This window comes from Flavobacterium aestivum, assembly GCF_026870175.2.
Classification (GTDB): Bacteria; Bacteroidota; Bacteroidia; order Flavobacteriales; family Flavobacteriaceae; genus Flavobacterium; species Flavobacterium aestivum.
Genome location: NZ_CP113977.2, coordinates 922,254 through 979,924, shown reverse-complemented (window position 1 = coordinate 979,924; position 57,671 = coordinate 922,254). Strand labels below are relative to the sequence as shown.

The following is a 57,671-nucleotide window of genomic DNA, read 5'->3' as shown; positions in this document are numbered from 1 at the left end:
AACCATCTTCATCGGCATCTACCATAATGGCTAGTTTTTCTATTTCGTCTAAATCCTCTTTCATCATATCCATATGCACACCTAATCTCTCTGGGATTGCTTCATAATAGGTATGTGGCGGTGGTGACAAAAACTCTACTCCTCTTGCTTTTAGTTGAGATACTGTTTTTATAATATCATCTGTTGCAATAGCAATGTGCTGCACTCCAGGTCCACCATAGAAGTCTAAATATTCCTCGATTTGTGATTTTTTCTTTCCTTCGGCTGGTTCATTGATTGGAAATTTGATTCTTCCGTTTCCGTTTGACATTACTTTACTCATCAAAGCCGAATACTCTGTATTGATTTGTTTATCATCAAAAGAAAGGAAATTTACAAATCCCATTACATCTTCGTAAAACTTCACCCAAGTGTTCATTTCGTTCCAACCCACATTTCCTACCATGTGGTCAATATATTTCAGACCTGTTGGTTCTGGGTTGTAATCTGATTTCCATTCTTTATATCCTGGCAAGAAAATACCGTTGTAGTTTTTTCTTTCCACAAAAATATGAACTGTTTCTCCATAGGTATAGATACCAGAACGTACTACTTCTCCAAACTCATCTTTCTCAACAGTTGGCTCCATAAAAGAGCGAGCACCACGCTTCATGGTTTCTTCATATGCACTCCTTGCATCTTCTACCCAAAGTGCTGCTACTTTTACACCATCGCCATGTTTTTTCAAATGGTCGTGAAGAGGAGAATCCTGTGTTAATGGAGTGGTTAAAACGATTCTGATTTTATCTTGCTTTAATACATAAGAAGCTCTGTCTTTTACTCCTGTTTCTAATCCGGCATAGGCTAATGATTGATATCCAAAAGCTGTTTTATAATAATGTGCCGATTGTTTTGCGTTACCTACGTAGAATTCGACATAATCCGTTCCTAAAAGCGGAAGGAAATCTTGCGCCCCTTCGAATATTTTTTCTAATCCGTATTCTACTGATTTTATTTCTTTTGCCATGGTATTTTTTATTTGAAAATGAGATAATTTGAAAATGAGATAATTGAGTATGGATAATTAAAATATTTTTTTTTAATAGACATATTTGCTAATTATCTAATTTTTCATTTTTGTTGTTGCTATTATTTTGTTTAATATTTTTAAAATTTCTGACAACTCATTTAATAAATCTTTACAATTTGGAAAACTTTTATGAGCATCACATATGAACAGCCAATATTCAGTTTCATCTGCTTCTTTAATAGCGATTTTTAATTTATGAATAAAATCTGCTTTGCTTTCGGCATTTTGTGATTCTTTTGAATTTGCTCCAATTGATGTTCCGCTTTTTAATAATTGATTGGCAATTACGAATTTCTTTTGTTCCTGAAGTTCACTTGTATAATCAATTATATTTAATGCGAAATTGAAGGTTTTTATTAAAAGTGCATTGTCTTTGTACTTTTCGTTAAAGGTCATGTTTAGAGAATTTGATAATTCGAGAATGAGTCAATTAGATAATTTTATTGTAGGTTTAAAATTACATAATTATTTTAATTACCCCATTGACTAATTATCTAATTTTCTAATTGACACATTATCACATTAAAAAAATTACTCTACCCAAGATTTATAGTATTGCCCATCGTCTATACCCATAGCTTCTTCAGTTACCATAAGTGGTCGGAAGGTATCGACCATTACGGCCAATTCCTGTGTATCCTTATGTCCTATACTGCGTTCCATAGCACCTGGAGCGGGACCATGTGGAATTCCTTTAGGGTGTAAGGTAATGTGCCCTTGTTCTATATTGTTACGGCTCATAAAATCACCATCTACATAATACAACACTTCGTCACTATCTATATTGCTATGATTGTATGGTGCCGGAATGGCTTTGGGGTGATAATCGTATAGTCTTGGCACGAAAGAACAAACTACAAAAGTACTGGTCTCAAAGGTTTGATGAACTGGTGGTGGTTGGTGTACACGTCCGGTAATTGGCTCGAAGTCATGTATACTAAATCCGTATGGGAAATTATAACCATCCCAACCCACTACATCAAAAGGATGTGTTGCATAAACTACTTCATGCATCATTCCTTCTTTTTTCATTTTGATAACAAAATCGCCTTTTTCGTCATGTGATTCTAATTCGTTTGGCAAAATAAAATCGCGTTCGCAAAAAGGTGAATGCTCTAAGTGTTGTCCTGATTCATTTTTATAACGTTTTGGCGTATAAAATGGTGCATAGGATTCTACATAAAACAAACGATTATCTTCGGTTTCAAACTCTATTTGATAAATGATTCCGCGTGGTATAATCAAATAATCTCCATACTCAAAAGGAATATTCCCAAGCATGGTTCTAAGTTTTCCTTTGCCTTTATGAATGAAGATCATTTCATCGGCATCGGCATTTTTATAGAAATAAGTTGTTAATGATTTTCTCGGTGCTGCTAGCCCTATAATACAGTCTCTATTAACCAACATTGCTTTGCGACTGTCCAAGAAATCATCTTCTGGTTTTAACTCAAAACCTTTTAGCAATAATGATTTTATGTTTTTCCCAATTGCGATTTTAGGCTCAACTGAATATGATTTTAGAATTTCTTTGACCTGAGTTGGTCTGTGAATGTGGTAAGACAAGGAAGAATGACCATGAAAACCCTCTGTTCCAAATAGTTGTTCGTAATACAGCCCTCCATTTGGTTTTTCAAACTGGGTGTGTCTTTTAGGAGGAATGTTTCCTAGTTTATGATATATTGGCATAACAATTTAAATTAGATAGTAATAAGCAATTCGTAAAAATCGTAGCGTCAAATGGTTTCATTTTTTAAAACAAAACCTGATATACATGATAAAGTATTCAATTCTTTGACAACATAAATAGGGCTAATTATCCCTTAGAAAATCACTCCGGATTTCTTTTGATCATGAATTGAAGATACTCTAATAAACCTGTCCAATTTGTTTTCATAATTACAAATATCGTAATTTTTATTTAAAGAAATGCAAATTAAAATATAAATCCAACTGTGAACCAAAGGTAGGACTTCGAGGTTTCCGGGGACCACGAATATTTTACTTCGACTGGACCAATAACGGTTTCTAATCCGTAACCCAGTGCATATCCTGAATATTTTGGCCATGAAATCCAATCTAATGAATCGTATAAATTATCATCTAAATTGGCATAATTTGCCGAAAAGTTAAGATGATTCTTTTTGAGAATTTCATAGTCAAGTGTTATAGTCGTTTCTAGATAACTATTGGCCGCAATACTTAGATAATCATACCCATAAAAATACTTGAAATTATTTGTATTATTAAATCCGTAACCTCCCAAAATAAAATCAAAATAAGGCAAACTTTTACTTCCTATTGAGGCACCTGCTTCTGCCTGAAGTTTTATTGTTGCATGCTTAAAAATTGTTTTAGCAATACCAGCTTCGGCACTTATAATAGAAAAAGGTTCGAAGTTTGCTGAACTTTCCGAAGAAAACATATAAAATTGTGGGTTTCCTGAAAAGTACCAACCCTTTTTAGGGAAATATTTATTATCGTAAGAATCGTATTTTAAATAACTGAAAAGGCTAAAATAATTACTCTTGGTAATAACCCGATCTGACTCAAGTGTTTCTGAGGTGATATCTAGATATTCAAATTCGGCTCCAATACCAATAAGGAATTTTTGGGCAAATACTGATTGAATATAAAGCTGATTGGACAAATCTAGATAATCAATATTTATAGAATTTGTTCCACTTGCATTATAAGTTATCACACTTACCGGAATGTTTTTATTAAATCGATTCATTTGAGACTTAAATCCATAACTCAATTGAAATCCATTATCAATATAGTAGTCAAAATAATATCGGACATTATCTCCCAAAACCAAATCGGCAGATAAAAAATCATTTTTTAAAAACGTCTTTTTATTGGTTACATTGGCCAAAATTGCACTTTTATACAAACCATCATAATGCAAGCCAAACTTCAAATTGGTTTTTACGGGACTTTCGGTTAATGTGAGAATCAAATCATCATATTCTCCGTTTTTCTCAAAATAATAGCTTACGGCACTAAAATTTTGGGTAGCATTAAGATTATTTATTCCAGTTTCTAGGTTTTTAAAACTTATTTTAGATCCTGGCTTAAAGTTCAACTTTCCAATAATATAATCTCTGGAATAATTTTTCAATTCATTAATCTTAACATCAACAATTGTTAAACTATCAGACTTTACTTTTAATCTGTTTTTGTAATAAGGATTTGCTTTATCCACCAAAAGATCAATCTTTTCATATACTGCAAAAGTGGCATCTTCTCCCTTTTTTATAATTTCTGCAGCTTTATCAAAACTAACCACTCCATAATTTTTTATGTCAGGTTTGATATAGATTTCTGTAAATTTCGCATTTACTTTCATTCTTTCAATCATTTGCAGATTAGTGATTTGAAAAAAGATTTTTGAAGCACTTCTTAGTTCATCTTTACTGAGCAATCCCGATTGTACATCGACTCCTATTATTATATCGGCTCCCATTTTTCGAACTTCTTCGATAGGATAATTATTGATTACTCCCCCGTCTATAATAAGGTTATCATCAATCATTACCGGTGCAAATATAGATGGTAAAGAAGAGCTCCCTGTTATTGCTTGTGCCAAAACTCCTTTGTCAAAAACTACTTGTTCCCCAAGTGCTATATTGGTTCCTACACATAAAAAAGAAGTTGGTAGTTCGCTAAAATCCCGAACATGTCGGACAGGCAACGTTAATCTACTTAATAGATTGAAATTATACATCCCTTTTGACAATGCCTCTGGAGCACCAATACTAAATTTATTGAACGGAAGCGTCAAGGCATACAATTCATCATTTCTCTTTTCATAAAAATTCTTGGAAGATCGAGGAATATAATCGTTTAGTACATTACTAAAATTGGTTACACTAATAATGGAGTCTATTTGTTTAGCATTATAACCCGTTGCATAGAGCCCACCAATAACTGCGCCCATACTAGTTCCTCCAATATAATCTATCTTTACTCCGGCATCTTCGAGTACATTTAAAACACCTATGTGAGCAAATCCTTTGGCTCCTCCTCCGCTCAATACCAAACCTATTTTAGGTCTTTTTGGAGCTGTATCCTGAGCTTGTAAAGTAAAAGGTAAAAGACAAAAGGTAACAAACAACAAACAAATCAATATAGAAAATAGGCGGCTATCAACAATTGTCAACTGAATATTGACAAAGTTTATTTTGACTTTTGGCTTATGACTTTTGGCTCTTGCCTCAATTCTCATATTAACTATTTTTATGGTAAAAGTCGGTAATTTTTTTTGCTTTTGACACACCTATAACGTCGGAAATTTCTTTTTCTGTTGCTAATTTTAATCTTTTAACACTTTTAAAATGTTGAATTAATGTCTGCATCGTTTTTTCGCCAATTCCAGGAATGCTTTCTATAGATGAATTTAGTGCAGCCTTGCTTCTTTTATCACGGTGAAAAGTAATTCCGAAACGGTGAGCTTCATTTCGTAATTGCTGTATCACTTTCAGAGTTTCCGACTTTTTGTCTAAATACAACGGAATAGAATCTCCTGGATAGAATAATTCTTCGAGTCTTTTGGCAATTCCTATAATGGCAATCTTTCCTCGCAATCCCAATGCATCTATACTTTTTAAGGCTGATGATAATTGCCCCTTTCCTCCATCTATAATAATTAGATTTGGCAAAGGTTCATTTTCATCCAATAGTCTTTTGTAACGGCGATATACTATTTCCTCCATCGAAGCAAAATCGTCTGGACCAACTACGGTTTTTACATTAAAATGCCTGTAATCCTTCTTACTTGGCTTTCCGTCTTTAAAAACCACACAAGCAGCAACGGGATTTGTTCCTTGAATATTAGAATTATCAAAACATTCTATATGTCTTGGTTCTACAGGCAGTCGCAAATCATTTTTCATTTGTGCCATTATTCTATTGGTATGGCGATCCGGATCTACAATTTGCAATTGTTTGAGCTGTTCTATTCTATAAAACTTAGCATTTCGAATTGATAAGTCTAAAATTTGCTTTTTATCGCCTAGCTGTGGCACTGTGATTTTTATGGTTGGCCCTAAATCTACTTCAAAAGGCACTATTACCTCTTTAGACATTAACTGAAAACGTTCCCGCAATTCTATTATAGCCAGTTCCAGTAATTCTTCATCGGTTTCTTCGAGTTTCTTTTTGATTTCCATCGTATGTGAACGAATGATAGAACCGTGCGAAATTTGCAAGAAATTAATAAAAGCTGAACTGTCATCTGAAACAATAGAAAAGACATCTATATTGGTAATCTTTGGATTTACAATCGTAGAACGCGATTGATAATTTTCCAGAATCTCTATCTTCTCTTTAATTTTTTGTGCTTCTTCAAAACGCATATCTTGAGCCAAACTGGTCATGAGGCGCTTGAAATCTTTCATACTTTCCTTGAAATTTCCTTTCAGAATTTCCCGAATAGCATCAATTTGCTTCTGGTAATGTTCTAATGTTTCCAATCCTTCACATGGTCCTTTGCAATTGCCAATATGATATTCTAAACACACTTTGAATTTCCCGCTATCAATATTGTTTTTACTCAAATCATAATTACAGGTTCTGAGCGGATACAGTTCTTTTATCAGATCAAGAATCGTATGAACAGTCTTAAAATTAGTATAGGGACCAAAATATTCAGACCCATCTTTGACCATTCTTCGAGTAGCAAAAATGCGGGAAAAAGGTTCTTTCTTAATACAAATCCAAGGATAACTTTTGTCATCACGCAACAACACATTGTATCTAGGCTGCAACGTTTTTATTAAATTGTTTTCTAATAAAAGTGCATCCGTCTCCGTAGGAACAACAATGTGCTTTATGGTTACAATTTTTTTTACCAAAACATTCGTTTTGGCCGTATCATGAATTTTATTGAAGTATGAAGAAACTCTTTTTTTAAGATTCTTGGCTTTGCCCACATATAATATCTTCCCTTCCTTGTCATAATATTGATACACACCAGGACTATCGGGCAGAGTTTGAATTTGAAGCGCTAAAGTAGGATTGGCCATTTTTAAAAAAATTCTCAGAATTAAATGGTTATAGCAAAAAAAACTATAAACTTCATTTTTTCAAATTTACAAATAACATTAAAGCAAACCAAAACGATTTTTTTTATACCAAATAAATAATTTCTATATTTAGATTTTATTTTTAAACATGAAAAACACAAAACCAATGGTGATATTTGGCGAAAGTATTTTGCCAGGCGAAAGTAAAACCATTCAATTAGAAATTGCCCGATTACACACCACTACCAAACTAACAATTCCAATTATTGTAAAAAGATCTAAAATTGAAGGACCTGTGGTACTTTTTTCAGGTGGGATTCATGGCGATGAGTTTAACGGTATAGAAATAGTTCGTCAACTCATCAGTAAAAAAATAAACAAACCTAAAAAAGGTACTATCATTTGTATTCCAATTATTAATATATACGGATTCATCAATAAGTCAAGGGATTTTCCGGATGGCAGAGATTTGAATCGTGTATTTCCCGGAAGCAAAAAAGGCTCTTTGGCAAGCCGTTTCGCTTACCATATCATGACCGATATTATTCCTATTGTAGATTACGCTATCGATTTTCATGCAGGAGGTGCTAGCCGATTTAACGTGCCTCAAATTAGGCTTACACCAAATAACCCAGAAACACAAAAACTGGCAGATGCTTTTAATGCCCCATTTACACTATTCTCAAAAAATATATCTGGTTCTTTTAGAAGCGCATGTGAAAAATTAAATGTAAAAATGCTTCTTTTTGAAGGTGGGAAATCATTAGACATCAACGAAAAAGTGGCTCAGGAAGGCATAAACGGTGTCAAGCGCTTTTTAGAACATTTGGATATGTTAGACTCTAAACAAATTGTTGTCAAACAAAAAAAACCAACAATTTATATTGAAAAATCTGGTTGGTTAAGGGCTAAATGTTCAGGCTTATTAATCGATCACAATCTCGTTGGGCAATTTGTAAAAAAGGGAACCGTATTGGGTATGATTACTGATCCTTTCGGGAAATTTGAACGAAAAATAAAAGCCCCAAACGATGGCTATATCATTAACGCCAACCACTCTCCTATTGTTTATCAAGGGGATGCAATTTATCACCTTTCTAATACTGCGGAAGAAGGCGAATAGCAAAACCTAACATTTATCATATTTTATAAAAATCTAAGCTCGTATTTTTGAATAAAAATATAGAGATATGTTGTATTGGAAAAAGTTATCCCAAAAAGAAAGACAAGAACGCATTCAAGAAGCACTAACTGAAAATGTAAATTTCACTTTAGATACTTCTTTAGGATATCCCGCTTCAAAACTGGACGGAAAAGTTTATAATGATGAAGCCTCATTCTTGGCAGATGCACCTACTTTACAAACTTATGTAGCCAATCCCAATCATATTGGATGCCATACTCTTGGTACTTCCGAAAAAGCTTTTAAGGGAACTCAAGAAATAGAGCGTGAAGTATTAAATGTACTCGCCGCAGATATTTTTAAAGCAGAACCTGATTCTTTTGATGGTTATATTGCTCCTGGTGGAACCGAAGCCAATATTCAGGCGATTTGGATGTATCGCAATTATTTTATGTACAAGCACAGCGCAAAACCACATGAAATTGCCATCTTAGCCTCAGAAGACACTCATTACTCTATCCCAAAAGCATCTAATTTATTAATGCTCGATTGGTTCAAAATTCCTGTAGATTTTAAAACACGTGAGATTGATTTTTTTTCATTAGAAACTATTATTATAAAAGCTAAAGAAAGCGGGAAAAAATATTTCATTGTCGTATCCAATATGGGAACCACCATGTTTGGATCCATTGATAATCCTAATGATTACATACAAGTGTTAGAAAAACACAAATTACCATATAAAATACACGTAGATGGTGCTTATGGTGGTTTCATATATCCTTTTAGCAACAAGGAAAGTGATCTCAATTTTGAAAACCCAAAAATCAGTTCAATTACCATCGATGCCCACAAAATGTTGCAAGCTCCTTATGGTACTGGAGTTTTTCTATGCCGAAAAGGGTTAATCGAAAACGTTTTGACCAAGGAAGCTGAGTATGTCGAAGGAATGGATTTAACCCTTTGTGGTAGCCGATCCGGATCTAATGCTGTTGCGGTCTGGATGATTCTATTCACGTACGGGCCTTTTGGTTGGTGCGAAAAAGTACGTGTTTTACAAATGAGAACCCAGTGGTTATGCGATCAATTAGACGCTTTAAACGTTGCCTATTACAGAGAACCATTTATGAATATTGTAACTATTCAGTCGCAATTCATTACTGAATCATTAGTCAAAAAATTTGATTTGGTTCCCCAAAAACACAATGGTGATAATTCATGGTATAAAATTGTGATCATGGATCATGTAGAAGTAGATCATTTGAGTACTTTTATAACCGATCTAAAAGAATCACTTTATGCTGAAAAAATTATTACGAACGAAATATAAATCATTACGCTCCCAACTCTCGGAGATAGAAATTGAAGAAAAAAGTTTGGCTATTGCCAATGCTCTTTTGCCACTTCCTATTTGGGAAAAAAACTATTTTCATGTTTTCTTACCCATCACTGAGCACAAAGAAGTAGACACTGAATTTATATTACACCTTTTGTCTGGTAAGGATAAAGAAATTGTGATTTCGAAAAGTGATTTCGAAACTCGAAATATGACACATTTTCTTTTGACTGACAATACTCGAATAAAGAAAAACGAATACAATATTCCTGAACCTATTGATGGTTTGGAGGTTCCTGCAACAAAAATTGATGTTGTTTTTGTACCGCTTTTAGCTTTTGACAAAAAGGGGCATCGGGTGGGTTATGGCAAAGGGTTTTATGATAAATTTTTATCGGAATGCAAACCGGAAACCATCAAAATTGGTCTTTCTTTCTTTGAACCCGAAGAACTCATTTCTGATGTTTTTGAGAGTGATGTAATGCTGAATTATGGTGTGACGCCGAATGGAATTTATTCTTTTTAATTTAGAATTAGTATTTTCGCGTTTATTTACCTTTTATCAAATTATGAAAATATTTAAAGCCCCCAAATTTACAACCCAAATTCTTATTATTCTATTTGCTTTTTCATTAGCAAATTGCAGTGTCAGAGTGGGATCACCAAACCACACGAGTGTAAAGACCAAACAAGTTCCTCCTGGACAAGCCAAAAAGATGAGTGGCCAAAAAAGCGCCAAAAATTATGCTCCAGGACATAATAAATAAAAGAAAAAGAGGCAGTCTAAAAGTAAACTGCCTCTTTTTTTTATTTTAATAAGATGAAAAAATTATTTATGAAATGCTTTTTTATTGAATACGATTAAAATCCCAACACCTGTTGAAATTGCTATATCAGCCACATTGAAAATTGCATTAAAGAAAGTAAACTCTCTTCCCCCAAAATAAGGTACCCATTCCGGCATAGGATAATCTTTTATGAAAGGAAAATAAAACATATCGACTACTTGTCCGTTTAACCATGTCCCATACGGTTTCTCTGCAAATAAAGTAGCTAATTTTTGGTGGCTATCATCAAAAATTACTCCATAAAAAACAGAATCTATTATATTTCCAAATGCTCCTGCCAATATCAAAGCGATAGCTACAATAAGATAATTGGAACTCTTTTTTCTTTCAACAGAATCCCATAACCAATACCCAATTCCTGTAACGGCAAAAAGTCTAAAAACCGTTAAGATTAATTTACCATACGTACCTGGTATTTTGGTACCCCATGCCATTCCTTCATTTTCAATAAAATGAATTTGAAACCAATTAAAAACGTGAACTTCTTCGCCTAAAATAAAATTTGTTTTTACATATATTTTAGAAAGTTGGTCGACCAACAATATAAGGATAATAAGAAAGTATGCTTTAAATAATGACATTTTTTGATAATTTAATGGCGTAAAAGTAACAATTAAATCAAAAAAAACGCTCCAAAAGGAGCGTTAATTGTATATTAAAGAAAATTATTTTTGCAAATTTTTCGCCTCAATACTCATCGTAGCGTGAGGAACAATTTTCAATCTTTCTTTTCCGATTAATTGTCCAGTAACTCTACAAATTCCGTACGTTTTATTTTCAACACGGAAAAGCGCATTTTTTAAATCACGAATAAACTTTTCTTGTCGAATCGCAAGTTGAGAATTCGCTTCTTTTGACATGATCTCACTTCCTTCCTCAAATGCTTTAAATGTTGGTGATGTATCATCCGTCCCATTATTAAGATCATTCATGTAAGCGCTTTTTATCAAATCTAAATCTTCTTGAGCTTTAATGATTTTCTTTTGGATAATTTCCTTGAACTCTGCTAAATCAGCGTCAGAGTATCTTACACTTTCATCTACCATAATACTAATTTTTAGTGATTGTTATTTTTGTTGTTATTCCATCAAAGTCAATTTCCGTGCCAGTTTCGATAGTCTCTTCAAAAACAAGTATGTCTGTTAATGTTTCTGACTTAATATAGTCCTCATTGGCTTTTACTGCTATTTCCAAAGTATCATTTTTTCTCAAATGTACTTTAACTTTATCGGTTACCTCAAATCCGGTATCCTTACGGATATTTTGAATTCTGTTTACCAATTCTCTTGCAATTCCTTCTTGTTTTAACTCTGGAGAAATTGTAATATCCAATGCAACAGTAATTCCGTTTGAATTGGCAACCAACCATCCTTCAATATCTTGTGATGATATTTCCACGTCTTCTAAGGATAAAGTTACACTATTTCCTGCAATAATAATGTCTAAGCTACCCTCTTTGTCAAATTGTGAGATTTGTTCTGTAGATAAATTTTGTATCTCTTTAGAAATCAGACCCATATCTTTTCCGAAGCGAGGCCCTAGAGCTTTAAAATTTGGCTTTATTTGCTTGATCAAAATTCCCGAAGCATCATCTAAAAGTACAATTTCTTTTACATTTACCTCAGCTTTTATTAGATCCGAAACTGCTTCTATTTCTAGCCTTTGACTATCGTCAAGTACTGGAATCATTACCTTTTGCAATGGTTGACGCACCTTAATCATCTCCTTTTTTCTAAGTGATAAAACAAGTGATGAAATAGTCTGCGCTTTCTGCATTTTGCTCTCTAACATTTTATTAACATACTTTTCAACCGAAATTGGAAACTGGGCCAAATGTACTGACTCAAAATTTTCTGATTGTGTAGCCTTTGTTAAATCTCTGTAAAGTCCATCCATAAAGAAAGGAGCTATTGGAGCACTTATTTTACTAATAGATAGCAAACAAGTATAAAGTGTTTGATAAGCTGCAATTTTGTCTTGTGCATATTCTCCTTTCCAGAAACGACGACGACACAAACGAACGTACCAGTTACTTAGGTTTTCCTGAACAAATTCAGATATAGCACGAGCTGCTTTTGTTGGCTCATAATCAGCATAAAAACTATCTACATCTGCAATTAAAGTATTCAATTCCGAAATAATCCATTGGTCAATTTCAGGTCTTTCGTTTAACGGAATTTCAGCCTCATCGTATTTAAATCCATCTATATTGGCATACAAACTAAAGAACGAATATGTATTGTACAACGTTCCAAAGAACTTACGACGCACCTCAGCGATTCCTTCTAAATCAAATTTTAAATTATCCCAAGGATTAGCATTCGATATCATGTACCAACGCGTAGCATCTGGGCCATACTCTTTTAAAGTCTCAAAAGGATCGGCAGCATTACCCAAACGTTTAGACATTTTTTGTCCGTTTTTGTCCAAAACTAATCCGTTTGACACTACATTTTTGTAGGCTACTTTATCAAAAACCAAAGTTCCGATAGCATGTAAAGTATAAAACCATCCGCGAGTTTGATCTACTCCTTCGGCAATAAAATCTGCTGGGTAATCTTTGTTTCCGTCTATTTTTTCTTTGTTTTCAAAAGGATAGTGCCATTGTGCATACGGCATTGCTCCTGAGTCAAACCAAACGTCTATCAAATCAGCCTCACGCTTCATCGCTTTTCCTGAAGCTGAAACTAACGTAATTTGATCAACTACATTTTTATGCAAATCAATTAAATCATAGTTCTCATCAGACATGTTTCCAACTTGGAATCCTTTAAATGGATTTTCTGATTGAACACCAGCCTGAACTGCTTTTTCTATTTCGTTGTATAATTCTTCAACAGAACCTATAAGGATTTCTTCGGTTCCATCTTCGCTTCTCCAAATCGGCAATGGAATTCCCCAGTAACGAGAACGAGACAAGTTCCAGTCGTTGGCATTTTTCAGCCAATTTCCAAAACGTCCCTCTCCTGTTGCTTTTGGCTTCCAGTTAATGCTTTCGTTAAGGTCGAACATACGATCTCTAACCTCAGTGATTTTTATAAACCAAGAATCCAAAGGATAATATAAAATAGGCGTATCGGTTCTCCAGCAATGTGGGTAACTGTGCACATACTTCTCTACTTTGAATGCTTTATTTTCTTCTTTTAATCGAATGGCAATTTCAACATCTACAGAACGCTCAGGAGCTTCTCCCTCAGCATAATACTCATTCTTAACATATTTACCTCCAAATTCACCCATGTGTGAAGTGAATTTCCCTTGTAAATCAACCAAAGGAACTGGGTTTTCATTTTCGTCCAACACTAACATTGGCGGTACTTCTGGTGTAGCTTCTTTGGCTACCTTGGCATCATCAGCTCCAAAAGTTGGTGCTGTGTGCACAATTCCGGTTCCATCCTCTGTCGTAACAAAATCTCCCGAAATTACTCTAAAAGCATTTTCTGGGTTTTGGTAAGGCAACGCGTATGGCAATAATTGCTCATAACGGATACCTACTAGATCAGACCCTTTGCATTCAGCAAGGATGTGGAATGGTATTTTTTTATCGCCTTCTTTGAAATTTTCAAAATCTGCTGGATCTGTACTTTCAAAAAAACCTTTACCAAATTGTTTTCCAACAAGGTTTTTAGCCAAAATCACATTCGACGGACGGAAAGTATATTGATTGAATGTTTTTACTAAAACGTATTCAATTCTAGGTCCAACTGTCAAAGCTGTATTACTTGGCAAAGTCCAAGGTGTAGTCGTCCAAGCTAAGAAATGAATCTCATCAAGATCTAGTCTTTCGAACTTATAATGCTTTAAATTATTAGAATTTATGTAATTATAAAACGTATTGAAAACTAATTCCTTTTGGTCTTCAACCACTTTAAATTGTGCTACGATTGTAGTATCGGTAACGTCTCTGTAACTTCCCGGTTGGTTAACCTCATGAGAACTTAACCCTGTTCCGGCTTTTGGAGAATACGGCTGAATCGTATATCCTTTGTACATCAAATCCTTGTTGTAGATTTGTTTCAGCAACCACCAAACCGATTCCATGTATTTGGATTTGTAAGTCACATACGGATCTTCCATATCTACCCAATACCCCATTTTTTCGGTTAGGTCATTCCATACATCAGTATAACGCATTACGGTTTTCTTACACGCCTCGTTATACTCCTCTACGGTTATTTTTTTTCCAATATCTTCTTTGGTGATTCCTAATTCTTTTTCTGTACCCAATTCCACAGGTAAACCATGGGTATCCCAACCTGCTTTACGCTTTACTTGGAATCCTTTTTGGGTTTTATATCTGCAAAAAATATCTTTAATAGCACGTGCCATTACGTGGTGTATTCCAGGTAATCCATTTGCCGAAGGTGGTCCTTCAAAAAACACGAAAGGAGGATTTCCTTCACGAGTGGTTACACTTTTTTCAAAGATGTTTTCTTTCTTCCAAAAATCCAGTACTTCTGACGCCACAGTAGGCAAGTCAAGTCCTTTGTATTCAGTAAATTTTGTGCTCATTTTATCCTTTTCTTAATCGTGGTGCGAAAGTAAGGAATTTTATAGTAAAAAGGCAAAACACAAGACAAAAGTTGCACCTTACCTCAAAATGTAATCAATTGACCTTTTTTAAGTTTCGTTTTTTTATAAAACATGCCTAATAATTTTACAGAACGCGGATTAAAAACAATAAAAAATTTTAGCTCTTTTTCATACAACATTCTCAAAAACACGTATTTCTACGTGTTTTTGATTTTAAAAAATCGTCTAAGTTTGGCTGCCTAACCTAAAAGACCCCCAATCAACAACATGACTTTAGCCAAAATACTTGACAAGTTATCTAAGAAAATTACTTCTAAAATTACTTCGCTTAATGTTGGAGTTGTAATCAATATAGAATTGACAAATGTGGCTACTTTAAATGATGGGGATGATTTTGTACAAGAAAAATCATCAATGATCCTCTCTATTGTAAATATTGAAGAGGATAAAACCTTAAAAAACATGAGTCTCTATAAAGAATATTCCGGAAGCGGAAATTCTATAGAAAAGTATAAAAAACCGGCTCAAAATTTGGTCATATCCCTATTATTCACTTCTTACAATAAAGACCAAAGCAAATACAGTGAAGGTCTTGATAAACTGGAATACATCATCCAATGTTTACAGCAAAACAATGTGTTCTATTATGGTGAAAATGACACTGACTTTTTTGAACAAACCGAAATTTCCGAGAATCAGGCCAAGTTAATGAACAAACTTATTTTAGATCTGGTGAGTCTAAAAACGGAACAACTCAACCAAATGTGGTCTTATTTAGGCAGCAGATATATGCCTTCTGTTTTATACACCATGCGTATGATACGTGTACAAAAAGAAGATGACTTACCAACTCAAGATGTAATCAAAAAAGCAAAAGTTCAATTATGGAATAATGACATAAGTGATCAAACTGGAGAATTGGAGTCCAAATCAATACAATTAGAATAAACAACAATAGTATCAAGCAATTAAAATAATTAAACTAAAAAATTATGAATATTAGCTCAATTAAAACGCCAGGGGTTTACATAAATGAAATTGATGCATTCCCACCTTCAGTTGCTCAAGTAGCAACAGCAGTTCCTGCATTTATAGGTTTTACCGAAATTGCACCTTTACCAAATGTTCCTACTCGAATCTTATCCTTACTTGAGTTTCAACAATTGTTTGGTGGTCCTGCAGAACCTCTTGGAATTACAATAAATCTAGACGCGAACAACTTGCCTCTTGATAGTTGTACCGTAAATGAAAGTAAATTTAAACTCTATAATAGTTTGCAACTTTTCTATGCCAATGGCGGAGGAGAATGTTATATCCAATCTATTGGTTTGTATTCTGATAATCCTGCTTTTGATGCAACAACAAAAGGAAAATTTGTTACTGGGATTACCTCTTTAGAAAAATATGATGAGCCAACTTTATTATTATTCCCTGACGCTGTCAATTTATCAGTAGCAGATTTAGGAGAAGTACAAAAACAGGCTTTAATACAATGCCAAAAACTAATGGATCGCTTTGTCATTATGGATGTAAAATATGATAAAACAAAGGGATTAACTGCTGATAATGCTGATTTTAGAGATGCCATTGGTACCAATAATCTAAAATATGGATCTGCCTATTACCCTTATTTGTTATCCAATTTCCCTAACAAATTTAGATTCTCCGATATCAATACAGCTGTAGGTGCTGGAGGATTTAAAATATTTTATCCAAATGACACCAAACTAAAAAACAGCATAGATGCTTTTGTAAGCTTACACGGCACAGACATAAACACTCTAAAAACGAATTGGGGAGCCAGTTTAACCGCCAATAAACTTTTGGATTGGGCTTCAGCAAATGCAACAAAATTAAATTCTAACTTAGGCAAAAGCTGGAATTTATTAAAAGTTTTTGGAAAACCAGATGCATCAGTAAATGCAGATTTCAAAAAATATTTTAATGATGACATTGTAAGCCTTAGCCTAAAACCATTAGCCCAAAAATTGATTGATTTTAGAGCTGCCTATCAAAAATTATCCAAAACAGATGCGACTCCAGTTGATCCACTGGGATTATCGATTAGTGATGCTGATTATAATGGAAATTGGGGATTAATCTCAGCCATGACAGCATCTGTAACAAACGAATATGACGGAAAATTAAGCAATGAAGTTCCTGCTACAGTTGGTCCAGTTGTTCCAAAACATGACGAACCTGATTTTATTAAAATTCAAGCTGAGCTCAATAAACTGCAAACTCAAATCATTAATACATTAGAGTCTGCAATAAATTCAATTTATAAATATGAATTGGTTCAAGAAAACAACTTGATTGCTCAAATGCCAATTTACGCAACAATCGTTTCCAAACTATCAAAAAGTATGAATACTATTCCTCCATCTGGGGCTATTGCTGGTATTTATGCTCAAACAGATGCAACAAGAGGTGTTTGGAAAGCACCAGCAAACGTAAGCATTAACGGCATCATTAGTTTAACTGCCGATATTAATGACTTTGATCAAGAACCAATGAACATTCATGAAACCGGAAAATCAATTAATGCGATTAGAAAGTTTACAGGAAAAGGATTCTTAGTTTGGGGAGCGCGTACTCTTGACGGAAATAGCAACGACTGGCGCTATATCAACGTAAGACGTCTTGGCAATATGATTGAAGAATCAGTCAAAAAAGCCTGTATGCGATTTGTATTCGAGCCTAATGTTTCTCAAACTTGGGTTAATGTAAAAGGAATGATTGAAAATTATCTTACTTCTATTTGGAATGATGGGGCATTAGCAGGAGCTAAACCAGAGCATGCCTTTTTTGTGGCTGTTGGAATTAACCAAACAATGACAGCCCAAGATATTCTAGAAGGAAGAATGATTGTGAAAATAGGATATGCTCCTTCAAGACCGGCAGAATTCATAGTATTAGAATTCAAACAAATGCTTCAAAAATCATAGTAATCATTTTATTTATCTACAAATAATTCTAAAAACATATCATTATGCCAAATACAGATTTCCCGTTACCAAAGTTTCATTTTAGCGTAGAATGGGGTGGTACAAAAATAGCTTTTACTGAAGTTTCAGGCTTGAATAAAGAAATGGATATCATTGAACATAGAGTAGGTTCTAGTCCTGAATTCTTTAAAAAGAAGATGCCAGGCTTGCAAAAATTAAACAACATTTCACTAAAAAGAGGAGTCTTTGCCGGTGATAATGAGTTTTATCAATGGTACAATACCGTTGCAATGAACACAGTTGAAAGAAGAAACATAACAATTTCCCTTTTAAATGAAAACCATGCTCCTGTCGTTGTTTGGAAAGTAAAAGACTGTTTTATCGTTTCCTTAAAATGTTCAGACATGAAAGCCGATGCTAACGAAGCTGCAATTGATACTGTTGAGATAGCCAATCACGGATTTACTATGGAACATGTAGCCTAATTATTATGGCAAATAATGACCCTATAGTAGGTTTTCATTTTTCCGTCATTTTTGAATTATTGCCTCAATTTAGTATTGATACCAAATTTCAGAGTGTTACCGGACTTAAGGCGACTGTAGAAATGGAGGCTTACAAAGAAGGTGGCCAAAATAGATATACACATCAGTTACCCTTTCGAACCGGATATCAGGATTTGGTTTTAAAAAGAGGTTTAACTTCCGATATGTCTGGAGTTTCTCTATGGTGTTCAAATGCCATAGAGAACTTCAATTTTGCACCAGCAAATCTTCTCGTTTCTTTATTAAATGAAAAAGGAAACCCTGTAAAGGCTTGGTATGTTTCGCATGCCATTCCTCTATCTGTTGATTATGGTGATTTTAATGCTGAGGAAAATAAGATCGTTATTGAGACTATTACTTTAAAATACAACTCATTTAAAGAAATACCAATACCTAGTTTTTAAAACATAATTGAATGGCTATAGAAATTAAAGAATTGCATATCAAAGTAAAAATTGATGAGGAAAAACCCAACTCTCTAGCAGAAACAACAGTTTCTAATCTCCATTTAGACAAACTGAAATCTGAACTGGTTAAGGAATGCATGGATAAAATATTAGAGAAACTAAAAGAAAGAGAAGAAAGATGATACAGGCAGCACTAGGCATAATTGACAAAATGCGGATTGAGGTCTATAATGATCCTACTTACAAAAAAGATCCTAAAAAAACCATTTTTGTTCAGCTCAATCCAGATAAATATACTGTAAAACATAATGTTGTTTTTTGCGAAGGACAACCTATGGGAGCTACTAGTAATGAATTAAAATTTGATCGAATTGAAAGTCCTGAGGTCACTTTTGATTTTATTTTTGATAGTTCAGGAGTTGTTCCTCCGGGAAAAATTAAAGACGGTAAAGGAAAAATGTCTTTACTGGATAACGTTTCATCATTTGCAGATGGTCTAAAACCCGTATTAGTAAACCCCTTTGATGAAGTAAAATCTGTAGAAGAAGCAATAGAAGAATTTAAAAATCTATTGATGGGTTTTGATGGGCAAAAACATCAGACAGCCTATTTAAAACTTTTATGGGGAGGCTATGAATTACCCTGCAGATTAAAAAACATGGAGGTCGAGTACTACCTGTTCCGCGGTGATGGTTGCCCTATAAGAGCAAAGGCCAAATGTTTGTTTAAAGGAACTGCCACCTATAAGTCAATGGTAGAGGAGCAGAAAAAAAGCTCTCCAGATTTGACCCATGAACGAGAGTTTATGATGAATGATAAAATAACATTACTAGCCGAAGGAATTTATGAAAATCCAGAACACTATATAGATGTTGCCAAACGCAATAAATTATTGAGCTTTAGAAAAATTAATATAGGCACAAAATTAATATTCCCTCCAATAAAATAAACAAATATGTCTGTTACCCCTTATATAGCGACAGAAGAAGTATTAAGAGTTGAGGTTCTGATAGGAACTGATAATAATGGATTGGATACTTTATTAACAGATGCTAGAATAAACTTTGAATTGAATAAAATTCCGTCTGCAAAATTTACTTTTTTGGCCTCAAACTATGACTTGGACAATAATATGGCATTGCCAAGTGATAAATTACAAGTAGATCAAGAAATAACGTTTGACATATTTTCCGGAGATAAAAAGAAAACACTTTTTAAAGGATTCATTAAATCCGTAGAAAAACTTCAAGCCGGAAATTATATTAATGTAAAAATAGAATGCAAAGACAAAGCACATGCAATGACTTTGCCATCTACAGAAGCTGAAACAAATGACCAGACATTCGATGATAAGCTAAAGCTATTCACTAAAGGGTTAACCCTCAACAGTAGTTTATCCGGAAAAGGTTGGGGAAAAGAAAAAATAACACATAACACCAATACCTGTCCTTGGGATTTTGTTTTAAGCTACCTTGACTCAATTGGCGTTTTTGTAGCGGTACGAAATTCTGAATTTAACGGAGTTGACATTTTAGAAACCCCATCTTCAGAAAAATATCTAGCCGAGAATGGAACCAATGTTTTTGCTTTTTCTGGAAAATCAGACATTACAAAAAAGATAAGAAAAGCAACCATAGAATATTGGGATCCAGCTACTCAAGCTGTAAAAAATGAATTTAAGGAACAAGAATCACTTAATGACATTAAAAAAACAATAAAACTCAATGAGAGTAGGTTTGACCCATCTACTCTAAAAAGGATGGCTGAATCTATTTTGACAAAAAGTATTATTCAAACAACTAATGGAAAAGTAGAAACATTTGGCAATCTAGAAGCTAAAGCTGGAGATTATATAAAATGTAAAAAAGTCAATGAAAAAATTGATGATGTACTATTATTAATTACCGCCGAACAGCATAGCATAGCTAAAGGATGTTGGAAAACAGAATACACATTTGGATTAGAAGGCGAACAAACGTTTGCTGAAAGCGCCGTCAAACAATCACCCAGTCCACAAGCACAAATTGGCCAAAACAATTCCATAAATGGTTTACAAATAGGAGTTGTTACACAAATAGACGAAGATCCCAATAACGAATTTAGAATAAAGGTACGCATCCCTATTTTATCCGAAAAAGGAGAAGGAGTATGGGCTCGATTAGCCACTCTGAATGCCTCAAAAGAGATGGGAAGCTATTTTATACCAAGTGTTGGTGATGAGGTAATATTGGGCTGTTTGGGAAATAATCCTGATACTCCAATAGTATTGGGAAGCCTATACAGTAGTGCCAATAAAATGCCTTTCCCAATTGCAAAAGAAAATTATGTTAAGGGTTTTGTGACAAAAGAAGGCACAAAAATAATTCTGGATGATGAAAAAAAGTTTATAGAATTAAGTACAAAAAAAGGGAATAAACTTTTGATAAGCGATGACGAAAAGGGGTTTGTTCTTGAAGATGAAAATAAAAACAAAATAATGATGAACCAAGACGGGATAACCATAGAAAGCAGCAAAGATTTAATAATAAAGGCAAAAGGAGATGTAAAAATGGAAAGTATGGGATGCAAGGTGAATGCATCAGCAACTATGGAGCTAAAAGGAAGTATCATCAAATTAAACTAAGAATGGGAGCTGCTGCGAGAAGTACCGATATGCATATCTGTCCCATGGTGACAGCCACAGTTCCACACGTTGGAGGACCTATAATGCCTGGAGGAAATACTTCAGTCCTTATAGGAGGTATGCCTGCCTCTACATTAGGAGACAATTGCATTTGCACAGGCCCGCCAGATTCTATAATTCAAGGCTCCACATCAGTGTTGATTGGAGGAAAAGGTGCCGCAAGAATGGGAGATTCAACCGCTCACGGAGGGAAAATAATAATAGGGTGTCCAACAGTATTAATAGGAGGTTAAGATATGAGCGAAGAAACATTTTTAGGAACAGGCTGGAGTTTTCCGCCTACGTTTGATTCTTTTTTTGGAACTATAGAAACCGTTTCAAACGAAAATGACATACATCAAAGTTTGCATATTCTTTTATCTACCCAAATAGGAGAAAGAATTATGCGGTCAGATTTTGGTTGTAATTTATCTCCGTTGCAATTTGAAAATATTACAACAACTCTACTAACTAAAATAAAAGGGATTATTAAAAATTCCATACTAAAGTACGAACCCAGAATAGATTTCAATGCCGTATATTTTGGATCAAAAGAGGTATCAGAAGGTGTGATTCAAATAGAAATTGAGTATACCATTCGAGCAACAAATTCAAGGCAAAACTACGTATTCCCATTTTATATAGAGGAAGGAACCTATTTAAAACAATAACTTCATGGAATCTTGCTCATCTAAAATATCAATTCATCAAGGAATGGGAACGACCCAAGAAGAGCGCTTTTTAGCTGCTCTAAAAACGGATTATTTCCTTGTTGATGAAAGAACAGAAATCGATTTTATTCAGTTTGCCCAAAAAATTTCTAATTATCTAAAATTCATTAACAATGATAATAATGAAGATGGGAATTGGGCACCTTTTTTTCAATGGGAATCTACTTCTATATTAGTTCAATTGTTTTTATGGGATATTGAACGCATTCAGGCAAACTATGAAATCAAAAAAAGAGAAATTACAATTACTGCTAATCCAGCAGCTCAAAAGAAGATTCTAATACATTTCTTTGAAGACCTGAAAGAAGAAATCAAAAGAGTTATAGCCAAGATTAATAGGATAGACGATCACATTGCAGCAAAACAATACTTTCTGGCCACACAATCCTATATCGAAGACAAAATAACTTATATCCTTCAAAAGATAGCACCAGCTTCAGCAATTATGCCTTTACTCAATAGTTATGAGTTTAATAAAAATACTCAGCAACTCTTTGGGCTTTTGCTAAATTGGAAACTTGCCAGTAAAGACAGTATTCAAAATCAATTAGAAAATTACGCAGGACACAGTCCTAATTACACTCTTTTTCTAACATTTTTAAAACTCTTAGGAGTTGCCCAAAAGCAGTTAAATGAATTTACAAAAAAACAACTCGATTTCTATTATAAAGACGTTTTGCAAATTAAACCTGCAAATGCCATTCCAGATTATGTGCACCTTACAATAGAACCATCACGCCTAAACAATGTATCTCTCTTACCAAAAGGAACTATTTTTCCAGCTGGAAAAAATTCACTTGGGAAAAATAAATATTATGCCGCAACTGCAGACCAAGCCATAAATAATATTAAAATAAAATCAATTCTAAGCAGTTACACTACGCTTACAAATAAAGAATGGAAACAGTCAAACCTTCTTGAATTAAACGGGAAAAACACTCCTTTTAATGTTTTTGCAAACAACTCTATTCCCGTAGAAAAAGGATTACTGATTGCAAGTCCGCTTTTTTTCTTGAGTGGAGGAAATAGAACTATCCATATAAAAATAAACAACGCAGCGTTAGACACTTCCAGATATAAATTTTATATCACAAGCGAGAAAGCTTGCATTGAAATCAGTAATAAAACAGGTAACATTCTAACGATCCCTGCTTCTGAAAAAAAGATAATAGCTTACAATGCTGAAATTCATAAAGAAATAAATCTAAAAACGGTCTACCCTGTTTTAAAGATTGTCCCATTATACCCTAATGAAAAAATTACCGTAAACAAACTCGAGATAAAAGTGAGTGTAACCGGTTTGAAAAATTTTATCTTAGGAACTGATACTGGATCTGTAGATACCAACAAACCCTTTAAACCCTTTGGAGATTTCCCAAGAAAAGGCAATGGATTTGTAATAGGTTGTCCAGAATTCTTTATAAAGAAAAATGCAGTTTTAACATTCAATATCAACCCTCCTTTATTTGTCTATCAAACAGAACAAAGAGAGAAAAAAAAGCCAGATCATCATGGGCCTCACCACGACTATTGGTATGATGAACCATATAGAGAAATCACCATTTTATATGATGAAACTAGAATAGAAAAATATGAAAATGGTTTGTGGGTTGATTTGAAAAAATTTGAGAATACGTTTACCAATACAAACCCAATTGAAGAATACCAAGAAGTAAACACCTTACCTGATAATTTTAGTAAATCCGGTTATTTAAAAATAATACTGAATGACAGCAAATATGCAGGCGAAAGTTTTTTAAACAGCTACATTACAGCCGTTAAGAACGGAGGAAGTTTACCACATGCAACTACTATTGACAGCATTCTACTTGATTATACTGTAACCGAAGTTTATACCAACAACAAAGGAGTGGAAAAAACAACTACTCCAATAGATTTGTATCATATACTCCCTTTTGGGTATCAAAAAATAAAAGATTCTTCATTTCCATTAACAGAAAATCAGCCAGTAGGAGGCGAATTATTTCTGGGTTTTGAAAATGTTGTTTCAGGAAACGGATTGAGCCTTTTGTTTCAATTAGCTGAAGGTACTGCCAATCCGAGACAAGAATTTGCCACCATAAAATGGGAATACTTAAAAAATAACACTTGGATAGAACTTGATCCCCATGAAATTGGTGATGAAACAAATGGATTAACACAATCCGGCTTAGTGCAACTTTCGATTACTGAATTTCAGACAAAAGACACCACAATTCTTGATCCGAAACTTTTTTGGATAAAAATAACGGTTGATAAGATAGATGCTATTTGCAACTGCCTAGGAATACATGAACAAGCACTAAAAGCGGTTTTAGTAGATTATGAGCAAAATGGTAGCGTCTTTTTAGAAAACACAACTAAGGAAACGATCTCAAAACTAAATGACCATTTGGATTTTGTGAAAAAAGTAAACCAACCGTACACCTCTTTTGGAGGCAAAAAACAAGAAGATGACAGCCTGTTGCATCAAAGATCCAGTGAAAGACTGCGTCATAAGAAAAGAGCAATCACATCTTGGGATTATGAAAGATTAATTCTTCAAGAATTTCCAGAGGTATTTAGAGTGAAATGCTTGAACCATTATCGTTATGATTCAAAAGCCATTTCTAATGTTTCCGCCGGATATATTACATTAATCCCTATTGCGAAATCAAATGACTATCAAAACTTAGTATCCTGGAAACCTTTACTGAGTTTGGGTACGATGAAAAGAATAAAAGATATGATTCAGGAAGTTGCATCACCACATGCAAGAATCTTGGTAAAATCTCCAACATTAGAAAAGATTCAATTGAAATTTAAGGTAAAGTACCATGACATTATTGGTGCAGATACACAACTCTATTCTAGTCTTTTAATAAAAACGATTAATCAGCATTTAAGTCCTTGGGCTTTTGAAAATGATGAGGTTACGTTTGCAAATACAATAGAAATAGCCTCATTAATAGCTTTAATAGACAATCAATCTTTTGTTGACTATATCATTGACTTTGAAGTGAATCAAATCATTCTGGATGCAACGAATGAAAGTGAAAAAGCAAAATATCTTAATGTGAAAAAAATTATTCCTAAAACAGATTTCACCTTATTTATTCCTAATGACACTCATCTGATTGAGGAAATTAAAAACAATTCCTAGATATGAAAACGGAATATTTTATAGCAAAAGACAGAACATTACTTCCTGCTCAAGATTATGAATTCTTGAGGACAGAGGGTCTGAAATATATAGAAAAACTAGGTCATAAACTCTGGACAGATTACAATCCGCATGATCCAGGAATCACTATACTCGAAATTTTAAGTTATGCTATCACTGAGTTAGGTTATAGAACCGATTTTGACATAAAAGATTTACTCTCCAATAAAAAAGGGGTAATTTCTAATCAAACTTTTTTTCCGGCAAGTGCCATATTTACAAATGCTCCGCTAACTGAGATTGATTATAGAAAATTAATAATAGATATTGATAGCGTTTCGAATGCTTGGTTTTTGGCAACTCAAAAAACCACGGATGAACTTGGCTTTCTACAAGTAAATGACAATGAAGTTCCATTATATGTAAATGTTTTAGAAGACAAACTAAGTCTAAAAAACACCGATAAAAACAATAAACCTTTAAGCAAACTTCCGTTGGGAGGGCTTAATAAAATATTTATTGAACTAGAAGATGATCCTATTTTGGGTGATTTGAATTCGACTTTGTTAGATTTTGAATTCTTAGAAGGCAACAATTGGATTCAGGTAAATATTGATCCTCTTTTTAATTCCTGGAATGATCCAAAAGCATTACTATTTGCTAAGATGGACAAACCTCAAAAAATTAAAAACAAAACAATAGAGCAGGTTAAAAATAAAGATAATGGCAATCTTGAAAACAAAATCAAGCTAACTATTTATAGATCTGACAACCTTAATGATTCTTTAGAGTTCCTGATAATTCCTTATGATGCCCGTGAGCTTCATGCAACCTTAAATTATTTCAAAACCGAAAAAAACATTTGTGAATTTGTTTCTCTTTTTGAAAATAAAAAGAAAACCGTTCAAAAAACATTTTCAGAAATTCAATATCGATTGCATCAAAATAGAAATCTATCCGAAGATTTTTTATGCATAGAAACCATTGATAGTGTTGAAATTGCTATTTGTGCAGACATTGAAATTGAACCTCAAAGCAATGTGATTGATGTAATGGCTCAAATTCAGATTACCATCAATGACATCATAAATCCGCCAATAAAGTTTTATACATTGGCACAACTTATAGAACAAGGATATCATTCTGAGGATTTATTTCTAGGCCCAAAACTAACCCATGGTTTTTTGAAGGATGAAGAGATAATTAATTCTCAGTTACCAACCTCTATACATTCATCAGATATAATTGCAGCTTTAATGCAAATAAAAGGGGTGATTTCCGTAAGCAATATGCTGCTTACAGCTTATGATAAGTATGGTAACCCGTTATCCGAGAAAACAAATAAAGCTTGGTGCTTAAATCTGTCCGGGAAAGTTAATCCTGTTTTTACATCGAATAAATCAAAGCTTCTTTTATTTCAAAAAGGTATCCCATTCTTGCTTTCAGAAACCAACCAAATGATGGTTGACCAAAAAATTCAAGTCTATAAATCACAACAAAAAAATTACAAACTATTAAACACCAATAATGAACTCCCTTTTCCTTCCGGACAGTTCTATCAATTAGACGAATACTATAGCATTCAGGATGAATTCCCGATGAATTATGGATTAGGCAAAAATAAATTATCAGATAAAGTTCCAGATAAAAGAAAGGCACAGGTAAGCCAATTAAAAGGGTATTTGCATTTTTATGATCAAATCTTAGCAGATTTTTTTAATCAACTATATAATGCAAAAAACCTATTAGACACCCTTACAATCGATGGAAGTTATTTCCCAAAATATTTAGAAAAAGATGACTTAACAGGTGGGGATTTTTATTCAAAAGAAATTTACTCTTCACAATTAAAAGAAAAACTGACCATTACTAACAATGACTCAGTTTCTTTGATGGATGATATTTCATTATACGAATCCAAGTTGAAATTTTATGAGCGCAGGAACCGATCTTTAGATCATTTAATGGCTCGTTTTGGTGAAAGCTTCAATGATTATGTTTTTATGATGTATCAGGTAAACCAAGATTCAAAAGGCTTGGGAGAGCTTTCCTTTCAGTATGATGATTTAATACAGGACAAACAAAATTTCATTAATCAATATCCAATAATCAGTAGCCAAAGAGGGATTGGTATGGATTATTTGAATGTAACAATAGAAGCAAACACCTTTAAATACCAAGATTTTTGGGACACCGATTCCAGAGGAGGTTATGAAAAAAGAGTCGCCAAACTTTTGGGAATAAATAATATTCAATTAAGAGATATTGTAACCGAAATTACTCCTCAAACACAATGGACCGTAAATACAAAACAAGGTTCTATACTCTTTAAAATAGAGTCTCCAGCAGTAGACTTGATCGAAAAATGGAATTGGGCTCAAGCACATATTCTTGATACCAATGCCTATAGAATAGATTCTTATAGCAAGAAATTCTACATCTATCTAGTCCATCAAAACAAAAAAATAGCCAAGGTCGAAAAATCTTTTTCCAGCCAACTGGAAGCTTACGATTATACTAAAAAACTCTTTCAGACTTTGAGCGAAACGTTTGAAAACTTTTACTGTTTAGAACATATATTATTGCGTCCGCTTGACAGCACTTTGTTTAATGATCCCGATTTACTCCCGGTATGTTTACAAGATGATTGCAAGGACGAAGCCAATAACAATCCATATTCCTTTAAGGCAACTATTGTTTTGCCTGGTTATTTGTCAAGATTTAGAAACTTGACATTTAGGGAATATGCCGAAAAAATATTCAGACAAGAAGCACCAGCACATGTATTGCTAAAGATTTGTTGGGTTAATCAAGCCGATATGTTGTCTTTTCAAATAGCCTATAAAAACTGGTTAGAGAATTACCGCTATTACAGGATAAAAAAATGTTCCAACACCTTGACAAAACTGGATAAAAGCAATTACATAAAAAACCATCAGGCAATGATAAAAAGCTTAAATGAATTAAACACCATGTATCCGGAAGGAAACCTTTATGATTGTCATTTAAGCGAAATTAGTAATCCAATTATTTTAGGAAATTCAGCATTAGGCACACTTTAAAAAATATCATTATGAAATCGCTCAAAAAAGCGATATAAAATTTCATTAAAAAACAAATATTATCTAGATATGAAAGCATACACCACTACTAAATATCCCATATTTGAAGCTGACCAAGTACTGAGTCAAAAACACCTAAATACGATTGTAAGTTATTTAGAAGAGCAGGATCGTATTACCCGCAAAGGGCTTATAGGCATTGGTATTGTTTGTGGGTTTGACATTACCTTTCCGCAACCCAATCAAATAAAGATCTCTTGTGGGACAGCTGTAACTTCATTAGGATTTCAAATCGAAATGGGCGAGAAAATATTTTCTTTTTACCATAATGTCGAACTTTCTAATACTTTCTTGGCTCCAGACACAAAAAATGAAGCTTTTCTAGATCCAATATTTATACACTCAAAAAAGTATGCTCCAATAAAAAAGACAGTTGAGTTATTAGAGTCCAATACTACTGAACCCGACAAAATAGCCATTCCTAATAATTTCTTTGACAATAAAATGGTCTTGCTTTTATTAGAAACGGCATTAATTGATGAAAAAAATTGTGTTAGTACAAATTGTGACGATAAAGGAAAAAGGTTTGAGTTTAACATTCGACCATTACTAATAAATCAAACTGAACTGAATAATTTAAAATTCCCTTCATTTCAAGATCCGGAGACTTTTCATTCCTTATTTTTACCACGATATGGTGTTCCTTTTACCAAACTCCTTACTGGTCAGAATGTATTGGATTCGTTCAAAAAAATATTTGACGATGCTTTATTAACCAATATGTCCCAACAAATAGGCGTTGTTTATAATTACTATAAAGGAATCATAGACAAGGATTCACAATTTTCGTTATTGCTACAGGCAAAACAAAAACTTCTTTCGGTTATTAATAACAATAAGGAATCCCTAAATGTGCAATACTTATGGGACTGGCTGTATGACATTGTGTATGCGTTTAATGAGATTATTGATTTCAAAAATCAAAATCCGACTTTATGTTGTGTAGATGAAAATGTATTTCCGCTTCATGTAATTCTTGGTAATCCTAAGGTAATAACTGATTTTAGAACTCCATTTTTAAAAACGGGCAATTCCGATGCAGAAAAAATCGAAATCCAAAAGCTAAGACTCTTGTTCGAAAGATTAGTTCTTTTAATTAATTCATGGTCTATTGATGATGATACAATAAAAATAACTCCTTCTGTTTATGGTGCAATCCCTTTATCTAATAAATCGATTCCTTTTTATTATGAAAATATCCTAGAGCTAAATAAAAAATGGAATCCGGAAAAAACAGTTCAAAACAGAAATAATGAAATCCTATCCTATTACTCATATATAGCAAATTATACAACTATTCCAGCTGTAAAAGAACCGCTATTGTATGATGTAGAACCGTATAACTTTTTTAGGATAGAAGGTCATATTGGGCAAAACTATCAAACAGTTTTAACTCAACTAACAGCAATAAAAGATACCTATAATTTACCCTTCAAAGTTATTGCCCTGAATGCAGTAGACTTTGTGGGGAAAGAAGTAGATATTTCAAAACACCAAGGAAGTTGGGGTGATCTGGAATTAGATTATGATATGGCTAAAAAGAAAGTTTATAACATTACTGAATTTGTAATAAACTGGATCAATCAGAACAAAGCACCTATCATTTCACAAAATCTATTAAGTGCTCAAACCATTACGACTCTTAAAACTATTTTGAGTCAAGTGAAGATTTTACTGAAAGAAGATTTACAAGAATTTTTACCAGGCTATAAAAATTTCTATGAGATTTTTAAAAATCTAAACATTATGTTCCTATTTCATCGCTTTTGTTTAACGCTGAACAAAGAGAAAATTTCAGCACTTGCAGAGGATTTAGTCGATCATTTAGATGAAATTAATGAATTGTTTTTAGAAGATCCGTTCACCGTAATTTTTGAAGAAGCACAAAGTAGATGGGAGAATATCTATAAAGAATTATTCTTATCGACTTTTTTACAAAAAAATAAAGGAATAGAACATAAAGCTGGAGTTCCTAAAGGAGGAACTTTTGTTTTAATCTATACAGATAGCTCCATTTTTACGGTAAAAGAAGTTCCTTTTCAAGAAATAGAATTTCTAAATACTATAAAAAAGTACAATGATGATATTGATTTTGGCGAGAATAATGCTCAAATAAAAGCTGATATTATAGAAGGTGCCGTACTCAAAAAAAGCAAGTTTGATCCTATACTCCCATACGATGATAAAGCTTTAAAAGACTGTAAAGAACAAACCAACATAATAAAATCCAATTTAATAAAAATGGCTGATTATAATATGGATAAAAAATTTCCACCATATATGATCGAATTTTTAAAAGGCAATTTAGAATCGTTACTACAATTTGAACCAATAGATACAGATGAATCAGCTATTCCTCAAAAAGTAGTTCTAGCCGATTTTTATCTGCCATACATCTATAGTCCGGAAGGGGATACTATAAATATTATCCTGGGAAAAGAGCAACCACCAAAAGAACCAGGAGATTTTAACGGTGAAGATTTTAATACTTAATCAAAAAACAAAAGATATGGCAACCAGAGCAACCGTAGAACCTAAAATAGCCGCAATTAATGACAAAGGCAATAATACAGCACTTGAAGTAAGAACTGTATTGACTGAATTGTTAGATTTCTCTGATGAAGGTTTAATTCAAAACAATACAAAAACAGCCAATTTAGAAGTAAGAACTAATTATATAGAAACAATTAATAATCAGCAAAATACTTCTATCAATGCTATAAACACAAAAATTACCAATTTAGAGACAAGAGCCAGTAGCATTGAAGTAGTAAATAATCAACAAAACACATCAATCAATACCATAAATACGAAGATAAACGCTATTGATAGCATCAATATAAACCAAACTGATAGAATTATAGCACTAGAGAATAAATCTGGTACATCTTCATTAACACCGTTTCATTTTTGGAAACCAGACCCTATAATTATAGCAAACAATGTCTCATTATGGTACTCTTTTAAAGGGATAGAGAGACAAACCGTGAACTTTACTTTCAAAATTAGGGTCACCGAAAATATATCCGGTCCTTTATTTTTCCCATTAGATGATGAGGTTTATAAAACAATTAATTCCATTTTAGAACCTGATGTGCAAGAAGATTTATCTTTTGTTGTTGCAGTTAATAATTCCGAAAACCGAGTATCTACAGGGAATATATACAATCCTAGAATCTGGACTGCTTACATCAAATTTGAGGATAAAGGAGTAATATTTAACTTGTTTAACCTTCAGGAAAAAAATATACTCCGATTTGGCGACGAAATTTTTACATCTATTCATTTTCATTGTCCTGAATTCAAATTCAATTTCTAAAAATAAATATGCATCTTATCCAACAAAATATTCTCGATATAGAATGTTCTTCTTCCTCATTTGGGAAAGAGGTACAATCCAGTATTGGCAATATCATGGAGAAAGAATTTTATCCCAAAGTAGCATTATTATTAGACCAATATTCACGAGATAATCATACTTGGAAAATTGAAAACTTAGAAATTCAATTGCCAACTCTTTCAAAAAAAAATTGGAAAGAACAATTTGTTCAACATTCCTTGTTACAAATAGAAGAATATTTAAAATCAAATTCTTCGTATTTAGAACTTCTTCAAAAACAAGAAATAAGTTCTTATGAAAGTCTGATTCCTTTTGAAAAACAAGCTTTTTATTTATTTATAGAATATCTTAAAACTGGTTTATTACTTGAAAACTCAAGGTTTAAATCACTTGTTGAAATAGAAAAAAATTGTGCGATTGATGATTCTAATATCAAAGAGATAATATCATTATTCGAAGAAAATCCAAATGCATTAATTCGGTTTATTTTTAATATAAATAAAAAATTTCAAGAAGAAGTTGCATCAAAAATTACACAATTACAGATACGTATAAAGTCATTTTTGAATAATGTAATACCAATTGAAAAAACTCATTTGTCAAAAACTGAATATCAACAATGGGTTACATTTTTTCTTTGGGTTTTATATTTTTTTAAACCGAACAATACATCTCAAAAAAACTGGGCTACCACTTTGCATGAATATTCAAAACAGTATTGGGGATTTTCGGAAGCACAACTTTCAACTATAGCAGTAAACTTGAAAGAACATTCTAAAACAAATAGTGTCGTTGATGCATTGAATGATTTTGTAGTGATTTGGGATTCAATACTATCATTAGATACAAAAGATAAACTTCAAGAAACAACAAAGGATAAAATCAGTAATAGCAATACCGAAGAAAGAAATCTAGAACTCAAATTGCAAGAACTATTTGCAAAAGTGAATCTAAGTAATGAGCAGCCCGAAGAAGTCAATGGTCAAAATAAATTAGAAGCTATTTATATTAAAAATGCAGGATTGGTTCTTTTTCATCCTTTCTTAGAATCTTTATTTAGTCAATTAGACCTTTATAAAGATGGCGATTGGGCTTCTAAAAAGAATCAGCATAAAGCTGTTTTGTTGACGCAATATTTAATTTATGATGAAGAAAAAATTGCAGAAAATGAATTGACTCTAAATAAAATTTTATGTGGATTAGCAATCGAAAATGTGGTTAATATACAAATAGAATTCTCAGAATATGAAATTGAAAAATGCCAAAAACTACTTCAAGCGGTTTTGCAACATTGGAAAGTATTAAAAGATACTTCTATTCAAGGATTAAGAGAAACTTTTTTACAAAGAGACGGGAAAATAGTTCTAAAAGAAAATGAAACTATAGAATTATGGGTAGAGCAAAAAGGAGTTGACATTCTTCTAGCTCAATTACCATGGGGAATTTCTATGATACAAACCCCGTGGATGGAAAACTATTTGCATTGTAATTGGGACTAAAGTAAAGAAAATGGGAACCGCAAAAGTCAACTATAAACCACTAATAAAGCCAACCAGAAAAAAGGCTCCTTTCTTTCCACCTTCTAAAAAGAAGAAGGTGGGTGATGCTGCACTGGCCGTAAAAAAGGTTAAAGACAAAAAAACTGCACTAAAAAAAGAAGGAGAAATTGATCCTAATAAAGTAAAAAGTGCTGCGCAAATTCTAGCTCTGCAAAAGTCAAAAATTGAAAAAACTGCCATTGAGCAAAAAGAGCATGAAAGCCCAACTCAGAAAGTCGAGGAAACACAAAGTTCGGTTGCGGTAGATCTTGCCTTAAAAAAATCCAGTAAAGCAAACTCGGATCAGGTTGGCGTTATGGCCAGTCAAAAAACAAAACCTTTTGATGCCGAAAAATTTTCTAAAGACATATTAGACAACATAAAAAAGGTAATCCCAAAGAACAAACAGGAGATTGAGGAAGATCAAACCTCATCCAAAAAAATGGGAGTTGCCCAACAAAACATCACTGATACACTCGAACAGGAAAAAGTGAATTCAGGCGGTGACTTAGATGCATCTGTAAAGACAAAACCGGACGAAACGGGTATCGAATTCAGTAAGCCGGAATTACTGCCAAAAGAAAACATAGGCCAGCCTCCAGTGATCCAAAACGCTGGAATTGCACCGCCACTCAAGACTAAAAAAGACAACGATTTATCTGCCGAATCCCAGAAAATCGATAATGAAATGGCTAATAATCAAGTTTCGGAAACACAATTGGAGAATGGAAATGAGCCTGATTTTCAGAATTCATTAACCGAAAAAAAAGAAAGCCAGCTCAATGCCAAAGAGACGCACAACCAGTATCTAAAACAAGCAAAACCGACTGCAAATGCCTCAAAAAACCTAACACAATCACTCATTGTAGGCGGATTGGCAAAAATGCATACCAATAGGGATAAACAATTAAAAGAGGTTGATAAAGACAAAGAGTCCAAGAAACTAGAAGAAGAAAAAATACGAACAAAGGTCGCTAATGACCTCAACAAAATATACAAAGACACCCAGTTCAATGTAGATACTATCCTGACCAATCTGGATAAGGAAGTAAACAAAACTTTTGATAAGGCTCTAGAAGAAGCCAACAAAACTTTTGAAGATAACGTTCGTGAAAGAACCGATGTTGGTATACTGGAATCTATTGGTAATTGGATTGCCGGTATCCCAAGCGATGTAGAGAAAGTATTCAGAGAAGAACAGGATAAATTTATTGACTATCTAAGGCCTATTGTAAAAAAAATAGGGATACTTGTAGAAACCGAATTGACAAAAGCTACAACAGAAGTTGAAAATGGTCGGAAAGCAACACAAGATTATAAGAAAAATCAGGACGATGATACCAAAAGAATTGCTGGAGATATTTTTGATAATGCATTAAACAAATTCACGGAACTTGAAACTAAAATTAGTGAAGCAAACGATGGATTGAAACAAAACATTACCACGAAATTCAATGAAGCAGTAGCAAAACTGGAAGAAACCTTCGAAAAAATAAAAGAAGAAAACAAAAGTTGGTTAGAGAAAGCCTATGATGCTGTCGTGGGAGTAATCCAAGCGATTATAGAAATGAAAAACCTTTTGTTTACGGTACTGGCAAAGGTGGCCGACACTATAGGGAAAATAATTCTTGACCCAATTGGTTTTCTATCCAATCTTTTGGATGCTATTGTTCTAGGATTTAAAAATTTCGGTAAAAATGCATTAGAACATCTCAAAAAAGGATTTTTTGAATGGTTAATGGGTAATATGCCTCCATCGATAAAATTTCCAAAACAATGGGACTTAACCGGTATTTTTGAATTTGTGATGTCAGTATTTGGACTCACTTGGGAGAATATCAAATCCAGAGCTACCAAAATGTATGGCGCAACCATAGTTGCAGCTCTAGAAACGGGTTTCGAAATCTTCCAGATCATTAGAAAAGATGGACTAGGCGGATTATGGAATTACATTAAAGAAAAAGTTGGTAACCTAAAAGTGATGGTCGTAGATGCCATACAAACCATGCTTATCGACACCGTCATCAAAGCGGGAATTACTTGGGTTATTAGTTTATTTAATCCCGTTGGTGCTTTTATAAAAGCCTGTAAACTTATCTATGATGTAATTAGCTGGTTTATAAATAATGCTAAAAGAATATTAGATTTAATCAACAGTATTGTCGACAGTACCGCTCTAATTGTAGCGGGCAAAATAACTCAGGCCGCAACATTTGTAGAAAACTCACTGGCCAAAATGGTTCCTATAGCCATTGGCTTTTTAGCCGGATTATTGGGACTTGGCGATTTGAGCAAAAAAGTTCAAGCTCTATTAGATAAGATTCAAGCCCCGATAAATAAAGCAATTGATTGGGTCCTTGAAATGGCAGGAAAAGCAGTAAAAGGATTGCTGAATTTGGGAAAAGCAGGAGTAAAAAAACTATTTTCTTGGTTAGGGTTAAGAAAAGAGTTTAAAGGAAATGATGGAAATAATCACACCTTATTTTTTGAAGGAAAAGAAGACAAACCAATATTAATGGTTGCTAGTGATAAAAAAAGTTATAAAAATTTTCTTGAAAAAGTAGTACCAGATTCAAATAAAGATAAATCTTTTGCTATTGAAATAGCTAACAAAATTGATGAACTTAAAGGCAGTAAATACACCTATCCTGAGGGTGACCCAAAAAGAAAAGACGAAGAATTAAAAAGAAAAAAAATAATTGAATTTCAATTAGAAAAGTTAAGTAAAGTGACAAGTTCATTTTTTGGCGTTTTAGAAGAAGGAGATGTAAATCATAAAACCGTTAATCGTGGAGGTGTTAGCATTGGAGAAAGTGTTGAAGTAAAACACCTTTCTAAAAAAGGAAGAAAAGACAAAGTAACTGGTTCTGCTCCTGGAGCTACAAATAGTTTATGGGAAGTTTTAAGGAAAAGAAAAAAAGGAGGGGGAACTTATTACATAAGAGGTCATTTATTAAACGATAATATTTTCGGACCTGGCACTTGGAATAACATGGCTCCAATTCCTGGATCATTTAATACAGGCGAAATGGAACCTCAAGTAGAAAACGAAGCAAAAAAAGCGGTTCAGTCTGGAGCGTCTATAAACTTTAATATGAAATTTATATATGGTAGAACAATTCCAAAAATTAATACTAATGACTCTAGTGAAGTAAAAGAAATTAAAAATGCTGAAGTTCATATTCCAACAAGTTTGAAAGCTAGTTTGTCATTAAAAATAAGTGATGAAAATAAAGAACTATATACCAATAAATCTTTGAAAATAAATATTGATGACAATTATGAAGCATCAAAACCGGAAAAAATCTATGTTTTGAATGGAAAATCATATACTGAACTTATTCAAAATGGAATTCAATTAAAATATGCATTCAAAATATTTGATCACTTTTCTAAAGCAAATAAGACAAATTTAAATAATTATGTTGACCAGATTGGTTGTGAAAAAGAAAATCTATTAGCACAAGTTCAAGCAAAAGACCCTAGCTATACTGGGATTTCTCAATTTTAAAAATAATAGAAAAATACAATACTAATCTATGCCATTTCAAACCCTAAAATCATTCCTCATTCAATCGCTTAGTCCAACAGAAAACGAGACTGATCAGGAAACCTATAATTTTCAAAACTCATTTTCTGAAGTACTAAAAAGAGAAACTACCCATGACGAGGCGGTTATTTTGCTTTTGGTGCTTGTCCCTAATATCTTGCCTAATTTTTTTGATGAAATCATAAAAGAAGTATATCCTGAGGGTGGAGATATTCCGGAATTGGGAGGAATCCGATTGGACAATCACAGGGGAATGCTTCCTACCGGAGAAACGATACAATATATTTTGGCCAAAAATGATATTAATAATCGGCTGGAAATACAGCAATTATTTTCGCCTAATCATTGGTTCTTTAAAGATCAAATCCTAACGCTAGAAGATGTCAAAGAAGGAGAACCTTTAATGAGTGGACGCCTTATTTTACAACCAGAAATGGTTCATCTCTTGTTTTTTGGTGAAAAGTTAAAACCAAAATTTGGACCTAATTTCCCAGCCCAAGAAGTAACTACAAAAATGGAATGGGAAGATTTGGTAGTAAACGAAAGTACGCATACCCATATTAATCAAATTAAACTTTGGTTGAAACACCACGAACAATTGCGCCATGATTGGGGTATGGCAAAACAAATAGCGCCTGGTTATCGGTGTCTATTTTATGGACCATCCGGTACTGGAAAAACGCTTACTGCCACTTTACTTGGCAAAGAATTTTCTAAAGAAGTCTACCGTATTAATTTGTCTCAGGTAGTTTCTAAATACATTGGTGAAACCGAAAAAAATCTAGAGAAAATATTCGTTCAAGCCGAGAATAAAAATTGGATTCTCCTTTTTGATGAAGCTGATGCCCTTTTTGGGAAACGAACACAAACCAAATCGTCTAATGATAAGTATGCCAACCAGGAAGTAAGCTATTTATTGCAAAGAGTGGAAAATTTTAATGGATTGGTGATACTAACCTCCAATTTTAAAAATAATATCGATGATGCCTTTTTAAGGAGATTCAATTCTATTATTCATTTTAACAAACCCACAGCCGAGGAACGTTTAAAACTATGGGAGAATTCTATGCCTAAGAAAACAACACTCAAAGATCATAACATTCTTGAAATAGTTGCCCAAAATTACGACCTCAACGGTGCGCAGATAGTTTCGGCAATCGCTTTTGCTTGTCTACAAACACTTGATGAGAACACAACTGTAATCGATTCTCAACATATTCTGAAAGGAATTGAATTAGAATACAACAAAGAAGAAAAGCTTTTCATTGCGCCAAGTTTGATTCCTACTACAGAAACATTTGGAAATTAAAAACGATAATCAAGAAAAAACTTCTTTCAAAACATCTAAGGATTTTGGTCTCCTAAAACCATCTAGATGCAAACTATAATAATCGATTAGAATTTTTAAGAGCAATTGTCTTTCAATTACATGAAAAGTTTTTTGATCGCTATCCAATTTTAACAGAATTAGTTTTTTAAACAACTGAGTTTCGTGTTCTGTTAATGAACTAATGGCATGAAAAGGGGTAAAAACGCCTTCAATCATTTCGAAAAAAGGCATATCCATGTCCGAAATATCAGGATAAAACCCAAGATATTTTGTGGTTTCTAACATTAGAATCAAATGGAAGTTGGAGATTTCATCATGATTATCCAACCAATGCAAAGCAGTTTCAAGAAAAGTAAATAGCGATTCATTTTTTTCTTCTTCGTGTATCGAATGGTGCAAAATTTCGGAAAGAAATAAAACGATGGTGCTTTTAAAAATATCCGAATGTATTGAATGAAAAGGTGTCGCTATTTTTACCTCTTTAAAATTTTCTAAAGCTCCTTTGTTTTTGTGTACAGCCTCAATTTCTATAATACTCAAAGGCTGAAAATAAGCCATTTTTTGACTCGCCCTTCGAGACGAAAAAGCATCCCGAACAAAGTAAGATTTTAATCCGCTCGATAAAGTAAAGCACTTTACAATCAAACTCTTCTCTTGAAATTTTAGAGACGAAATTACTATGGCTTTGGTTTTGACTAACAAAATTAGACTATTAGATTATTGGACTTCTTTAGACTTTTAGAAACTGATCACTAAACACTATCTTATAATCATCACTTTTTTAACCTTTGTTTCTACTCCATCTTGAGCAGAAACAAAAATCATATACACACCTGATGCTACTTTGTATTTTCCAAAAGCGGTGGTGTCCCACTCTAATGTTCCTCCTTCGGATGTGGCTTCGTAAACCAGATTACCTGCTACGTCAGTAATTTTCACATTGGCTTTATCTAACAAGCCGTTTATTTTTACTGTTCCTTCATAATCTGGTCGAACTGGATTGGGATAAACATATACATTATTTAAATTTTCACTTGCTGAAGTAGCAATCCCTTTGAAAGAAATTAACCCCTTAGAAGTTGCTATAAAAACTTCTCCAGTACTGCTGTTTATACTAATATCGTTTATAACATTACTAGGTAAAGGCGAATTGTCTGTTCTAAAATGATACTTGGTTTCCTGGCCATTTGGAGACACCATAAATATACCTGCATCTGCAGTTCCTATCCATTTATTATTGGCGCCGTCTACTTCAATATCAGTTATAAATTGTTCATATAATAACTCTTGTGCTAAATTATCCTCCATAATAATAATGGAATGTGTTGTCAACTGATTCTGCGTTTGAAAACTACCCACATTAGACAAAATGCGCAATCCTCTCGTGGTTCCTATCCAAAGTTCATTTTGGTTATCAACCGCTACAGCCCTAACATCTTGTATTGGTAAATTCCCTTGATCCGGTCCAAAAGTAATCTTCTTGAATGTATTGGTGCTTTCGTTAAAACCAATAACACCATTTTTGTTGGTCGACATCCATTTTGTCCCGTTTCTATCAATAACCATAGTTCCAAAATCGTTTTGAGAGGCAGACAAAAGAATTTTATCCATGGCATAACTTTGCCATTGCCCGCTTTTACTCAATACTTTTAAGCCCTTTGCCACTCTACAATTGGTTACCCAAAAATTTCCGGATTTATCAAAAGCTGATCCGTTAATTCTTATGTCAATATAATTAGGATCTGGAGGGCTAATGGTTAATGATTCTAAAGCACTATTGGTTTGATTGTATAAAATCTTTGGAACATCATTTTCTATTTTTAATAAACCAGAGAAAAAAGAACTTGCATAAACCTCTTTTTCATTATCCGGATTTATAGCAACTCGGGTTATTGATTTTGCTCCAAATACTTTATCATAAGGAATATTCGACCATACAGAAGCTGAGAATTTGCTTATGCCATAATTGTCAAGCGGATAAGGATTGTAAAAATTATCATAATCTCCATATACCGCCCAAAGTTGTGTTGGAGTGGCTTGCATCGAAAAAATATTATTTCTGGCTGGGCCTACGGGCGTTATGTTTTCGTAGTTGGTAATACTCAAAAGTGGAGTGGTCAACAATCCATTTTCGGAAGTTCCCACATAAATAAAATCATTTATTATCGTCGCGCAACTAAAAGCTGAATTCATCCCTGGTATTTGACTCTTATTTATTTTACGCTGTAATATCATTTGATTATTGTAAATCGACACATCGTTTTGTGTCGTCATAATAAAATAATTAGTCGTAGCTCGAAAATCGGTAGTAGGTTCCGGTAATGCTAGATATCCATTGAAAGTTGTTGAAGCCGAATCGTATCTGTATATATAGCCAATTGAATTTACTCCATATAATTCTCCTTCAAAAGTGGTGATCCCTGACCAATTCCCGGTACTTATCAATTTCCATTGCTTGTAATCAATTAAATTAGGATTGGTTATATCCCCTCTTCTAATCCCGTTTGAAGTAGATGCATATATAAAACCTTTGTAAATAGTGGTTTGAGTAACCTTTAATTCGGCCCCATTATCTCCTATATAGTACGTATCTCCAAATTTAGACGTAGTAAGATTAAATTGTACAATTCCAAAATCAGTAGCAACGTATACTATTCCTCCATACTCCATAAAACTATTGATTCGTTTTATGCTGGTTGGCAAATTTTTATTGACAATATCTACTACTTTAAGCATAGATCCATCTGTCTCATTGATAACTATCAGCAAACCATTTTGATAGCCCACAATGGTTTTATTAGAAGTTGGGCTATAATACAATGCTGTTATCGTTTCGCCAGAAAGACCATCTATTGTAGTACTCGTTTTTAGAATCCCAGTATTGATATTTTTAGAAAACAAGGCATTTTCGGAGGCAGCATAAATTGTTGTTGGCGATTCTGAAATAGCCTTGATTTGACTATAAGAGAAATAGCTTTGCCAAGACAAATTGGTCTGAGCAGAAGCAATTTGCAATACAAATAAAAAAAGTAGATATAGAAGCCTTTTTTGCATAGCGTAGATATTGGTTCACAAATATAGCACAAAAAAAATGCCTTTAATCTTTACAGAAAAAAGGCATTTTTAAATATTTATAAATTCTAATTTTAAAATCGTTACCCGAGCCTTAAAATGCTAACGAGTGAATCCATCAAAAGTTAGAAATCTAAATGACTATACAACTCCTTGAGCAAGCATAGCATCAGCAACTTTTACAAATCCCGCAATGTTAGCTCCTCTTACGTAGTCAACATAACCTGTTGCATCAGTACCATATTTCACACATGAAGCGTGGATATCTTTCATGATCGCTTTTAATCTTTCGTCAACCTCTTCAGAAGTCCAGCTTAAACGCAATGAGTTTTGAGACATTTCTAGTCCTGAAGTTGCTACTCCACCAGCATTTGAAGCTTTTCCTGGAGCGAATAAAATTTTAGCTTTTTGGAAAACGTGAACAGCTTCTGGAGTAGAAGGCATATTTGCACCTTCGGCAACACAGATACATCCGTTTGCAACAAGCATTTTTGCTTCCTCTTCGTTTAACTCATTTTGAGTTGCACAAGGTAAAGCTACATCACATTTTACTTCCCATGGACGTTTACCATCTACATATTTTGCATTTGGATATTTAGCAACATATTCACTAATTCTTCCTCTTCTCTCGTTTTTGATTTCCATAACATATGCCAATTTCTCAGCATCAATTCCGTCTGCATCGTAGATATATCCAGCAGAATCAGACAAAGTAACAACTTTACCTCCTAGTTGAGTTGCTTTTTCTGTAGCATATTGTGCTACGTTTCCAGATCCAGAGATTACTACAGTTTTTCCTGCGAAGCTCTCTCCTTTTGTAGCCAACATACTTTGTGCAAAATACACATCTCCGTATCCTGTTGCTTCTGGACGAATTAATGATCCACCAAAAGAAATTCCTTTACCTGTTAAAACTCCAGTAAATTCGTTTCTTAATCTTTTGAATTGACCAAACATATATCCTACTTCTCTTCCTCCTACTCCGATATCTCCAGCAGGAACGTCAGTATCAGCACCAATATGTTTTGCTAATTCTGTCATGAAGGCTTGGCAAAAACGCATTACCTCATTGTCTGATTTTCCTTTTGGATCAAAATCAGCTCCTCCTTTTCCACCACCCATTGGCAATGTAGTCAAACTATTTTTGAAAGTTTGTTCGAAAGCTAAGAATTTTAAAATACTTAGGTTTACAGAAGGATGGAAACGGATTCCTCCTTTATATGGACCAATAGCCGAGTTCATTTGAACACGGTATCCTCTATTTACTTGTGTCTCACCTTTATCGTCTACCCAAACTACTCGAAACATAATGATACGATCTGACTCGACCATTCTCTCCAAAATCATTTTGTTTTGGTATTTTTTGTTTTCTTCGATGAAAGGGATTACTGTTTCAGCAACTTCCACAACAGCTTGCATAAATTCCGGTTCGTTCGGATTTTTTTTGGCAACCAATTCGATAAAATTTGTAATACTTTGTGACATGATCATTAAATTATCAACGTTTTAAGAAAACGTTTTCGTTAGATCAGACAAAGATACATTTTATAAGAATATTTAAAGCTTATTTTTTTACAATATTAACCGAATTATCTTTTTATCAGTCATAAATTGCGAATTCAACCTTTAAAGTAGTTTTTTTAGACAAATTGTTGCATTTTTTACAATGAATATTATATTACGAGATATTTTTTATTTCCTACATTACATTATTCCATCAATCGTAGTTTTTCCTTATATTTGTAGTGCATTGAAAATACCACCCGTCATGATCAAACTAAAAATAATTACCTTAGTAGTTTTTATAGGATTGTCTAATAACGTCTTTGCACAGTTTGGGATTTCTCATGAATTAGGTGTGATGGCTGGACCACTAGAATTTAGGTCTGACTATGGTCAAAAAGATAATGAAAAAACAAATACGGGAAATCTTGGATATGGGATAGGTATTCTTGATTATTTCTCTTTTTCTTACCGCAACAATCGGGGTGGATTTTTTACTGAACATTTTAGAATAAGAAACGAACTCTCCTATAGTAAAACCGATTTAAAACATTATGGAAAATGGGTAGACAATAGCAGTAATTCTCTAGGAACTAAACAACTTAGAGCAATGTATGGCTCGTCTCAACTTGTAAATTTTGGATCACAATTAGAATTTTCCCCATTTGCCATACACGATTTCGAAAGATCCAATCATGCTTTTGGGCCTTACATAGGTCTTGGTGCCCAAGTTAGTTATTATAAAGCCATTGCAGCTTCAACCTTAGGAGAACTTGGAACCCCATCTACAACTTATCCTAAATATCTAGTCCCTTCAGATGGTCATCCTGATGGATTCTCAACGGAAAGTAAATTCGTTTTTTCAGGAGTTGCAAATATCGGAACGCGGTATAAATTAACCCCTATGTCGGATCTATTATTGAATTTTCAGATTCAATATTTTAGTTCAGATTGGGTTGATGGACTAAATCCAAATAAAAACATTTATAAAGAAAATGCCGGTAATGACTCCATAGTATGGCTCACTTTAGGATACATCTATTATTTAGACAATTAACAAAAAATATATTGGGGCTAATTCTAAAAAGCTATAGTTTACCAATGAAAAAAAATTACATTTTCTAAACAGCAATAGACAGAAGTTTATCGCTGTTTTTTAGTTTTATTAGACTACATATTAGCATCTTTTCTACAAATATATTTCACCTTTTCTCTATCAGAATTTTTAAAAAGTAAGAATTAGACTTCTTTTTTAGATATATTTCTATTTTTATTAAAAAACATTTTAACACTCATCAACTCAATGCCGCAACCCTCTATTTAATTGAGATGTCAATGATAAATACTTGTGCTTCTACAACTTATAATTATCCTAAAAGCACTTAACCTTTTTCAGTATTAATACTATTCTTAACAAATATCTTATGCGCTTCTTGAAATAAGCATATATAGCTGCATTTCAGCAAAAAGGCATTTCGTTTTTTCAGATATACGTTATACATTTGCCCCGCCTTAAAACACCCCCTAACCCACATGATTAAAATAAAAACTCTTGCATTATTACTACTAATAAACCTACCATATATTTCCTTTTCACAATCTGAAATTGCACATGAAATAGGTGTCGTTGCCGGAAGAACTGAATTGCGTTCTGACTACGGACAACGAAACAATACTCAAACCAATCTAAGCAATATGGGGTTTGGAATTGCGGTTATTGATTATTTAAACTTCTCTTATACTGACAATTTGAATATGTATGTCAAAGAGCATTTTAAAGTGCGTTCCGAGCTTTCATACAGTAAAAACGAATTGCAACACTACGGTGAATGGGTTAAAAAAACCTCTTTAGCAGGTAAACAACTCCAAGCCATGAAAGGTTCTACTCAATTAGTAAGCCTAGGTTTTCAAATTGAATTTTACCCTTTAAATATCCACGATTTTGAAAACACAATAGGAAGTTTTGCTCCCTACATTAGTATAGGACCACAAGTTAGTTATTATACTACCAACGCTTCATCATCTATGGGAGATTTAGGCAATTCAGCCACTACTTTCTATAAATTCCTAACCCCGTCTGACGGTCATTCTCATGGATATTCTAATGAAAGTAAATTTGCTTTTTCTCAGACTCTGAACATAGGAACCCGTTACAAGCTAACTAAAATGTCTGATCTAATACTTGATTTAAGAGCACAATATTTCAATTCGGATTGGGTTGATGGACTTAATCCTAATAAAGATTTATACAAAGAAAATAAAGGCAATGATTGGCTAACTTTTGTTGGTGTAGGTTATATTGTTTATTTAGATATTTAAAAATCTAAATTTCAAAAAAAAAGCACAATTCTTAATTTTAGAATTGTGCTTTTTTTTTGAAATTATTTTTTTTATGCTAATGCTTGCATTAAATCGGCAATTAAGTCCTCAGCATCTTCAATACCTACACTCAAACGCACTAAATCATCTGTTATCCCAATTTCTTTTCTTTTGTCTTCAGGAATAGATGCGTGTGTCATCAATGCAGGATGATTGGCTAATGACTCTACTCCTCCTAAAGATTCTGCAAGAGTAAACACATTTAGTCTTTCTAGAAAATCTACAGCATCTTCTTTTTTACCGGATACAAACGTAAAAGAAACCATACCTCCAAAACCACTCATTTGTTTTTTAGCAATTTCATGATAAGGATGACTTGGCAAGCCTGGATAATAAACCGTTTTGATTTTTGGGTGATTACTCAAAAATTCAACCACCTTAGCACCATTCTCGCAATGTCTTTGTACTCGCAAATGCAACGTTTTTATTCCTCTTAACACCAAGAAACTATCCATAGGGCCTAAAGTTGCTCCTGTGGCAAATTGCTGAAAATGCAGTTGATCTCCTAAAGCTTCATCTTTTACAATTAAAGCTCCCGCAATTACATCAGAGTGTCCTCCCAAATATTTAGTAGCTGAATGCATAACGATATCAGCGCCTAAGTCTAAAGGTTTTTGCAAATAAGGAGTTGCAAAAGTATTATCGACAGCAAAAAGAATCTTTTTTGCATTGGTAATTTTGGCAATTTCTTGAATATCTGCCAATTTCATTAATGGGTTTGTTGGTGTTTCAACCCAAACCATTTTCGTGTTTTCATTAATTAATGATTTGAAATTCTCCAAATCATTCATGTCAACAAAATGAAATTTTATTCCGCTATCTTTATAGATTCGGGTAAACATACGATATGTTCCCCCGTACAAATCATCCATAGCAATGATTTCATCACCCGCTTTAAAAGATCTCAAAATACAATCTGTAGCGGCCAATCCGGATGAAAAAGCTAATCCTCTAGTTCCATTCTCGATACTAGCCAATGCATTTTCGAGAGCAGATCGTGTTGGGTTAGCAGCTCTACTATATTCGTAATCTGGATTTAACGGTTTCCCTGGACTGGTTTGTACAAATGTCGAAGTTTGGTATACAGCAGGCATTACTGCCCCAGTACTAGGATCATGGTGTTGTCCTCCGTGAATAACTTTGGTATTGAATTTCATTTTGTCTTTTTTTAATTCTTTTCGTTAGCTTACCTAATTAAGCTTCTTTATTCTTCCTATTCTGGTAAAAAATATTACAAGAATTTTCTAATGCTCATCATAACACCTACATGAAGTCCTTCATGAAAACTGTTAAATGCTATAGCGTCTTCAGTACTTTTTAATACAAACCCAGTTGAAGTTGGATACTCTTGAAATTTGTTGAATTTTTTTTCGTTAAAATCTGCCTCTGTTTGATCAACAGTTTTAAACAATAATTCTTTGATTTCATCAACTTCAGCCTGTGTAGCAATATGTTCAGGTTTAGTTCCTTTCATATATTTATTAACCATTTCATCGGATACCATTATAGGCAAACCAGACAATTTGTATACTAATAATTGTTGTACCACCACTATATGTCCGATATTCCAAATTAAATTATTATTGTAGCCATCTGGGATTTTATTTAATTGCTCCAAAGTATAGTTCTCTAAAAACGGAGATACCATTTTTCTAATGTTTCTTGTAACGTCAAATGTTTGTTGCATAATTTTTAATTTTTTGATAAAATTAAACATTTTAAACATCAAATGTTTTCCTTTGCATTTATAAAATAGAAAAAAATGAACAAAATATACTATCTCGCTTCTTGTGATACTTGTCGAAAAATTATAAAATCACTTCCAAAAGACCATAATCTGGTTTTTCATGACATAAAACAAAACCCTATTACAATTGAAGAACTAGAAGAAATGTATCGTCTTTCCGGTAGCTATGAAGCTTTGTTCAGCAAAAAAGCACAATTGTACAAATCGATGGATTTAAAAAACAAATCTCTTACTGAGGATGATTACAAGAAATACATCTTGGAACATTATACCTTTTTGAGCCGTCCTGTTTTTATTATAAACGACAAAATATACATTGGCAATTCACAGCAAAATATATTGCAAGTAATGAAAGCTTTAGAATAAGACCCGTCCTCTAAACCTAACCGGAGGAAAAAAATCTAAAATAAAACCCCCAATTAATGTCAAAAAGAAATGTCGCCTTGATTGGCGCTACCATCGTTTCCATAATTTACGGAGTAACTTTTACCATTGCCAAAGATGTAATGCCTAAACACATCGATGCTTACGGATTCATTTTATTACGTGCCGGAGGATCAATGCTTTTATTTTGGTTCGTATGGTTTCTAATGACTCTTTTTGATAGAACTAAAAATGAAAAAATCGCTTTCAATGATTTTCCGCGCATCATTGCTTCAGCTTTTTTTGGAGTAGCTTTTAATATGTTAACCTTTTTCAAAGGTTTAAGTCTTACCTCTCCTATCTCGGCTGCTGTTATTATGGTAACAACACCCATGATTGTTCTGGTACTCTCAGCAATTATCATGAAAGAACGTATGCATAAACGTAAAGTTTTTGGAATCATTCTTGGACTGATTGGGACAGCATTTCTTATCCTTTACGGAAAATCTATAGGAAGCGCCACAAATGCAGGATTGGGGAATTTTCTGGTTTTAGTCAATGCCATTTCCTATGGTTTTTATTTAATCATCGTCAAAAAACTGATGCATAAATACAATGCCTTTACCTTTGTAAAATGGATTTACTTATTTGGATTCCTTATGGTTTTGCCTTTTGGCTGGAGCCAATTTACTACTGTTGATTGGGCTTTTGTACCAACAGATATTTACTGGAAAATAGGTTTTGTTGTAGTGGTTTCGACTTTCTTAACCTATTTACTAAATCTACTCTCAATGAAAGAACTAAAACCTACCACAGTAGCCGTTTTTATCTATTTACAACCTTTGTTCGCCACTATTTTTGCCATTAGCTTAGGCAAAGATGAGCTAAGCTTGGTCAAAGTTGGTTCTGCTATATTGATATTTTCCGGGGTTTATTTAGTAACTCTTAAAAAGAAATAAAACTATTATTGGCTTTGGAGATATAATTACAAATAGCCATCAAACCATTTTCATTTAAAAAAGAGTAGTCTAAAAAACACCTATATTCTGACAACCTTTTTGAATCGTAACTGACTTTAATCACAACAAAACCAATCATCTCCATAAAACTAAAAACCTAAAACTGACCACTGCAAACTTTTTTACTATCTTTGAACTCTTTTAGAAAATAATATGATACAATCGATGACTGGTTTTGGTAAAGCCACTTTGCAATTACCATCCAAAAAAATTACAGTAGAAGTAAAATCCTTAAACAGTAAAGGTTTAGATTTAAATGTACGAATGCCATCTCTTTATCGCGAAATGGAATTGGGTTTACGCAACCAAATCGCTTTGAAATTAGAAAGAGGCAAAGTAGATTTTTCTGTTTTTATCGAAAGTACCGCAGAACAAACTTCTACCAAAGTCAATGTACCTATTGTAAAAGCATACATCAATCAACTGAGAGAAGTCAATCCCGACGTTAATGAGACTGAATTGATGAAAATGGCGGTTCGTATGCCTGACACCATGAAAATAGAACGTGAAGAGATCGATGAGAATGATTGGATTCAAATCCAAACCGTTGTCGAAGAAGCGTTACAAAATATCCTGACTTTTAGAAAAGACGAAGGACAATCACTTGAAAACGAATTTCAGTTGCGAATTGCAAACATTCGCCAATATATGAATGAAGCTTTGGCACTAGACCCAGAGCGCATTCAGGCCATAAAAGACCGTTTGCAAACAGCTATTGCTGAATTAAAAGTAAATGTAGACGAGAACCGTTTTGAACAAGAGCTAATCTATTACCTAGAAAAATTAGACATTACTGAAGAAAAAGTTCGTTTGACCAATCATCTTGATTATTTTCTGGAAACCATAAACGGAAACGAAGCCAATGGTAGAAAATTAGGTTTCATCACCCAAGAAATGGGACGTGAAATTAACACTATGGGATCTAAATCGAATCACGCACAAATGCAAAAATTAGTGGTTCAGATGAAAGATGAATTAGAGAAAATTAAAGAACAGGTACTAAACGTATTGTAATTACCACACGTAAAGACGCGATTAATCACGTCTCTACATTCAAACAATATCAATGAAAGAAGGAAAATTAATCGTATTCTCGGCACCATCGGGATCTGGGAAAACCACTATAGTTAGACATTTATTAGGAAAGGAAGATTTGAATCTGGAATTTTCCATTTCTGCCGCATCACGTGCGCCTCGAGGTGAAGAAATTGACGGAACAGACTATTATTTTATCTCTACCGAAGAGTTTAAAAAACACATTAAAGCTGAAGATTTTCTGGAATGGGAAGAAGTCTATAGAGATAATTTCTACGGAACTTTGAAAAGCGAAATTGATCGTATCTGGGGATTAGGTAAAAACGTAATTTTCGATATTGATGTTGCTGGAGGATTGCGCATCAAACATAAGTTCCCAGAACAAACATTAGCTGTTTTTGTAAAACCACCGAGCGTAGACGAACTAAAAAGAAGACTAAAAGAACGTTCTACCGAAAGCGATGACAAAATTAATATGCGAATTGCAAAAGCATCTGTTGAACTAGCAACTGCTCCGCAATTTGATGTAATTATAAAGAACTATGATTTGCCTGTTGCTTTAGAAGAAGCGTATCAGTTGGTAAAGGATTTTGTGAGCAAATAAATTAAAAAATAGAAGGATTTAAAAATTGAAAAATTACAAAAAGTGACTTTAATTTTTAAATCCTTCTATTTTTAAATCTTTTAATTAAATCCATGAAAATAGGTTTATATTTCGGAACGTTTAACCCCATACATGTTGGTCATCTTATCATTGCCAATCATATGGCGGAGCATTCTGATTTGGATCAGGTTTGGATGGTCGTTACACCACACAATCCTCTCAAAAAGAAAAGCAGCCTGCTCGATGATTACCACCGTTTGCAAATGGTACATCTTGCCGCCGAGGATTTCCCTAAAATCAAACCTTCGGATATTGAATTTAAGTTAGACCAACCCAATTACACAGTCAATACTCTGGTTCATTTACAGGAAAAATATCCTAATCATGAGTTCTCTTTAATCATGGGTGAAGACAACTTAAAGTCGTTGCACAAATGGAAAAATTACGAAGCCATTTTGGAACATCATGCCATTTATGTCTATCCCAGAATCTCTACGGAAATTGACACGAGCCTGAAAGGCGAACTGGCGCAGCAAAATTTAATGTTCAAAAATCACCCAAAAATCCATTTGATAGACGCACCCGTAGTAGAAATATCTTCGACTTTTATTCGTGACAATATCAAAGAAGGCAAGAATGTTCAGCCATTATTACCACATAAAGTTTGGGAGTATATAGATCATAATAACTTTTACAAGAAGTAAAATCATTTCTAAAAATAAAAAAAGCCTAAATTTTCATTTAGGCTTTTCTATTTTTATATACTAAGTTGTGGTTCTGAAATTTTTACATTGTTTCTTATTTCAGACAACGTTTGGTCTATTAAAAGTTTTCCGTCTCTAAAAACTTCTTTTAACTCACCTTTTTGTTCTTCTTCCCAAGAGACCTGATCTGTTAAAGTATATTGACCATCTACTAATTCAATTTTCATTAATCCTTTAGCAGATTTTTTCGTACCATCATCAGTAATAGGATCTTTAAAAATGGCTCTTCCTTCTCCATTTACTTCTCCGTAAGTTGCTTTCATCGCAAATCCAAAAGTGTCTCTTGTATTGTATTGATACGTAAATGACCCAATTCCAAGAACCACATTCGTAGATGCAAAACCTTTAGCTTTTAATCGTTCACAAATAGCAGTTGCTCTTGCTACGGTAATACTGTCTCCGTAAATTGCTCCAATTTGTGGTGCTAATTCTTTGTATCCTTTTGCATTTACATTACCTCCGAAAACATCCCAAAGCAATTCGATTACCCCTTTCTTCTCTTGTTCTGTTTTTCCGTTTGGATTACCACAAATAATATCAACAGGATCTCCACTATCCGGACGAACCACTACTTTCCCTTCTCTGGAAACTATTTCTTCTTTTAATCGAGGTAAATAATCTGTTAGTACCTTCCATAAATCCCAAGTATCAGAAACGATAGAAACAATTCCTTTTGGATATACCTCACAAATTAATCTTTTGAAAGTTTCGTACTCACCTTCGGTTGTACCCATACACATTACAGAATGTTCTGTTGCTGCAACTGAACCAGCTATTAATTCGGTATCTGAATTGGCGTTGTAATATTCTTCAAAAAAATCAATTGATGGAATCGTATCTGAACCTGTAAAGCTCAATAAGTGTCCAGCTGCAGATGTTATTGCTGCCTCTATACCACCCATTCCTCGCATAGAGAAATCGTGTCCTTGCCAATCAACAAATTCTGGCATTGAAGAAGTTTCTTCAGCATATTTGTCCAATACTTTTCTATATTCTTTTGCAATTGTAGCCGAATTACATGGCAACCAAATTACTGCTGAAAGCAAGGTTTCGAAATAATTCGTTAACCAAAAGAACTCTGGAATCGTATTGTACATCGTAAACATTGGTACTCGAACAGGCACACTAACTCCTTCTGGCAAGGCTTTGAACACCATCGGGATATATCCTAAATCGTGTAGATCTTCTATGTGTTTTGTGCCCACTTGATTTTCTCCCAAATAATTATTGATTCTACGAGCATATTTTTTTACCACTGCCTCTTTTGGCTGTTTGAAAAAGTGTAAATCAAAATCTTGTATAATATATTTTTTAAGGAAATATTGTAATCCGAAGAAAACGACCTCGTCAATACCTTCTATCCTTGATTTTCTTGGAGTCCAATTAGAATATACTAACGTTGTTCCGTTTGGGTATTGTCTTTTGTGGTCAACTTTGTAACCGTCTGTTAATAATAGTGGGTTCATATTTTTATATTAATTCGTTATATATATTAAAATTCTCATCATCAAAACAAATAAAAAATACATTTTCTAATTTGTCTTTATCTTTAAAAGCAGAAACTGTTTCAATAGCAATCTTAGCAGCTTTTGCCTTTGGAAACCCATAAATTCCAGTACTTATATTAGGGAATGCAATGGTTTTGATATTGTGTTGTATTGCTAATTCTAAACTATTAATGTAACAATCTCTTAATAATTCCTCTTCATTGTTTGTACCATTATTCCAAACGGGACCAACTGTATGAATTACAAATTTTGCCGGAAGATTTCCTCCTGAAGTGATAACTGCTTCTCCCACTTTACAACCTCCTTGTCTATTACGAATAACAATACATTCCTCCAAAATTTGTTTACCGCCAGCTCTATGAATTGCCCCATCAACTCCACCACCTCCAAGTAATGAAGTATTTGCAGCATTGACTATTGCTTCAGTATTCATTTTTGTTATATCCCCTCGAACTAATGTAATTTCCATTTTCTAAATTTTTATTTCTCTTAATTCATCCCTAGCTTCCATCAAAGCAAAACCTAATAAATTTAGTCCGTTCCACTTTTCAGGATTATAAATGTCTCTATGATCACTTGCCATTCCTATTCCCCAAATAGGATCAACTGGACTGGCTTCTACCAAAATTCTATCATTGGTATTAATAAGAAACTCTTTTAAATCTAAATTTTGATTAAACTTATGAAAATTACCTTGCTTTACTATTTCATATCGATTTGCTAACCAAGTTGAGTCAACATAATTCTTTACTTCTCTTCCTAATTTTTTGGCTTCCGCTGGAGAATCCGCTTGAATAATTCTTTCTAAAATTTCTTCATCATTAAACAATTCTGCTTTTTTAGCCATCATCCAATGCTCAGCGGTTTTATAGGTAATACCCTCTACTTCAAATGGACTAATCGACCATTGACTTAAACAGGTTTTGGTTACAATTCCATCTTTTGATGGTTGGTGTCCCCAAAAGAAAAGATATTTTTTTTCGCTATTTGAAGCTACTAATTTTTCTAAACTGTACTTCATATCAATTGATTTAATCCTATAACTTCAACACTCTCTCCTTCAAAATCTTTAAATGAATTGGTGGTAAATATTTTTTCGAAACAGTCCAAAACAGCAAATCCTTTGTTGAAAATCCCATGGCTTACCGCCAAATACAACTTTCCAGCATTCTTGTTTTTAAGTTCTTCTGCAAGACCCACAAAAGTTCCTCCTCCATCACAAATGTCATCTACGATCAAACAATCTGCTCCTTGTAAATCATCATTATAAACTTTAAAACCTGATAACTTACCCGTTTTTACATCTCGGCTTTTACTGCATTCTACTACTTCAACTCCTCCTAGAAATTCTGAAACTTTATAAATTTTCTTTAAAGCGCCTCCGTCTGGAGAAATTAATTTTACATCATTTCCAATTGCTTTTATAACTTCTGCAATAAAAGTATGATTCGGAATCACCTCGCAATTGTTTACCAATGCTGGCGTAACTTCTGAGTGTGCATCAAATACAAATACTTTATTCAATTGCATTGAGTTGATAATATCTGCATATACTTTTACGGATAGTGCCTCTCCCTTTATCATAACCCTATCTTGTCTAGCTGCTGGATAATAAGGAATAAAAAGGTTAATATTTTTTACATCCATCCTTCTAAGTGCATCAACTGTGACACACAACATACCTAAATCATTAAATGAATTTAATCTATGAGTGATAGTTATGGGTTGGTTTACATCAAAATCAGGATTGATTTTGATATGAGGTTCTCCTCCTGAAAAAGTAAAGCTTTGATAAATGATTTCTTCCTCTGTAGTAAATGGTTTGAATTTTGGGTCTAGATTTAGTATCATGTTTTTTTGATTTTGCGTTAATTATACGCAAATATAGATATTAATTTTTAACGAACAATTATTTTGTGTAAAAATTACGCAAACTTTATTTCAAAGTGAAATCCTTTCTTTAATAAAGCATTGTATTTCTGCTTATTAAACTTAAATAATTTTGCAGGCCTTCCGCTTTTTATGGGAGAAAAACGATCGGTTTCTTCAATGATTTCGAAACTTATTATTTTTTTTCTAAAGTTTCTGCGATCGATTTCTTTTTCTAAAATGGTGCAGTATAGATTTTCAAGTTCTGAGAACAAAAACTCTTTTGGCAACAAATCAAATCCTATAGGTTCATAGGTGAGTTTTGCTTTTAAGCGTTCGATAGCTTTGGTTACGATTATTGTATGATCAAATGCTAAAGCTGGAATTTCACCAATCTTGAACCATTGAACATTTTCGGCATCTGAATCGGCTTTGATTTTTAATTTTGAAGGATCGACTAAAGCAAAATAAGCTACCGAAATAACACGGTTTCTTGGATCACGAAATACATCATCCCCGAAGGTAAACAGTTGTTCAAAATAATTAACTGCAATATTGGTTTCTTCTTTCAATTCTCTTTTTACCGCATCTTGCAAAGACTCATCATTTTTCACCAAGCCACCAGGCAATGCCCAATACGATTCTTGTGTCCCGAATTTTTGCTGAATTAACAATACATATAGCTGATTATTCTGGTAACCAAAAACTATAGCATCAACCGCAACTCTGATATTTTGATTTTCGCTCATTTTATAAATGCGTAAGATATACACAAATATAAAAATAGTTTTGAAAAAGAAATTGGAAAGCCTTGTAAGAAAAGTAAAATTTTACTTTAGAAAAAGGAAAAAAAATTGTAACGATAAGTTACTAACTGAGAAGATTAGAAATAAAAAAAGGCGTTCTATTAACCAACTAGGAACGCCTTTTCAAAGTACTAAAACAAAACTAACTAATTCAATATACATATTAAACTTATAAATTATTTAACTACAGAGAATTACAACGTAACTAGTCAAAATATATTGCATAAAAATCAAAAAATAAACTGTTTTTGAATTATATTTTTTTATTACCTCTTAAAGTCCCACAAAATATGATGTTGTTATTAAAATTAATTTGCATTATTGCCATTTTTATAAGTACTTTTGATTAAATTAAATAAAAAAATGGCCGAAAATTTAAAATTTGCAGTAATTGGTGGCGGAAGTTGGGCAACCGCTATCGCAAAAATGTTATGTGTCAACCTTTCCGAGATTTCATGGTACATGCGAAATGATGCTGCTATTGAACACATTAAAACCTATAAACACAATCCTAATTATTTAAGCTCTGTTGAGTTTGACAACAAAAAACTCAAGCTTACTAATGATATCAACGAAGCTGTTGCTTACGCAGACTACATTATATTCGCTATTCCATCTGCTTTTTTAAATCGTGAATTAGAGAAATTAACGGTTTCCCTTAAAGACAAAGTCATTTTTTCTGCCATAAAAGGAATTGTTCCAGAAACAAGCTTAATTGTTGGTGAACATTTTCATTACAAATACGACATCCCTTATTACAATATTGGAGTAATTACTGGTCCTTGTCACGCTGAAGAAGTAGCCTTAGAAAGACTTTCCTATTTAACCATTGCTTGTGGTGATCCAGACAAAGCCTCTATAGTTGCCAAAAATCTATCAGGTAATTACATTAAAGCAAAAATTACTGATGACATAATTGGTACTGAATATGCTGCGATGTTAAAAAATATTTATTCAATTGCTGCGGGTATTGCACATGGATTGGGTTATGGTGATAATTTCCAATCGGTTATTATGAGTAATGCTATTCGTGAAATGAAAAAATTCATCAAGAAAGTTCATAAAATGAAGCGTAACATCAATGATTCTGCTTATTTGGGCGATTTATTGGTTACAGGTTATTCTATATTTTCGAGAAACAGAATGTTCGGTAATATGATTGGAAAAGGATATACTGTACAAGCGGCACAAATGGAAATGAGTATGGTTGCCGAAGGATATTATGCTGTAAAAAGTGCTTATAAACTTAATCAAGGTTATGGCGCAAAAACTCCAATTATTGATGCTGTTTACGCTGTTTTATATGAAGGAAAAGAAGCCAAATCTGTGTTTAAAAAACTAACAGAGGAATTGGATTAAGAGATTAATAATCTATATAGCTTTATAAAAAAAGGCATTTTCTAAATTTAGAAAATGCCTTTTTTTATGATTAATCAAAGTCTTTATTTTACCATCACTCCATCAACAAATAAAAGCGGTACTTCCTCTACATCTGTTTCATTGATGCTATTTGCTTTGAAAATAAACTTTTTGTCGTATAATGTGTTTCCGATGAAATAGGTTACCATAAACTCATTGTTGAGAACCAATAAGCTTTTTTCTACCATTTCGATTTTCACTACCGAAACAGCTGGAATTTCCATAAAAGCGTGACGCAAAAGAGAGGTTTTCTTCATTTCTCCATCAATGGTACCAAAAGCTTTGGAAACCACCATAACGCTATCTAATTGAAAATCGCTATCATTTATTAAGTAGGCATACCATACTTTTTCCATAAAATCGTCGCTCCATTCCTGAACGGCTGCAAGGAATACATTTTCTACTTCGGGGATGGTAATATCAGATTTCATTCTTTTTGGAAAAATTATTTTTTATTGTTGTTTGTGTACTAAACTAAATATGTTGAATACAGAATGTCCTAGCCCAGATGGGAGCAAATATCCTTTTATGCCGGGGTTCGGCATAAAAGATATTGTGGACAGCTGGAATAGCTCCTTATAATTTATATGCTAGATTTGAATTGCTCTAAGAAACGTACGTCATTTTCATAAAACATACGGATGTCCCCTATTTGATACAATAACATTGCGATACGCTCGATTCCCATTCCGAATGCAAAACCATTGTACTCGTCTGGATTTATACCACAATTTTTAAGTACATTAGGATCTACCATTCCGCAACCCATAATTTCTAACCAACCTGTTCCTTTGGTAATTCTATAATCGGTTTCGGTTTTTAAACCCCAATAAATATCTACTTCTGCACTTGGCTCTGTAAATGGGAAGTAAGATGGTCTCAAACGGATTTTTGATTTCCCAAACATTTCTTTGGTAAAATACAAAAGGGTTTGTTTCAAGTCTGCAAAAGACACGTCTTTGTCAATGTATAATCCTTCTACTTGGTGAAAAATACAGTGTGAACGCGATGATACTGCTTCATTACGGAAAACTCGACCTGGTGAAATGGTTCTGATAGGCGGTTTATTATTTTCCATATAACGCACTTGCACAGATGAAGTGTGCGTACGCAATAAAATATCTGGATTTGTCTGTATGAAAAAAGTATCCTGCATATCACGTGCCGGATGGTATTCCGGTAAATTCAATGCGGTAAAATTATGCCAATCGTCCTCTATTTCCGGACCCTCAGAAACGTTGAAACCTATGTTAGAGAAAATATCAATAATTTGATTTTTTACTAAAGATATTGGATGACGCGAACCAATTATTACTGGATCTGCCGTACG

Annotated in this window: 48 protein-coding genes (2 of these 48 cut by a window edge); 28 read left to right on the top strand and 20 right to left on the bottom strand. The window is 33.4% G+C overall.

The features are described 5' to 3' along the window. The 5 genes from hppD to uvrC form a co-directional block, all read right to left on the bottom strand. Positions 1-1,006 carry the 5' portion of a 4-hydroxyphenylpyruvate dioxygenase gene (gene hppD / locus OZP08_RS04255; protein ID WP_268848500.1) on the bottom strand. The gene continues 155 nt to the left of window position 1, outside the view, so 1,006 of the gene's 1,161 nt are visible here — the first part of the coding sequence; its start codon is at positions 1,004-1,006; its stop codon lies beyond the left edge, outside the window. A gap of 96 nt (positions 1,007-1,102) precedes the next feature. Further along, positions 1,103-1,465, bottom strand: coding sequence for a four helix bundle protein (locus OZP08_RS04250; RefSeq protein ID WP_281323087.1), 363 nt, complete (start codon positions 1,463-1,465; stop codon positions 1,103-1,105). Positions 1,466-1,600: 135 nt separating this feature from the next. Beyond that, positions 1,601-2,758 (bottom strand): homogentisate 1,2-dioxygenase, encoded by a 1,158-nt coding sequence (locus tag OZP08_RS04245; protein ID WP_281323086.1) that lies wholly within the window; start codon positions 2,756-2,758, stop codon positions 1,601-1,603. A gap of 247 nt (positions 2,759-3,005) precedes the next feature. Beyond that, positions 3,006-5,300, bottom strand: a complete 2,295-nt coding sequence (locus tag OZP08_RS04240; RefSeq protein ID WP_281323085.1) for a patatin-like phospholipase family protein — start codon at positions 5,298-5,300, stop codon at positions 3,006-3,008. 1 nt (position 5,301) lies between these two features. Next, positions 5,302-7,098 (bottom strand): excinuclease ABC subunit UvrC, encoded by a 1,797-nt coding sequence (gene uvrC, locus OZP08_RS04235; RefSeq protein ID WP_268848498.1) that lies wholly within the window; start codon positions 7,096-7,098, stop codon positions 5,302-5,304. A 148-nt stretch (positions 7,099-7,246) separates the two neighbouring features. Between uvrC and OZP08_RS04230 the strand changes: the two genes are divergently transcribed. The 4 genes from OZP08_RS04230 (at position 7,247) to OZP08_RS04215 (ending at position 10,324) form a co-directional block, all read left to right on the top strand. After that, positions 7,247-8,221 (top strand): succinylglutamate desuccinylase/aspartoacylase family protein, encoded by a 975-nt coding sequence (locus OZP08_RS04230; RefSeq protein WP_281323084.1) that lies wholly within the window; start codon positions 7,247-7,249, stop codon positions 8,219-8,221. 67 nt (positions 8,222-8,288) lie between these two features. Beyond that, entirely contained in the window at positions 8,289-9,551 is a 1,263-nt protein-coding gene (locus tag OZP08_RS04225; protein WP_281323083.1) for a pyridoxal-dependent decarboxylase, read from the top strand. Next, positions 9,520-10,083, top strand: a complete 564-nt coding sequence (locus OZP08_RS04220; RefSeq protein WP_268848495.1) for a 5-formyltetrahydrofolate cyclo-ligase — start codon at positions 9,520-9,522, stop codon at positions 10,081-10,083. The genes OZP08_RS04225 and OZP08_RS04220 overlap by 32 nt, the downstream gene beginning before the upstream one ends. A 43-nt stretch (positions 10,084-10,126) precedes the next feature. After that, positions 10,127-10,324 (top strand): hypothetical protein, encoded by a 198-nt coding sequence (locus OZP08_RS04215; protein ID WP_268848494.1) that lies wholly within the window; start codon positions 10,127-10,129, stop codon positions 10,322-10,324. A 62-nt stretch (positions 10,325-10,386) separates the two neighbouring features. Here the strand turns inward: OZP08_RS04215 and OZP08_RS04210 are convergent, their stop codons facing one another. The 3 genes from OZP08_RS04210 to ileS all read right to left on the bottom strand — a co-directional run bounded on the left by OZP08_RS04210 (position 10,387) and on the right by ileS (position 14,917). Further along, positions 10,387-10,986, bottom strand: coding sequence for a lipoprotein signal peptidase (locus OZP08_RS04210; protein ID WP_268848493.1), 600 nt, complete (start codon positions 10,984-10,986; stop codon positions 10,387-10,389). Positions 10,987-11,070: 84 nt separating this feature from the next. Beyond that, positions 11,071-11,451, bottom strand: a complete 381-nt coding sequence (locus OZP08_RS04205) for a TraR/DksA family transcriptional regulator (protein ID WP_268848492.1) — start codon at positions 11,449-11,451, stop codon at positions 11,071-11,073. 4 nt (positions 11,452-11,455) lie between these two features. Then, positions 11,456-14,917, bottom strand: coding sequence for an isoleucine--tRNA ligase (gene ileS, locus OZP08_RS04200; protein ID WP_281323082.1), 3,462 nt, complete (start codon positions 14,915-14,917; stop codon positions 11,456-11,458). A 288-nt stretch (positions 14,918-15,205) separates the two neighbouring features. Between ileS and OZP08_RS04195 the strand changes: the two genes are divergently transcribed. The 16 genes from OZP08_RS04195 (at position 15,206) to OZP08_RS04120 (ending at position 38,232) form a co-directional block, all read left to right on the top strand. Continuing rightward, the gene (locus OZP08_RS04195) at positions 15,206-15,886 is read left to right on the top strand and encodes a Pvc16 family protein (protein ID WP_268848491.1); all 681 of its coding nucleotides are present in this window, start codon (positions 15,206-15,208) and stop codon (positions 15,884-15,886) included. A gap of 44 nt (positions 15,887-15,930) precedes the next feature. Next, positions 15,931-17,886: a phage tail sheath family protein gene (locus OZP08_RS04190; RefSeq protein ID WP_281323081.1), complete on the top strand. Its 1,956-nt coding sequence runs from the start codon at positions 15,931-15,933 to the stop codon at positions 17,884-17,886. Between the two features lie 44 nt (positions 17,887-17,930). Beyond that, positions 17,931-18,371: a phage tail protein gene (locus OZP08_RS04185; protein WP_268848488.1), complete on the top strand. Its 441-nt coding sequence runs from the start codon at positions 17,931-17,933 to the stop codon at positions 18,369-18,371. Positions 18,372-18,376: 5 nt separating this feature from the next. Then, complete coding sequence (locus tag OZP08_RS04180; protein WP_268848487.1) at positions 18,377-18,835, top strand: phage tail protein; 459 nt, start codon at positions 18,377-18,379, stop codon at positions 18,833-18,835. Between the two features lie 11 nt (positions 18,836-18,846). After that, a complete protein-coding gene (locus OZP08_RS04175) occupies positions 18,847-19,020 on the top strand; it encodes a DUF5908 family protein (protein WP_268848486.1) in 174 nt (57 codons plus the stop codon). Next, positions 19,017-19,787, top strand: a complete 771-nt coding sequence (locus OZP08_RS04170; protein WP_268848485.1) for a CIS tube protein — start codon at positions 19,017-19,019, stop codon at positions 19,785-19,787. The genes OZP08_RS04175 and OZP08_RS04170 overlap by 4 nt, the downstream gene beginning before the upstream one ends. A 6-nt stretch (positions 19,788-19,793) precedes the next feature. After that, positions 19,794-21,461 (top strand): phage baseplate assembly protein V, encoded by a 1,668-nt coding sequence (locus OZP08_RS04165; protein ID WP_281323080.1) that lies wholly within the window; start codon positions 19,794-19,796, stop codon positions 21,459-21,461. Between the two features lie 2 nt (positions 21,462-21,463). After that, positions 21,464-21,754: a PAAR domain-containing protein gene (locus tag OZP08_RS04160; RefSeq protein ID WP_268848482.1), complete on the top strand. Its 291-nt coding sequence runs from the start codon at positions 21,464-21,466 to the stop codon at positions 21,752-21,754. A gap of 3 nt (positions 21,755-21,757) precedes the next feature. Beyond that, on the top strand, positions 21,758-22,171 hold the full coding sequence (locus tag OZP08_RS04155; RefSeq protein ID WP_281323079.1) for a GPW/gp25 family protein: 414 nt from the start codon (positions 21,758-21,760) through the stop codon (positions 22,169-22,171). Between the two features lie 4 nt (positions 22,172-22,175). Further along, positions 22,176-25,373, top strand: coding sequence for a baseplate J/gp47 family protein (locus tag OZP08_RS04150; protein ID WP_281323078.1), 3,198 nt, complete (start codon positions 22,176-22,178; stop codon positions 25,371-25,373). A gap of 2 nt (positions 25,374-25,375) precedes the next feature. Next, the gene (locus OZP08_RS04145) at positions 25,376-28,435 is read left to right on the top strand and encodes a hypothetical protein (RefSeq protein WP_281323077.1); all 3,060 of its coding nucleotides are present in this window, start codon (positions 25,376-25,378) and stop codon (positions 28,433-28,435) included. A gap of 69 nt (positions 28,436-28,504) precedes the next feature. Continuing rightward, positions 28,505-30,988 carry a hypothetical protein gene (locus OZP08_RS04140; RefSeq protein ID WP_281323076.1) on the top strand — a complete coding sequence of 828 codons (2,484 nt, stop codon included), beginning with the start codon at positions 28,505-28,507 and terminating at the stop codon, positions 30,986-30,988. Between the two features lie 16 nt (positions 30,989-31,004). Then, positions 31,005-31,814, top strand: coding sequence for a hypothetical protein (locus OZP08_RS04135; protein ID WP_281323075.1), 810 nt, complete (start codon positions 31,005-31,007; stop codon positions 31,812-31,814). An 8-nt stretch (positions 31,815-31,822) separates the two neighbouring features. Next, positions 31,823-33,334 carry a contractile injection system tape measure protein gene (locus OZP08_RS04130; RefSeq protein ID WP_268848469.1) on the top strand — a complete coding sequence of 504 codons (1,512 nt, stop codon included), beginning with the start codon at positions 31,823-31,825 and terminating at the stop codon, positions 33,332-33,334. Between the two features lie 10 nt (positions 33,335-33,344). Beyond that, on the top strand, positions 33,345-36,884 hold the full coding sequence (locus OZP08_RS04125) for a phage tail protein (RefSeq protein ID WP_281323074.1): 3,540 nt from the start codon (positions 33,345-33,347) through the stop codon (positions 36,882-36,884). Between the two features lie 28 nt (positions 36,885-36,912). Continuing rightward, positions 36,913-38,232 carry an ATP-binding protein gene (locus OZP08_RS04120; protein ID WP_281323073.1) on the top strand — a complete coding sequence of 440 codons (1,320 nt, stop codon included), beginning with the start codon at positions 36,913-36,915 and terminating at the stop codon, positions 38,230-38,232. 9 nt (positions 38,233-38,241) lie between these two features. Here the strand turns inward: OZP08_RS04120 and recO are convergent, their stop codons facing one another. From recO to gdhA, 3 genes are all read right to left on the bottom strand, one after another. Beyond that, complete coding sequence (gene recO / locus OZP08_RS04115) at positions 38,242-38,955, bottom strand: DNA repair protein RecO (RefSeq protein ID WP_281323072.1); 714 nt, start codon at positions 38,953-38,955, stop codon at positions 38,242-38,244. A 57-nt stretch (positions 38,956-39,012) separates the two neighbouring features. Beyond that, the gene (porZ, locus tag OZP08_RS04110) at positions 39,013-41,307 is read right to left on the bottom strand and encodes a type IX secretion system anionic LPS delivery protein PorZ (protein WP_268848462.1); all 2,295 of its coding nucleotides are present in this window, start codon (positions 41,305-41,307) and stop codon (positions 39,013-39,015) included. 159 nt (positions 41,308-41,466) lie between these two features. After that, positions 41,467-42,810 carry an NADP-specific glutamate dehydrogenase gene (gdhA, locus tag OZP08_RS04105; RefSeq protein WP_281323071.1) on the bottom strand — a complete coding sequence of 448 codons (1,344 nt, stop codon included), beginning with the start codon at positions 42,808-42,810 and terminating at the stop codon, positions 41,467-41,469. 283 nt (positions 42,811-43,093) lie between these two features. Here gdhA and OZP08_RS04100 point away from each other — a divergent pair, with 283 nt between their 5' ends. Both OZP08_RS04100 and OZP08_RS04095 read left to right on the top strand, forming a co-directional pair. After that, positions 43,094-43,885, top strand: a complete 792-nt coding sequence (locus OZP08_RS04100) for a THC0290_0291 family protein (protein ID WP_268848461.1) — start codon at positions 43,094-43,096, stop codon at positions 43,883-43,885. 476 nt (positions 43,886-44,361) lie between these two features. Next, complete coding sequence (locus OZP08_RS04095; RefSeq protein ID WP_281323070.1) at positions 44,362-45,147, top strand: THC0290_0291 family protein; 786 nt, start codon at positions 44,362-44,364, stop codon at positions 45,145-45,147. Between the two features lie 71 nt (positions 45,148-45,218). Here the strand turns inward: OZP08_RS04095 and OZP08_RS04090 are convergent, their stop codons facing one another. Continuing rightward, on the bottom strand, positions 45,219-46,364 hold the full coding sequence (locus OZP08_RS04090) for a cystathionine gamma-synthase (RefSeq protein ID WP_281323069.1): 1,146 nt from the start codon (positions 46,362-46,364) through the stop codon (positions 45,219-45,221). 74 nt (positions 46,365-46,438) lie between these two features. Further along, complete coding sequence (locus OZP08_RS04085; protein ID WP_281323068.1) at positions 46,439-46,894, bottom strand: DinB family protein; 456 nt, start codon at positions 46,892-46,894, stop codon at positions 46,439-46,441. 75 nt (positions 46,895-46,969) lie between these two features. On the opposite strand from OZP08_RS04085, the gene OZP08_RS04080 reads away from it, so the two are divergent. The 5 genes from OZP08_RS04080 (at position 46,970) to nadD (ending at position 50,679) form a co-directional block, all read left to right on the top strand. Continuing rightward, positions 46,970-47,320: an arsenate reductase family protein gene (locus OZP08_RS04080; protein ID WP_268848458.1), complete on the top strand. Its 351-nt coding sequence runs from the start codon at positions 46,970-46,972 to the stop codon at positions 47,318-47,320. A gap of 56 nt (positions 47,321-47,376) precedes the next feature. Then, positions 47,377-48,276, top strand: coding sequence for a DMT family transporter (locus tag OZP08_RS04075; protein ID WP_281323067.1), 900 nt, complete (start codon positions 47,377-47,379; stop codon positions 48,274-48,276). A 213-nt stretch (positions 48,277-48,489) separates the two neighbouring features. Next, on the top strand, positions 48,490-49,350 hold the full coding sequence (locus tag OZP08_RS04070; RefSeq protein WP_268848455.1) for a YicC/YloC family endoribonuclease: 861 nt from the start codon (positions 48,490-48,492) through the stop codon (positions 49,348-49,350). A gap of 52 nt (positions 49,351-49,402) precedes the next feature. Beyond that, on the top strand, positions 49,403-49,975 hold the full coding sequence (gmk, locus tag OZP08_RS04065) for a guanylate kinase (protein ID WP_281323066.1): 573 nt from the start codon (positions 49,403-49,405) through the stop codon (positions 49,973-49,975). A gap of 92 nt (positions 49,976-50,067) precedes the next feature. Next, positions 50,068-50,679, top strand: coding sequence for a nicotinate (nicotinamide) nucleotide adenylyltransferase (gene nadD, locus OZP08_RS04060; protein ID WP_281323065.1), 612 nt, complete (start codon positions 50,068-50,070; stop codon positions 50,677-50,679). 53 nt (positions 50,680-50,732) lie between these two features. Here the strand turns inward: nadD and OZP08_RS04055 are convergent, their stop codons facing one another. From OZP08_RS04055 to OZP08_RS04035, 5 genes are all read right to left on the bottom strand, one after another. Beyond that, positions 50,733-52,205, bottom strand: a complete 1,473-nt coding sequence (locus OZP08_RS04055) for a nicotinate phosphoribosyltransferase (protein WP_281323064.1) — start codon at positions 52,203-52,205, stop codon at positions 50,733-50,735. A 4-nt stretch (positions 52,206-52,209) separates the two neighbouring features. Then, a complete protein-coding gene (locus OZP08_RS04050; RefSeq protein ID WP_268848454.1) occupies positions 52,210-52,716 on the bottom strand; it encodes an O-acetyl-ADP-ribose deacetylase in 507 nt (168 codons plus the stop codon). Positions 52,717-52,719: 3 nt separating this feature from the next. Further along, on the bottom strand, positions 52,720-53,268 hold the full coding sequence (gene ybiA, locus OZP08_RS04045) for a riboflavin biosynthesis intermediates N-glycosidase (protein WP_281323063.1): 549 nt from the start codon (positions 53,266-53,268) through the stop codon (positions 52,720-52,722). Next, complete coding sequence (prs, locus tag OZP08_RS04040) at positions 53,265-54,098, bottom strand: ribose-phosphate diphosphokinase (protein ID WP_268848453.1); 834 nt, start codon at positions 54,096-54,098, stop codon at positions 53,265-53,267. The genes ybiA and prs overlap by 4 nt, the downstream gene beginning before the upstream one ends. Positions 54,099-54,172: 74 nt before the next feature. Next, entirely contained in the window at positions 54,173-54,865 is a 693-nt protein-coding gene (locus OZP08_RS04035; RefSeq protein ID WP_268848452.1) for an NUDIX hydrolase, read from the bottom strand. A 420-nt stretch (positions 54,866-55,285) separates the two neighbouring features. On the opposite strand from OZP08_RS04035, the gene OZP08_RS04030 reads away from it, so the two are divergent. After that, positions 55,286-56,281, top strand: coding sequence for an NAD(P)H-dependent glycerol-3-phosphate dehydrogenase (locus OZP08_RS04030; protein ID WP_281323062.1), 996 nt, complete (start codon positions 55,286-55,288; stop codon positions 56,279-56,281). 83 nt (positions 56,282-56,364) lie between these two features. On the opposite strand, the gene OZP08_RS04025 is transcribed toward OZP08_RS04030, so the two are convergent. Both OZP08_RS04025 and pheS read right to left on the bottom strand, forming a co-directional pair. Beyond that, entirely contained in the window at positions 56,365-56,772 is a 408-nt protein-coding gene (locus tag OZP08_RS04025) for a hypothetical protein (RefSeq protein ID WP_268848450.1), read from the bottom strand. 152 nt (positions 56,773-56,924) lie between these two features. After that, positions 56,925-57,671, bottom strand: partial view of a phenylalanine--tRNA ligase subunit alpha gene (pheS, locus tag OZP08_RS04020; protein ID WP_281323061.1) — the 3' portion only. The gene runs 273 nt beyond the window's last position; only the last 747 of its 1,020 coding nucleotides appear in the window; its start codon lies beyond the right edge, outside the window — the gene reads right to left on this strand; it ends in the stop codon at positions 56,925-56,927.

Coding starts and splice junctions, on each gene's coding strand:
- OZP08_RS04250 (WP_281323087.1), bottom strand. CDS start 1,465: ATGACCTTTAACGAAAAGTACAAAGACAATGCACTTTTAATAAAAACC.
- OZP08_RS04245 (WP_281323086.1), bottom strand. CDS start 2,758: ATGCCAATATATCATAAACTAGGAAACATTCCTCCTAAAAGACACACC.
- OZP08_RS04240 (WP_281323085.1), bottom strand. CDS start 5,300: ATGAGAATTGAGGCAAGAGCCAAAAGTCATAAGCCAAAAGTCAAAATA.
- uvrC (WP_268848498.1), bottom strand. CDS start 7,098: ATGGCCAATCCTACTTTAGCGCTTCAAATTCAAACTCTGCCCGATAGT.
- OZP08_RS04230 (WP_281323084.1), top strand. CDS start 7,247: ATGAAAAACACAAAACCAATGGTGATATTTGGCGAAAGTATTTTGCCA.
- OZP08_RS04225 (WP_281323083.1), top strand. CDS start 8,289: ATGTTGTATTGGAAAAAGTTATCCCAAAAAGAAAGACAAGAACGCATT.
- OZP08_RS04220 (WP_268848495.1), top strand. CDS start 9,520: ATGCTGAAAAAATTATTACGAACGAAATATAAATCATTACGCTCCCAA.
- OZP08_RS04215 (WP_268848494.1), top strand. CDS start 10,127: ATGAAAATATTTAAAGCCCCCAAATTTACAACCCAAATTCTTATTATT.
- OZP08_RS04210 (WP_268848493.1), bottom strand. CDS start 10,986: ATGTCATTATTTAAAGCATACTTTCTTATTATCCTTATATTGTTGGTC.
- OZP08_RS04205 (WP_268848492.1), bottom strand. CDS start 11,451: ATGGTAGATGAAAGTGTAAGATACTCTGACGCTGATTTAGCAGAGTTC.
- ileS (WP_281323082.1), bottom strand. CDS start 14,917: ATGAGCACAAAATTTACTGAATACAAAGGACTTGACTTGCCTACTGTG.
- OZP08_RS04195 (WP_268848491.1), top strand. CDS start 15,206: ATGACTTTAGCCAAAATACTTGACAAGTTATCTAAGAAAATTACTTCT.
- OZP08_RS04190 (WP_281323081.1), top strand. CDS start 15,931: ATGAATATTAGCTCAATTAAAACGCCAGGGGTTTACATAAATGAAATT.
- OZP08_RS04185 (WP_268848488.1), top strand. CDS start 17,931: ATGCCAAATACAGATTTCCCGTTACCAAAGTTTCATTTTAGCGTAGAA.
- OZP08_RS04180 (WP_268848487.1), top strand. CDS start 18,377: ATGGCAAATAATGACCCTATAGTAGGTTTTCATTTTTCCGTCATTTTT.
- OZP08_RS04175 (WP_268848486.1), top strand. CDS start 18,847: ATGGCTATAGAAATTAAAGAATTGCATATCAAAGTAAAAATTGATGAG.
- OZP08_RS04170 (WP_268848485.1), top strand. CDS start 19,017: ATGATACAGGCAGCACTAGGCATAATTGACAAAATGCGGATTGAGGTC.
- OZP08_RS04165 (WP_281323080.1), top strand. CDS start 19,794: ATGTCTGTTACCCCTTATATAGCGACAGAAGAAGTATTAAGAGTTGAG.
- OZP08_RS04160 (WP_268848482.1), top strand. CDS start 21,464: ATGGGAGCTGCTGCGAGAAGTACCGATATGCATATCTGTCCCATGGTG.
- OZP08_RS04155 (WP_281323079.1), top strand. CDS start 21,758: ATGAGCGAAGAAACATTTTTAGGAACAGGCTGGAGTTTTCCGCCTACG.
- OZP08_RS04150 (WP_281323078.1), top strand. CDS start 22,176: ATGGAATCTTGCTCATCTAAAATATCAATTCATCAAGGAATGGGAACG.
- OZP08_RS04145 (WP_281323077.1), top strand. CDS start 25,376: ATGAAAACGGAATATTTTATAGCAAAAGACAGAACATTACTTCCTGCT.
- OZP08_RS04140 (WP_281323076.1), top strand. CDS start 28,505: ATGAAAGCATACACCACTACTAAATATCCCATATTTGAAGCTGACCAA.
- OZP08_RS04135 (WP_281323075.1), top strand. CDS start 31,005: ATGGCAACCAGAGCAACCGTAGAACCTAAAATAGCCGCAATTAATGAC.
- OZP08_RS04130 (WP_268848469.1), top strand. CDS start 31,823: ATGCATCTTATCCAACAAAATATTCTCGATATAGAATGTTCTTCTTCC.
- OZP08_RS04125 (WP_281323074.1), top strand. CDS start 33,345: ATGGGAACCGCAAAAGTCAACTATAAACCACTAATAAAGCCAACCAGA.
- OZP08_RS04120 (WP_281323073.1), top strand. CDS start 36,913: ATGCCATTTCAAACCCTAAAATCATTCCTCATTCAATCGCTTAGTCCA.
- porZ (WP_268848462.1), bottom strand. CDS start 41,307: ATGCAAAAAAGGCTTCTATATCTACTTTTTTTATTTGTATTGCAAATT.
- gdhA (WP_281323071.1), bottom strand. CDS start 42,810: ATGTCACAAAGTATTACAAATTTTATCGAATTGGTTGCCAAAAAAAAT.
- OZP08_RS04100 (WP_268848461.1), top strand. CDS start 43,094: ATGATCAAACTAAAAATAATTACCTTAGTAGTTTTTATAGGATTGTCT.
- OZP08_RS04095 (WP_281323070.1), top strand. CDS start 44,362: ATGATTAAAATAAAAACTCTTGCATTATTACTACTAATAAACCTACCA.
- OZP08_RS04090 (WP_281323069.1), bottom strand. CDS start 46,364: ATGAAATTCAATACCAAAGTTATTCACGGAGGACAACACCATGATCCT.
- OZP08_RS04085 (WP_281323068.1), bottom strand. CDS start 46,894: ATGCAACAAACATTTGACGTTACAAGAAACATTAGAAAAATGGTATCT.
- OZP08_RS04080 (WP_268848458.1), top strand. CDS start 46,970: ATGAACAAAATATACTATCTCGCTTCTTGTGATACTTGTCGAAAAATT.
- OZP08_RS04075 (WP_281323067.1), top strand. CDS start 47,377: ATGTCAAAAAGAAATGTCGCCTTGATTGGCGCTACCATCGTTTCCATA.
- OZP08_RS04070 (WP_268848455.1), top strand. CDS start 48,490: ATGATACAATCGATGACTGGTTTTGGTAAAGCCACTTTGCAATTACCA.
- gmk (WP_281323066.1), top strand. CDS start 49,403: ATGAAAGAAGGAAAATTAATCGTATTCTCGGCACCATCGGGATCTGGG.
- nadD (WP_281323065.1), top strand. CDS start 50,068: ATGAAAATAGGTTTATATTTCGGAACGTTTAACCCCATACATGTTGGT.
- OZP08_RS04055 (WP_281323064.1), bottom strand. CDS start 52,205: ATGAACCCACTATTATTAACAGACGGTTACAAAGTTGACCACAAAAGA.
- OZP08_RS04050 (WP_268848454.1), bottom strand. CDS start 52,716: ATGGAAATTACATTAGTTCGAGGGGATATAACAAAAATGAATACTGAA.
- ybiA (WP_281323063.1), bottom strand. CDS start 53,268: ATGAAGTACAGTTTAGAAAAATTAGTAGCTTCAAATAGCGAAAAAAAA.
- prs (WP_268848453.1), bottom strand. CDS start 54,098: ATGATACTAAATCTAGACCCAAAATTCAAACCATTTACTACAGAGGAA.
- OZP08_RS04035 (WP_268848452.1), bottom strand. CDS start 54,865: ATGAGCGAAAATCAAAATATCAGAGTTGCGGTTGATGCTATAGTTTTT.
- OZP08_RS04030 (WP_281323062.1), top strand. CDS start 55,286: ATGGCCGAAAATTTAAAATTTGCAGTAATTGGTGGCGGAAGTTGGGCA.
- OZP08_RS04025 (WP_268848450.1), bottom strand. CDS start 56,772: ATGAAATCTGATATTACCATCCCCGAAGTAGAAAATGTATTCCTTGCA.